52 protein-coding genes and 2 pseudogenes (1 of these 54 running past the window's edge) are annotated in these 56383 nt (G+C 66.8%); 24 read left to right on the top strand and 30 right to left on the bottom strand.

Annotated features, from left to right (window positions below):
• On the top strand, positions 1–244 hold the 3' portion of the coding sequence (locus VHC04_RS16590) for an LLM class flavin-dependent oxidoreductase (RefSeq protein ID WP_325683274.1). 665 nt of this gene lie to the left of the window's left edge; 244 of the gene's 909 nt are visible here — the last part of the coding sequence; the start codon falls outside the window, past its left edge; its stop codon occupies positions 242–244.
• Positions 245–337: 93 nt separating this feature from the next.
• Positions 338–1567, top strand: coding sequence for an MFS transporter (locus VHC04_RS16585; RefSeq protein WP_325683272.1), 1230 nt, complete (start codon positions 338–340; stop codon positions 1565–1567).
• A gap of 100 nt (positions 1568–1667) precedes the next feature.
• On the opposite strand, the gene VHC04_RS16580 is transcribed toward VHC04_RS16585, so the two are convergent.
• Positions 1668–2648: a hydroxyacid dehydrogenase gene (locus tag VHC04_RS16580; protein WP_325683271.1), complete on the bottom strand. Its 981-nt coding sequence runs from the start codon at positions 2646–2648 to the stop codon at positions 1668–1670.
• Positions 2649–2660: 12 nt separating this feature from the next.
• Positions 2661–3419, bottom strand: coding sequence for an SDR family oxidoreductase (locus VHC04_RS16575; RefSeq protein ID WP_325683269.1), 759 nt, complete (start codon positions 3417–3419; stop codon positions 2661–2663).
• A 101-nt stretch (positions 3420–3520) separates the two neighbouring features.
• Between VHC04_RS16575 and VHC04_RS16570 the strand changes: the two genes are divergently transcribed.
• The 4 genes from VHC04_RS16570 to VHC04_RS16555 all read left to right on the top strand — a co-directional run bounded on the left by VHC04_RS16570 (position 3521) and on the right by VHC04_RS16555 (position 8983).
• A complete protein-coding gene (locus tag VHC04_RS16570) occupies positions 3521–4540 on the top strand; it encodes a hypothetical protein (RefSeq protein ID WP_325683267.1) in 1020 nt (339 codons plus the stop codon).
• 419 nt (positions 4541–4959) lie between these two features.
• A complete protein-coding gene (locus VHC04_RS16565) occupies positions 4960–7260 on the top strand; it encodes a recombinase (RefSeq protein ID WP_325683265.1) in 2301 nt (766 codons plus the stop codon).
• A gap of 55 nt (positions 7261–7315) precedes the next feature.
• A complete protein-coding gene (locus tag VHC04_RS16560) occupies positions 7316–7546 on the top strand; it encodes a hypothetical protein (protein ID WP_325683263.1) in 231 nt (76 codons plus the stop codon).
• A 90-nt stretch (positions 7547–7636) separates the two neighbouring features.
• On the top strand, positions 7637–8983 hold the full coding sequence (locus tag VHC04_RS16555; RefSeq protein WP_325683261.1) for an MmgE/PrpD family protein: 1347 nt from the start codon (positions 7637–7639) through the stop codon (positions 8981–8983).
• 52 nt (positions 8984–9035) lie between these two features.
• Here VHC04_RS16555 and msrB read toward each other — a convergent pair whose 3' ends face one another.
• The 4 genes from msrB to VHC04_RS16535 form a co-directional block, all read right to left on the bottom strand.
• A complete protein-coding gene (msrB, locus tag VHC04_RS16550; protein ID WP_325683259.1) occupies positions 9036–9461 on the bottom strand; it encodes a peptide-methionine (R)-S-oxide reductase MsrB in 426 nt (141 codons plus the stop codon).
• 98 nt (positions 9462–9559) lie between these two features.
• The gene (locus VHC04_RS16545; protein ID WP_325683257.1) at positions 9560–11143 is read right to left on the bottom strand and encodes a hypothetical protein; all 1584 of its coding nucleotides are present in this window, start codon (positions 11141–11143) and stop codon (positions 9560–9562) included.
• A gap of 183 nt (positions 11144–11326) precedes the next feature.
• Positions 11327–11803: a hypothetical protein gene (locus VHC04_RS16540; protein ID WP_325683255.1), complete on the bottom strand. Its 477-nt coding sequence runs from the start codon at positions 11801–11803 to the stop codon at positions 11327–11329.
• Positions 11763–13205 carry a FliI/YscN family ATPase gene (locus tag VHC04_RS16535; RefSeq protein ID WP_408903827.1) on the bottom strand — a complete coding sequence of 481 codons (1443 nt, stop codon included), beginning with the start codon at positions 13203–13205 and terminating at the stop codon, positions 11763–11765. Before VHC04_RS16535 ends, VHC04_RS16540 begins: the two co-directional genes overlap by 41 nt.
• Before the next feature lie 191 nt (positions 13206–13396).
• On the opposite strand from VHC04_RS16535, the gene ctrA reads away from it, so the two are divergent.
• The 8 genes and pseudogenes from ctrA to VHC04_RS16495 form a co-directional block, all read left to right on the top strand.
• A complete protein-coding gene (gene ctrA / locus VHC04_RS16530; protein WP_325683251.1) occupies positions 13397–14140 on the top strand; it encodes a response regulator transcription factor CtrA in 744 nt (247 codons plus the stop codon).
• Between the two features lie 131 nt (positions 14141–14271).
• On the top strand, positions 14272–15117 hold the full coding sequence (gene dapF / locus VHC04_RS16525; RefSeq protein WP_325683319.1) for a diaminopimelate epimerase: 846 nt from the start codon (positions 14272–14274) through the stop codon (positions 15115–15117).
• Complete coding sequence (mtaB, locus tag VHC04_RS16520) at positions 15114–16343, top strand: tRNA (N(6)-L-threonylcarbamoyladenosine(37)-C(2))-methylthiotransferase MtaB (protein ID WP_325683249.1); 1230 nt, start codon at positions 15114–15116, stop codon at positions 16341–16343. The genes dapF and mtaB overlap by 4 nt, the downstream gene beginning before the upstream one ends.
• The gene (gene ftsY / locus VHC04_RS16515) at positions 16343–17272 is read left to right on the top strand and encodes a signal recognition particle-docking protein FtsY (RefSeq protein ID WP_325683247.1); all 930 of its coding nucleotides are present in this window, start codon (positions 16343–16345) and stop codon (positions 17270–17272) included. Before mtaB ends, ftsY begins: the two co-directional genes overlap by 1 nt.
• 85 nt (positions 17273–17357) lie before the next feature.
• Positions 17358–18014: a 3-oxoacid CoA-transferase subunit A gene (locus tag VHC04_RS16510; RefSeq protein WP_325683245.1), complete on the top strand. Its 657-nt coding sequence runs from the start codon at positions 17358–17360 to the stop codon at positions 18012–18014.
• A gap of 14 nt (positions 18015–18028) precedes the next feature.
• Entirely contained in the window at positions 18029–18676 is a 648-nt protein-coding gene (locus VHC04_RS16505) for a 3-oxoacid CoA-transferase subunit B (protein ID WP_325683243.1), read from the top strand.
• Positions 18673–20463 (top strand): alpha/beta hydrolase domain-containing protein, encoded by a 1791-nt coding sequence (locus tag VHC04_RS16500; protein WP_325683242.1) that lies wholly within the window; start codon positions 18673–18675, stop codon positions 20461–20463. The genes VHC04_RS16505 and VHC04_RS16500 overlap by 4 nt, the downstream gene beginning before the upstream one ends.
• 319 nt (positions 20464–20782) lie before the next feature.
• Positions 20783–22324, top strand: a pseudogene (locus VHC04_RS16495) (choice-of-anchor E domain-containing protein); the annotation flags it as partial.
• Between the two features lie 112 nt (positions 22325–22436).
• On the opposite strand, the gene VHC04_RS16490 reads toward VHC04_RS16495, so the two are convergent.
• Together VHC04_RS16490 and VHC04_RS16485 are read right to left on the bottom strand one after the other, a co-directional pair.
• Complete coding sequence (locus tag VHC04_RS16490; RefSeq protein WP_325683240.1) at positions 22437–23654, bottom strand: MFS transporter; 1218 nt, start codon at positions 23652–23654, stop codon at positions 22437–22439.
• A 25-nt stretch (positions 23655–23679) separates the two neighbouring features.
• Positions 23680–24882 carry a mandelate racemase/muconate lactonizing enzyme family protein gene (locus VHC04_RS16485; protein ID WP_325683238.1) on the bottom strand — a complete coding sequence of 401 codons (1203 nt, stop codon included), beginning with the start codon at positions 24880–24882 and terminating at the stop codon, positions 23680–23682.
• Positions 24883–24982: 100 nt separating this feature from the next.
• Between VHC04_RS16485 and VHC04_RS16480 the strand changes: the two genes are divergently transcribed.
• A complete protein-coding gene (locus VHC04_RS16480; protein ID WP_325683236.1) occupies positions 24983–25621 on the top strand; it encodes an RluA family pseudouridine synthase in 639 nt (212 codons plus the stop codon).
• Positions 25622–25718: 97 nt separating this feature from the next.
• Here the strand turns inward: VHC04_RS16480 and VHC04_RS16475 are convergent, their stop codons facing one another.
• The 5 genes from VHC04_RS16475 to VHC04_RS16455 all read right to left on the bottom strand — a co-directional run bounded on the left by VHC04_RS16475 (position 25719) and on the right by VHC04_RS16455 (position 31836).
• The gene (locus VHC04_RS16475) at positions 25719–26783 is read right to left on the bottom strand and encodes an ABC transporter ATP-binding protein (protein ID WP_325683234.1); all 1065 of its coding nucleotides are present in this window, start codon (positions 26781–26783) and stop codon (positions 25719–25721) included.
• Entirely contained in the window at positions 26780–28480 is a 1701-nt protein-coding gene (locus VHC04_RS16470) for an ABC transporter permease (protein ID WP_325683232.1), read from the bottom strand. The genes VHC04_RS16475 and VHC04_RS16470 overlap by 4 nt, the downstream gene beginning before the upstream one ends.
• Before the next feature lie 8 nt (positions 28481–28488).
• Positions 28489–29601, bottom strand: coding sequence for an ABC transporter substrate-binding protein (locus VHC04_RS16465; protein WP_325683230.1), 1113 nt, complete (start codon positions 29599–29601; stop codon positions 28489–28491).
• A gap of 193 nt (positions 29602–29794) precedes the next feature.
• The gene (locus VHC04_RS16460) at positions 29795–31204 is read right to left on the bottom strand and encodes an MFS transporter (RefSeq protein ID WP_325683229.1); all 1410 of its coding nucleotides are present in this window, start codon (positions 31202–31204) and stop codon (positions 29795–29797) included.
• Between the two features lie 251 nt (positions 31205–31455).
• Positions 31456–31836 carry a hypothetical protein gene (locus tag VHC04_RS16455; protein WP_325683227.1) on the bottom strand — a complete coding sequence of 127 codons (381 nt, stop codon included), beginning with the start codon at positions 31834–31836 and terminating at the stop codon, positions 31456–31458.
• 123 nt (positions 31837–31959) lie between these two features.
• On the opposite strand from VHC04_RS16455, the gene VHC04_RS16450 reads away from it, so the two are divergent.
• Positions 31960–32385, top strand: coding sequence for a DUF1810 domain-containing protein (locus VHC04_RS16450; RefSeq protein ID WP_325683225.1), 426 nt, complete (start codon positions 31960–31962; stop codon positions 32383–32385).
• A 186-nt stretch (positions 32386–32571) separates the two neighbouring features.
• Here the strand turns inward: VHC04_RS16450 and VHC04_RS16445 are convergent, their stop codons facing one another.
• Positions 32572–33702: a branched-chain amino acid ABC transporter substrate-binding protein gene (locus VHC04_RS16445; protein ID WP_325683223.1), complete on the bottom strand. Its 1131-nt coding sequence runs from the start codon at positions 33700–33702 to the stop codon at positions 32572–32574.
• A gap of 358 nt (positions 33703–34060) precedes the next feature.
• Here VHC04_RS16445 and VHC04_RS16440 point away from each other — a divergent pair, with 358 nt between their 5' ends.
• Positions 34061–35071: a DUF2332 domain-containing protein gene (locus tag VHC04_RS16440; RefSeq protein ID WP_325683221.1), complete on the top strand. Its 1011-nt coding sequence runs from the start codon at positions 34061–34063 to the stop codon at positions 35069–35071.
• Positions 35072–35079: 8 nt separating this feature from the next.
• On the opposite strand, the gene VHC04_RS16435 is transcribed toward VHC04_RS16440, so the two are convergent.
• Positions 35080–36075 carry an LLM class flavin-dependent oxidoreductase gene (locus VHC04_RS16435; RefSeq protein ID WP_325683219.1) on the bottom strand — a complete coding sequence of 332 codons (996 nt, stop codon included), beginning with the start codon at positions 36073–36075 and terminating at the stop codon, positions 35080–35082.
• A 247-nt stretch (positions 36076–36322) separates the two neighbouring features.
• Between VHC04_RS16435 and VHC04_RS16430 the strand changes: the two genes are divergently transcribed.
• Positions 36323–37075, top strand: coding sequence for an SDR family NAD(P)-dependent oxidoreductase (locus VHC04_RS16430; RefSeq protein ID WP_325683217.1), 753 nt, complete (start codon positions 36323–36325; stop codon positions 37073–37075).
• Positions 37076–37080: 5 nt separating this feature from the next.
• Here VHC04_RS16430 and VHC04_RS16425 read toward each other — a convergent pair whose 3' ends face one another.
• The 5 genes from VHC04_RS16425 to VHC04_RS16405 form a co-directional block, all read right to left on the bottom strand.
• Entirely contained in the window at positions 37081–37458 is a 378-nt protein-coding gene (locus VHC04_RS16425) for a hypothetical protein (protein WP_325683215.1), read from the bottom strand.
• A complete protein-coding gene (locus VHC04_RS16420; RefSeq protein WP_325683213.1) occupies positions 37449–38222 on the bottom strand; it encodes a class I SAM-dependent methyltransferase in 774 nt (257 codons plus the stop codon). Before VHC04_RS16420 ends, VHC04_RS16425 begins: the two co-directional genes overlap by 10 nt.
• A 225-nt stretch (positions 38223–38447) precedes the next feature.
• A complete protein-coding gene (coaE, locus tag VHC04_RS16415) occupies positions 38448–39035 on the bottom strand; it encodes a dephospho-CoA kinase (protein WP_325683211.1) in 588 nt (195 codons plus the stop codon).
• On the bottom strand, positions 39032–39865 hold the full coding sequence (locus VHC04_RS16410) for a shikimate dehydrogenase (RefSeq protein ID WP_325683209.1): 834 nt from the start codon (positions 39863–39865) through the stop codon (positions 39032–39034). The genes coaE and VHC04_RS16410 overlap by 4 nt, the downstream gene beginning before the upstream one ends.
• 22 nt (positions 39866–39887) lie before the next feature.
• On the bottom strand, positions 39888–40745 hold the full coding sequence (locus tag VHC04_RS16405) for an isocitrate lyase/PEP mutase family protein (RefSeq protein ID WP_325683207.1): 858 nt from the start codon (positions 40743–40745) through the stop codon (positions 39888–39890).
• Positions 40746–40813: 68 nt separating this feature from the next.
• Here VHC04_RS16405 and VHC04_RS16400 point away from each other — a divergent pair, with 68 nt between their 5' ends.
• A complete protein-coding gene (locus tag VHC04_RS16400) occupies positions 40814–41662 on the top strand; it encodes an alpha/beta fold hydrolase (RefSeq protein ID WP_325683205.1) in 849 nt (282 codons plus the stop codon).
• Between the two features lie 97 nt (positions 41663–41759).
• On the opposite strand, the gene VHC04_RS16395 is transcribed toward VHC04_RS16400, so the two are convergent.
• Together VHC04_RS16395 and VHC04_RS16390 are read right to left on the bottom strand one after the other, a co-directional pair.
• Positions 41760–43067 (bottom strand): MFS transporter, encoded by a 1308-nt coding sequence (locus VHC04_RS16395; RefSeq protein ID WP_325683203.1) that lies wholly within the window; start codon positions 43065–43067, stop codon positions 41760–41762.
• Positions 43068–43360: 293 nt separating this feature from the next.
• Positions 43361–44719, bottom strand: coding sequence for an MmgE/PrpD family protein (locus VHC04_RS16390; protein WP_325683201.1), 1359 nt, complete (start codon positions 44717–44719; stop codon positions 43361–43363).
• A gap of 525 nt (positions 44720–45244) precedes the next feature.
• On the opposite strand from VHC04_RS16390, the gene VHC04_RS16385 reads away from it, so the two are divergent.
• Positions 45245–45691 (top strand): MucR family transcriptional regulator, encoded by a 447-nt coding sequence (locus VHC04_RS16385; RefSeq protein WP_325683199.1) that lies wholly within the window; start codon positions 45245–45247, stop codon positions 45689–45691.
• A 130-nt stretch (positions 45692–45821) separates the two neighbouring features.
• On the opposite strand, the gene VHC04_RS16380 is transcribed toward VHC04_RS16385, so the two are convergent.
• Positions 45822–46622, bottom strand: a complete 801-nt coding sequence (locus VHC04_RS16380; protein ID WP_325683198.1) for an enoyl-CoA hydratase/isomerase family protein — start codon at positions 46620–46622, stop codon at positions 45822–45824.
• 171 nt (positions 46623–46793) lie between these two features.
• On the opposite strand from VHC04_RS16380, the gene VHC04_RS16375 reads away from it, so the two are divergent.
• Positions 46794–47591 carry an enoyl-CoA hydratase/isomerase gene (locus VHC04_RS16375; RefSeq protein ID WP_325683197.1) on the top strand — a complete coding sequence of 266 codons (798 nt, stop codon included), beginning with the start codon at positions 46794–46796 and terminating at the stop codon, positions 47589–47591.
• A gap of 35 nt (positions 47592–47626) precedes the next feature.
• On the top strand, positions 47627–48454 hold the full coding sequence (locus tag VHC04_RS16370; RefSeq protein WP_325683195.1) for an LLM class flavin-dependent oxidoreductase: 828 nt from the start codon (positions 47627–47629) through the stop codon (positions 48452–48454).
• Between the two features lie 151 nt (positions 48455–48605).
• On the opposite strand, the gene serS is transcribed toward VHC04_RS16370, so the two are convergent.
• From serS to VHC04_RS16350, 4 genes are all read right to left on the bottom strand, one after another.
• Positions 48606–49883 carry a serine--tRNA ligase gene (serS, locus tag VHC04_RS16365; protein ID WP_325683193.1) on the bottom strand — a complete coding sequence of 426 codons (1278 nt, stop codon included), beginning with the start codon at positions 49881–49883 and terminating at the stop codon, positions 48606–48608.
• A gap of 2 nt (positions 49884–49885) precedes the next feature.
• Entirely contained in the window at positions 49886–50629 is a 744-nt protein-coding gene (tatC, locus tag VHC04_RS16360; protein WP_325683317.1) for a twin-arginine translocase subunit TatC, read from the bottom strand.
• Positions 50630–50681: 52 nt separating this feature from the next.
• Positions 50682–51242 carry a Sec-independent protein translocase protein TatB gene (gene tatB / locus VHC04_RS16355; RefSeq protein ID WP_325683191.1) on the bottom strand — a complete coding sequence of 187 codons (561 nt, stop codon included), beginning with the start codon at positions 51240–51242 and terminating at the stop codon, positions 50682–50684.
• Positions 51243–51579: 337 nt separating this feature from the next.
• The gene (locus tag VHC04_RS16350) at positions 51580–52329 is read right to left on the bottom strand and encodes a metallophosphoesterase family protein (RefSeq protein WP_325683189.1); all 750 of its coding nucleotides are present in this window, start codon (positions 52327–52329) and stop codon (positions 51580–51582) included.
• 114 nt (positions 52330–52443) lie between these two features.
• Between VHC04_RS16350 and VHC04_RS16345 the strand changes: the two genes are divergently transcribed.
• Both VHC04_RS16345 and VHC04_RS16340 read left to right on the top strand, forming a co-directional pair.
• On the top strand, positions 52444–53256 hold the full coding sequence (locus VHC04_RS16345; RefSeq protein WP_325683187.1) for an MBL fold metallo-hydrolase: 813 nt from the start codon (positions 52444–52446) through the stop codon (positions 53254–53256).
• A gap of 6 nt (positions 53257–53262) precedes the next feature.
• Positions 53263–53478: pseudogene (locus VHC04_RS16340) on the top strand (hypothetical protein); the annotation flags it as partial.
• A 20-nt stretch (positions 53479–53498) separates the two neighbouring features.
• Here the strand turns inward: VHC04_RS16340 and VHC04_RS16335 are convergent.
• From VHC04_RS16335 to VHC04_RS16325, 3 genes are all read right to left on the bottom strand, one after another.
• Positions 53499–53936, bottom strand: a complete 438-nt coding sequence (locus VHC04_RS16335; protein ID WP_325683185.1) for a CBS domain-containing protein — start codon at positions 53934–53936, stop codon at positions 53499–53501.
• Between the two features lie 273 nt (positions 53937–54209).
• Positions 54210–54383: a DUF1328 domain-containing protein gene (locus VHC04_RS16330; protein ID WP_325683183.1), complete on the bottom strand. Its 174-nt coding sequence runs from the start codon at positions 54381–54383 to the stop codon at positions 54210–54212.
• A gap of 192 nt (positions 54384–54575) precedes the next feature.
• Positions 54576–56363 (bottom strand): glucan ABC transporter ATP-binding protein/ permease, encoded by a 1788-nt coding sequence (locus VHC04_RS16325; protein WP_325683181.1) that lies wholly within the window; start codon positions 56361–56363, stop codon positions 54576–54578.
• Positions 56364–56383 lie beyond the last annotated feature (20 nt).

Below are 56383 nucleotides of genomic sequence, written 5' to 3'. Positions count from 1 at the left end.
CGGCTATCAGGAGGAGATGGACGCGGTCGAAAAGGCCATCGCGGAGGGCCGCCAGTCGGACATTCCGAAATGCTATTCCGACAAGTGGCTGGCGGACAACACGCTGTTCGGCCCGGCCGCGAAAGTGCGGGAAGGCGTGGCGGCCTGGCGCGCCGCCGGCATCCGCGACCTGATCATCGTGCCCTCCTCCGCCGCGGGCAACCAGATGAGGGCCATCGAGGAAGTGTTCGCCGCCTTTGCGTAACCCTGCCATGCAAGTCTTGACCTGAGGCCGGAACAGCGCACCCTGGGCGACAGCGCACCCTTGGGCGCCAATATTCAAGAGGACGTCCCACTCATGACGACAGCGGCGCGGCTGCCAAGGCCGGCCATCATCCTGGCCGGCGCGGCCACGATGATGAGCCTGGGGATGGGCATGCGGCAGAGCCTGGGCCTGTTCCTGCCGCCGATGACCCATTCCATCGCGCTGACAGCCGCGGACTTCACCCTGGCCGTGGCGGTGCAGAACATCACCTGGGGCCTGTGCCAGGCACCTGTGGGGGCCTTCGCCGACCGGCACGGCATGCGGCTGGCAATGATGGCGGGCGGCGTGCTGTACATCATCGGCATGCTGGCGATGCTGGTGGCACAAGGGCCGGTGATGTTGGCGGTCTCCGGCGCCTTCATCGGCATGGCCCTGGCCTGCACGGCATCCTCGTTGGCAATGACCGCATCCGCCAGGGCGGTGCCCGCGGAAAAGCGCAGCCAGATCCTGGGGCTGGTCGGTGCCTGCTCCTCGGTCGGCACCCTCGTCATCGCGCCGATCGTGCAGGAGATCCTGGCCCGCTGGCATTGGCATGTCGGCGTGCTCTTCTTCATCGTGCTGGCCGCGGCGATGATCCCCGCCGCCTTCATGGCCGGCGCCGTGGACCGGATGCCGCCGCCGGCGGAACGCCGGGCGACGATGGGGGAGGTGATCGGGTCGGCGTTGACCAGCCGGCCGTTCCTGGTGATGGCAACAGCCTATTTCGTCTGCGGCCTGCAGCTGATCTTTCTGACGACCCACCTGCCCAACTACCTGGCAATCTGCGGCCAGAGCCCAATGCTGGGCGCCTCTGCCCTCGCCACCATCGGCGGCGTCAACATCTTCGGCTCCTGGTTCGCCGGCTGGCTTGGCGCGCGGTTTCCGAAATACATCCTGCTGGGCCTGCTGTACGTCTCACGCTCTGTGGTGATCACGCTGTATTTCATCACGCCGCCGACGCCAGCTTCGACCATCGCCTTCGCGGCGGCGATGGGCATGCTATGGCTGGGCGTCATCCCGCTGGTGTCGGGCTATGTCGCCGAGTTGTTCGGCACCCGATATATGGCGACGATCCTGGGCCTGTCCTTCGTGGTGCATCAGCTCGGATCAGTGATCGGCGCCTGGGGCGGCGGGCTGATCTTCGATGCCTTCCATTCCTACGATTATGCCTGGCGTTTCGGCGTCACGATGGGCGTCATTGCCGGCGTGGCCCAGATCACGCTCGGCGGCCCCGTGTTGCCGGGCATCGGCCGCCGCCCACGCCCGGCCTTGGTCGGCGGCTAAAGCACGATAGAGTCGGGTTGGACTCTATCGTGCCTTATCACCTCTTTGATTCAACAGCGCGATTCACGCCTTCCAACCACCTGCTTCAAGCGATCGCGCTTTAGCCATACACCTCGGGATTGATCGTATTTTCCTTGATCGGCGCGCCGTCCAGCACGCTCAGGATGTTTTTCGACGTCGCAACGGCCATCGCCTCGATCGCCTCCACTGTGACGCCGGCCATGTGCGGGGACGAAATGACCGTGTCCAGCGACAGCAGCGGGTTGTCGGCCGGGGTCGGTTCCTGCTCGAACACGTCGAGCCCGGCGCCGGCGATATGACCCGACTTCAGCGCGTCATAGAGGGCCTTTTCATTGATGATGCCGCCCCGCGCGGTGTTGACGATGAAGGCGCCCTTCTTCATCAGCCCGAACCGCCGGGCATCGAACATGTTCACGGTTTCGGGGTTCTTCGGGCAATGGATGCAGACGAAATCGGCGTTCGGCAGTGCCGCGTCCAGATCCTTCACCGGCGTGTAGCCGGCGGCCGTGATCGCCTCGGGTTTCACATAGGGGTCGTACACCTGCACGCTCATGTCGAACGCGGCACACCGCCGCGCGGTGCGGGTCCCGATACGGCCGAAGCCGATGATGATGACGGTCTTGCCGGCCAGTTCCATCGGCGGCACCGCATGGCGCTGCGCCCACTTGTCCTGCCGGACCAGCGCATCCATCGCGCGGTTCAGCTTGGCCAGGGCGATAATCAGGTGAAACGCCTGCTCCGCCACGGACGTCGAGTTCGCCGTCCCCGCGACCATCAGCGGCACACGCCGGGCGCTCAATGCCGGTACCTCCACCGCGTCATAGCCGACGCCGATGCGCGCCACGACCTGCATGGCGGGGGAGGCATCCATCTCGGCCTGCTTGTATGGCGTACCGGACAGCGCGATCCCCGCCACATCGGCCAGCATCGGCAGCAGTTCCGCCTGCGAGATGCCGGCGGAATAGATGATCGTTTCGATATCATCGCGGGATTGCATCAGCGCGATGCCGGCCTTGCCCATCGTGTGCGGCAGCATCACCTTGCGTTTATTCGAAGCCATGACAGGACATTCCTAGAGTTGACGTTGCAGCGCGGCGATATAGCCGCGGTTATGGGTCGGCGTCAGGTGCACCTCATTCATCACCAGGTGACGCGGCATGCAGGCGATGTAGCGGATCAGGTCGCCGCAGTCCGCGGGCTGCACCATCCGCGCCCGCTCCTCGGGTCCCACCGGGTTCGGCCGCTTGTCCAGGATTGGCGTCGCAACCTCACCAGGCAGGAACACGGTGGAGCGTATGCCGTGCACGCATTCCTGCATGTTCAGCCCGTGACTCATCGCCACGATACCATGTTTCGCTACTGTATAGATCGGGCCGGACAAATTGCCGATGAAGCGCCCGGCCATGGAGGCCGTGTGGATCAGCAGCCCATCCTTCCGCGCACGCATGAAGGGCAGCGCCACGGTCACGCAGTACAGCGCCGCCGTCAGGTTGCCTTGCACCATCGTATCGATACTGTCCGGGGTCAGCTTGTCCCAGTGACGATCCACGATGTTCACGCCGGCATTGTTCACCAATATGTCCAGCCGGTCGAACGTCGCCTTGATATAGGCGCCGACCTTCCGCACCTGTGCCTTGTCGGTCAGATCAGCCGGCTGCACATGCGCCGATCCCGTCTGGCTGATGCGGTCGGCCACCTGCTCCAACGGTTCGCGCCGCCGCCCGGTCAGGATGACGGTCGCGCCTTCGTCGGCCAGCGCCAGCGCGGCCGCCTCCCCAATTCCTGTTCCCGCGCCCGTCACCCAGGCGACCTTTCCCGTCAGACGGGCCATCCGCTCCTCCATCGGGGTTTCCCCATTGGCATCCGTGCCGCCCGTTGTAGCCTGCTGCACCCGGCGGGCAAGTCCCGCCCATCTCGACGGGAGAGAAACGGGTGACCGATACCACGGAGCTGACGGCCTGGCGCAGCGTCGCCGAGCTGTATCGGCATTTCTTCGCCGGCCTGGTCCTTCGCACCGTGGCGCAGCGCGGCGCGAAGGACGCGGCAGAGCTGGTATTCCGCACGTTCCGCCGGCAACACCATGCGCGCTTTCTGCCGGGTCTGAGGAAGCTGGGCCTCGACACGCTGCCCGATGCGGTCGCCGCCGCCAGCTACCATTACCTGTCAAACCGGATCGGCGGCGTTTCCGTCGAGTTCATGCCGGACAGCGATCGCAAGGCCTGGGTTCGCTTCCCGCCGCCACGCTGGGTCTGGCCGACGGTGACCATCTGCGCCATCCCCACCGAGGTGTCCGCCGCCATGCTGCGCGGCTGGCAGGCCCATAACGGCGTGTCGCTGGGCAATCCGCGCCTGGGCTTCGTCTGCACCGGCATGACGCCGGACGGCCAGCCGGGACTGGAAGGCTATTTCCTGGAACACGATCGGGAGCTGGCGCCGGAGGAGCGGCTGCGCTTCGCCCGTCATGAATCCGCGCCGCCCTTCGACCCCGCTCGCGCCCCCAAGCTGGACCCGGTTGCCTGGCCGGCGGCCCGGCTGGCCAAGGCGCATCGCGGCTATGCGATGGAATATGTCCGCTCTGCCCTGCCCGAGGTGCTGCAGGCCTTCGGTCCCGAAGCCACCCGTTTCCTGGCCGGCGGCGCCGCTCGGCTGGTCGGAATGCAGATGTATCCTGATACCGCCGCTGGCCTGGGAATCACGTCCGAACCGGGCGCGGCCGGGTTCGCGCGGTTTATGGTCCGGCTGGCCGAGGCGCAAGGCGACCGCGCCGCCATGGAACGGAACGGCGCCGGCTTCGTGGTGCGCCAGGAGGGCTGGGCGTTGATGCGAGGCGTGCCGGAAGGCGGTGATGTACTGCTGGATTGCTGGGCCGGGTTGCTGGAAGGCGCGGCAATGGCGCACGACAGACGGATGACAGTGCGGCGCGAGGGCTTCACTTGGTCGATTGGCGGCTGATAGCCGGCCAACCCGAGACCGGGCAGCGGGCGGCGCAGCCGCCGCCTTGCACGGGCCGGTGACCGGAGAGACCATCGACGGCAGCGTCTCGGTGCCCGACCGCTCCACCCACCGCGTCCACCAGGCATGGAAAGACGCCCGTGCCCGACGCCCTCTTGACCGATGCTCCGCCGGTAGGACCGGGTGAAGCCTGGCGCAGACCGTCGCTCGCGCGACGGAACCCATATCGCGACGGAACCCATATATCGTGTTGAACCCGCCAGAATACACTCTATATATGGTTTTGTTGACGCAAGGTGCGGTTCCCGATGGACGGCTTCAGCTCGCCTATTCTCGACAGTCCGCGCCCCAGTCCGCGCCCGGGCCCCGGCGTCCATTTCGGACACGTCGCGCATGCCGGGCGGCCGCTGGATCCCGGCATGGGAATCGCCGTCGCGCGCCGCACCATCTTTCGCCCCGACGATCAGGAGGATTTTGGCCGGGTTGCCGATCGGGTTGCCGCCGGCAACATGGCACTCCTCGGCCGGCCGCAGACCGCGGCGGATCGGCAGGAACAGGCGCGCCTGCGCAATGCCATCGCCAGCGGCGCCTTGCTGACATCCGGCCGGCATCTGCAGCATGGCGACCTGACGCAGCCGCAGCGGAATATGGAGGTGTTTACCAACTGCGCCACCGCCATCGCCTCCTTCGCCAAGTTCTATCTGCTGCTGAACGGATCCGGGGTCGGCCGGTCCTATGATGACGCGCTTTCGGTGGTGGATTGGGGGCGGGCCCCTACCCTGCTGCTGTATCTGTCGCCCCGGCACCCCGACTACCCGCGGGGCGCGGACGACCTGCTCCGCTTCGGCCGCGATCTGAACCTGTTGCCGTGGAATGCCACGCCGGCCACCGCCGATCTGGACGCCGTCCGCGCGTTCCTGCGCGACAACCTGCTGGCCAGCCCGCGGGAAGCACCGGTCGATGCCATCCATCACCGCATCGCCGACAGCCGCGAAGGCTGGGCCAAGGCCATGGAAATCCTGGAAGCCATGACCTTCCGGGGCCAGCAGGACCGCACGTTGTGCCTGGATTTCTCCAGCATCCGCCGGGCCGGGTCGCCGATCATGGGCATGCAGGGCCGGCCGGCCTCCGGGCCGATCTCCCTGCTGCGGGCTTTCCTGAACATCCGGCGGGAGGTGATCGGCAAGGCCGCCAACCTGAAGCCGTGGGAACAGGCCTTGCTGGTCGATCATCACTTATCGGTCGAGGTCCAGGTCGGGGGCGCCCGCCGCGCGGCCCGGATGGCGACGAAATCCTGGCGCGACCCGGACGTGCTGCGCTTCATCCGCTGCAAGGCGGAGGGTGGGCTGTGGACAGCCAACCACTCCGTCATGGTCGATGCCGAGTTCTGGCGCCGGGTGCGGGAGGACCATGACGGTCAGGCGCTGACCACGCACGCTCGGGCCGTGTTCGAGGCAGCCACCGCGTGTGCCTGGATCAATGGCGAACCCGGCTTCATCAACGGCGACAAGTTGGAAGACCACCGCACAGGCTCCGCCTGGCACAAGCCGGTCCATGAGGACGGGCGCGATTTCCGCTCGACCCGATACCAGGTGACAGAAGCGGCCGGCTTGCTGGCCGAGGCGTCTCGCCGCGCGGCGGTGTCGGACTTTCCGGTGACGACCAACCCGTGTGGTGAGATCGCGCTGCATGTCACCGGCGGTTATTGCGTGATCGCCGATTTCGCCCCGCTGCTGGCCTGCCCGGTGCCGCTGGAAGACATCGTCCCCGGCGAGCCGCCTGCTGAGGTCGCCGCATTGTGGGACGCGCGAGTCGAGGATGCCGTTCGCCTGGGCGTCCGCTTCCTGATGCGGGCCAATGGCATGGACGCTTTGTATGGGGAAGAGGTCGCCCGCACCAACCGGATGGGCATCGGCCCGACCGGACTGCATGAATGGGCCTGGCTGCGTTTCGGCCTGGATTTCCACGACCTGCTGGATGAGCAGCGGTCCGCCCCCTTCTGGGCGGCGCTGGACCGGTTCTCCACCGCCGCCAAGGATGAGGGTGACCGCTACGCCGCCGAACTGGGTCTCGCTCGGCCGGTCACCGTAACGACGGTGAAGCCCGCCGGCACCACCAGCAAGCTGTTCGGCCTGACCGAGGGCGCGCACCTGCCCGCCCGACGGCACTATCTGCGCTGGGTGCAGTTCAAGGGCGTGCGCGATCCGGATACCGGCGTCTGGTCGGCCGGTGCCGATCCGCTGCTGGCCGAGTATGCGGAGCGCGGCTATCCGATGCGGACATTGAGGACGTTCCCCGGCATGACCGTGGTCGGCTTCCCCACAGTGCCGCTGTTGCTGCGCCTCGGGCTGGGCGAACGCGGCGTGACCGCCAGCGAGGCGACGCCGGCGCAGCAATATCGCTGGCTGCACTTGCTGGAACGCCACTGGATCGGCGCCCGGCAAGGCAACCAGGTCAGCTATACGTTGAAGATTTTTACCGATCGCCACGACCTGGAGGCATTCCGTGCCGTCGTGCGCGACCAGCAGCCGGGCGTGCGATGCTGCGCGGTGCTGCCCAGCCGGCCGGATCACGCCTTGGGATACGAATACCTGCCGGAGGAGGAGGTGTCGGCGGAGCGGTTCGCCGAGATCATGCGCGGCATCGATCGCGGCGCCGAAGCGGCCGAAGCGATCGACCTCGAGCACCTGCAATGCGCCACCGGGGTCTGCCCGATCTGATAGCGGCACCCGGCCGATTGCACGCACGACGCTGGGAGGTGAACGGCCCGGCCCGGTGGAGCTGGACCTGTTCATCGACACCAGCCACGTGATGACCTTCAAGGCTGGCGACCATCGGCCGGACCTCATGCGTGCCGGTTACGGCAACGGCAACCATGGCTTCGCGGTGGACATCGCGCATCTGAACCTGGCCATGGACCAGACCGTCACGGTGCGCATCGCCGGCCGGGACTTCATCCTGGACGGCAGCGGCAAAAAACTGGGCGAGTACCTGAAGCCGTCATAAACCCCATCGCCGACATTGACGGTTGGCCGGCAAAGGCGACAATCCGCTCCCACGGCACATCACGCCATGCCACCAACGGGAGAACCGTCCATGACCACTCTAACCAAGCATCTGGGCCGATTTGTCGCTGATCTGTCGCCCAACCGCCTGCCGGACGAGGCCACGCGCATCGCCCGGATGGGCTTCATCGACACGATCGGCACGATGATCGCCGGCCGGGACGAGGATTGCGTACGCATCCTGACCGAGACGCTTGCCCCCGGAGACGGACCAGCAACCCTGACCTTCACCGACCGCAAGGCTCCGGCGCCGGACGCAGCCTGGATCAACGGCACCGCGGCGCATGCCCTGGACTATGACGACGTGGCACTGCGCGGCCATCCCAGCACGGTGCTGGTGCCGGCGATCCTGGCGGAGGCGGAGCATCTGGGTTCTTCCGGTGCCGACATGATCACCGCTTATATCGCCGGCTACGAGGTGTGGGCGGAACTGTTCGTCCGCGACAGCGGCTTGCTGCACCAGAAGGGTTGGCACCCCACCGGGCTGTATGGCGCGGTCGGGGCCGCCGCGGCCTGTGCGAAACTTCGCAAGCTGGACGCCGAGAAATCCGCCATCGCCATCGCGCTGGGCGCTTCGCAGGCGGCCGGCATCATGTCCAATTTTGGAACCATGACGAAACCGTTCCACGCCGGGAAGTCGGCGCATGCCGGTATCATGGCGGCACGCCTGGCCGAGGCGGGCTTCACCGCCAACACCGACGCGCTGGAGCATCCGCAGGGCTTCCTGCATGCGATCTCCCCCACCGGCACGGAGGACCGGACCAGCGAGCCGAAAGCCGGGCAGGAATGGGCGATCCTGAAACAAGGTCTGGGGATCAAGAAATACCCGACCTGCTACTGCACCCATCGTGCCATCGACTGCATGCTGGACCTGGTGCAGGCCAGCCCGATCAAGGCCGAGCAGGTGGACAAGATCACCGTCAACATCAGCGACTATTTCTCCACCGTGCTCCGCAACCACCAGCCGGAGACCGGCCTCGCCGCCAAGTTCAGCATGGAGTTCTGCATGGCCAGCGGGATCGTCGCCCAGCGCGTCGGCCTGCGGGAACTGACGGATGCGTTCGTGCAGCGGCCCGACATCCAGGCGTTGATGCGGAAGGTGGAGATCGTCACGACGACGGAACACGATCCGGAGCTGCCTGGCGCGGCGCCGCAAGACCAGGTGACGGTCCGGTTGCTGGACGGCCGTACCATCGCGGGCACGCCCGTGGCCCGCGCCACCGGCCACCCGACACGGCCGCTGACGGATCGGCAGATTTTCGAAAAATTCGCCGACTGCCTCGATGTCGGGCACTCCTCGATCCCCGCCGAGACCCTGTTCAACCGGCTGTCGGCCCTGCAGTCGATCACCGCGCGGGAGCTGACGGCGCAAGCGTGATCGCACTTCCGGCCGCTGTGTCCGGGACACAGCGGCCGTTACGCCGCCCGGATCATGTCTTCGGCTTGAAGTCCAGCGCCAGCCCGTTCATGCAGTAGCGCAGGCCGGTCGGGTTCGGGCCGTCCGGAAAAACATGGCCCAGGTGGCCGCCGCAATCGGCGCACAGCACCTCGGTGCGGACCATGAAGTGGCTGTGATCTTCCCGCACGGCCACCGCGCCGTCCTTTGCCTGGTAGAAGCTGGGCCAGCCGCAGCCGCTGTCGAACTTGGTGTCGGACTCGAACAGCGTCTTGCCGCAGCCGGCGCAAACGAAGGTGCCGGCACGCTTTTCATGGTTCAGCGGGCTGCTGCCCGGCCGTTCCGTCGCCTGGTGGCGCAGCACCTGGTACTGATCGGGTGACAGCTTCTTCCGCCACTCTTCGTCGCTGAGCTGGACCGGAAATCCGGCATCCGGCGCGTCGCCGGTTGGGCGCTTCATATTCGGACTCCTTCCCCTGTGCGGATCGCTCATCATGTGATGATCCCGCCAGGAAGCTCAACCACCCCCATCCGGCCGGCGGGGCCCACGGCGCCCGGTTACCGCACCCGGCCGATCGGGTGCGCTTCGGCGGCAACCCAGACATCCAGGCAGCCGCCCTTGCCCCGCCGATAGACGACCAACCCGTCAAACGCGGCGATCTGGCGATAACGGGACCAGACCCGGCCAAAGGCAGGATCGGCGGTGCGCAGCACCTTGATGTAGTTGATCCGCTCCCGCGTATCGACCACCGCGATATCGGGGCAGCCGGCGATGAAATCATGCGCCACCCAGCGGGCGACCGGCCATTCCCGGCTGGCCGCCGGGTCGAAGCCCGCCCGCCAGATCTCGCCCTTCAAGGCCCACATCGAATCGAAGCGCGACGCCCAGACGACACCGGTTTCGTTGACCACCGGGAAGCCGAGGGCAATCCACTCGGAGAAGGCGATATAGGTCCGGGCGTGCTCCGCCTTGATCATGGCTTCCAACCGCTCGACGGTCGTCGTCCGCGGCTGGATGGCCGCTATCAGGGCGGGCTGCAGCCGCTGGGCGGAGTCCGTCCAGAACATGCCCAGGGCGGCAATGCCGATGGCCAGGCCGGCCAGCGCGGCGCCGCCACGCGGGCGTCCCCGCCCTATTTCGGCGGCGATCCATGACAGCAGCGCCAGTACCGTCGCGATCGTGGCCGGGATGCGGTGGTAGAACCAGTCCTTGCCGTCCATGAAACAGATGACTGTGCTGGTCACGGCAAAAACGACCAGGATCAGCATCAGGCTGTCGCCCTTCAGGCGATCGCGCCGCAGCCACAGCAGTACAGCCGCCGCGGCCATGCCTGCGATCAGCAGGGCACTGTCCGCGAGCAGCGCCGTCATCGGTACGTCCGTCGCGCCATACAGCGCCAGTGCCATCGGGATGGCGTTGCGCAGATAGGCCGGGCACACCAGCGCCACCAGGCCGGCATACGCACACAGCGTCGTGGCGGCGGCGACCGGCATCGCCCGCCATGGCCGCAAGCCGCGCGTCATTGCCAGGCATTCCAGCACCACGAACATCCCGCCGTAACGCGGCTTCAGAGCGGCGCCGAGACCGGCGAACACGCCGGCGGCGATCGCCGCCGCCAGAGCCTCCCGCTTGCCATCCATCCGCCGGGCCAGCAGCACCAGATACGGCAGGAAGCCGGCGATCAGCAGATGTTCCCGCTGTCCCAGCTCACCGGCCGGTATCAGCAGGAAGACCGCCGCCATGATGGCAAATACTGGCAGCCGTTCGGCGAACGGGCCGCCGCGCGTCCGCAGCAGGCCGGCGCTCCACCACACGCAAGCCAGGACGGCGGCGACCAGGAACGGCATGGCAACGAACTGGGGATCCACCGACAGCCACTGGGCGATCCGCAGCGGCAGGGCGGAGATCCAGATGATCAACGGCGGATTGACCTCGACGACGTCGATATACAGTTCCCGCCCCGCCATCCAGCGGCGTGCCACATAAAGCAGCCAGGCGATATCGTCTTTCAGGGGCGACCGCAGCGCGACGAACAGGACAAAGCCCAGCACCGCCAGGAAGGCGGCCAGACTGGCCGCGCGGACCAGCGCCCTGGGCGATAGGGTCAGCCGGCGCGGTGCCGGATGCAGCGACAGACTCATGGAAACAGGTCGGGATGCGCCAGCGATGTGATCTGGCGCGACCGCCGCGCCATTGCCACCTGGGTCCGTTAAAGCGCCCCTAAATGGCTGAAACAAGGTGAAATCGTAGCCGGATTGCACAAATTTCGTTACAAAAATACCATATTTTTGCACAACCGCAAATATATGAGATGATTGTTTGGCTCATTCCACCTCCTGTCGTTGTAGCCGGACGATCCTTTGCGCGCGGACGACTTCATCCAGCGCCAGGGCGTCTTTCCGGTCCGCCTCGGCCTGGGCGGCGGCGGCGCGCAGGGCGATCAGTTCGTCGACGACGCGAGCAGCGGCCTGGGCCTCGGCCAGGTGCGCACGGGCCTCGCCGGTGCGCCGCTCGGCCTCCGCCAACGCCGCGGTCGCCTGCGCCCGCCGCTGCCGCGCCCACGCGGACCACGCGGCAAAAACGCGCCGGTCCGGCGGCGAGGCCGCGTGCTCATCGGCCGCCCGCCGCTCCGGCGGACGCGCCGCGTCAATGGTGGCGATGGTCCGGATCGCATCCGCTTCCGCTGCCAGACAGGCCGCCAATGCGCGCACGGCCGAGTCCACCCCGGCCTGGCGGATCGCCAGCAGGACGGACAGCCGGTCACGCACCATCTCTTGCTCCTGCCGCGCCCGCCGCCGCATCGCGCGGCCCCGCCTCAGCCACGACATCGCGCGGCCCCGCCTCGGCCACGACATCGCGCAGCCGCGCCTCGGCCACGACATCGCGCAGCCGCGCGAAGGACCCGGCCATGTCGGCGGTTTCATGGCGGTCCTGGCGCAGCAGCGCCTCGATCGCCGGAGCCAGGCGCAATGCCTCATCCACCGCCGGATCTGATCCAGCCTTGTAGGCGCCCAGCCGGACCATATCCGCCATGTCGGCGTGCAGGGCCAGCACCGCCCGAGCCTTGGCGACCGCCTCGGCTTCCCAAGGCGCCAGGCAGCCCATCGCGAGGCGTGACAGGGAGCGTGCGATGTCGATCGCCGGGTAGCGCCCGCTTTCGGCGATGCGGCGATCCAGGATCACATGGCCATCCAGAATTCCCCGCACCGCGTCGGCTACCGGTTCGTTGGTGTCGTCGCCTTCCACCAGCACCGTGAATAAGCCGGTGATCTGGCCGGCCTCTCCTGTCTCCGGCACCGATCCGGGGCCCGCTCGCTCCAGCAGGCGAGGCAGTTCGGCGAACACGCTGGGCGGATAGCCGCGCGTGGCCGGCGGTTCGCCGCCGGACAACCCGATCTCCCGCAAGGCCAGGCAGAACCTTGTCACGCTGTCCATCAGCAGCAGCACCGAGCGCCCCTCCCCGGCACCATCCCGGAAATGCTCGGCCACCGTCATCGCGGTATACGCGCATTGCCGGCGCATCAGCGGCGGCGCGTCGGAGGTGGCGACGACCACCACCGCCTTGGCCAAGCCGTCGGGACCCAGCTCGTCCTCGATGAACTCGCGCACCTCGCGGCCGCGCTCACCCACGAGTGCCAGTACGACCGCATCGCAGGCGGTACCGCGGGTCAGCATGGACAGCAAGGTGGACTTGCCGACGCCCGATCCGGCGAACAGCCCCAGCCGCTGTCCTTGCCGGCAGGTCGTGAAGCAGTTCAACGCCCGCACCCCGAGGTCGATCCGCGGCCCGACCCTGGCGCGCCGCGTCGCCTCCGGCGGGCTGGTTCGGGTGGCGCGCGGCCGGCGGCCGCCCGGCAGCGGTCCCTTGCCATCGACCGGCCGGCCCAGCGGGTCGATGACGCGGCCAAGCCAGCCCTGCGATACGTCGATCATGCCGTGATACCGGGTCAGGAGCGTAGCCGCCGCGCCGGGGCCCAATCCGTCGAGATCCTCGAACGCCATGAGCCGGGCGCGGCCGCCCCGGAATCCGATGACCTCAGCCTGGATGGCGCGGTCGCCGCGCGCCCGCAGGTCCAGCCGGTCACCCACCGCCAGCAGACCCGACAGGCCGTCAACCTCCACCATCAACCCCTGCACCGCCGTGACGATGCCGCTGATCGCGAATGGCGCGATCCGGCGCATGCGCGCCGCGGAGGCGTCCAGCGCGGTCTGAAGCGGAATGTCTAAATCAGCGATCTTGACATCGTTCTCTGACACAAATTTCGCGACCTTCTCAGGCAAGGTGAAAGCATAGCAGTGTATGATAAAAAAATACACGTAAAATGCGATAATACGGTAGCCATGAACACGCTATAGTGGTAGATATTAACGGCCAGACACATTAGGAGGAGTGGATGCGCGTCCTTCTGGTAGAAGATGACCTGATAGCGGCGCGGGGCATTACCCTTATGCTGAAGGCAGCCGGCGCCATCGTCGATCAGACGGATAGCGGCGAGGAATCCCTCGAGCTTTTGCGCCACTATGAATACGACATCGTCCTGCTGGATCTGGCGCTGCCCGATATCGAGGGGTTCGAGGTGGTCCGTCGCATGCGGGTCGCCCGCAACGATACGCCGGTCATCATCCTGTCCGGCGTCACCCTGCCCCAGGCGCGGGTGAAGGCGCTGAGTCTGGGGGCGGATGACTTCATCACCAAGCCATTCGACAAGGCGGAGCTTCTGGCGCGAATGCAGGCGATCGTCCGGCGCAGCAAGGGGTTCAGCCAGCCATCGGTGAAGCTGGGGCCGCTGGAGCTGAACCTGGACAGCCGGGAAGTGACGGTGGACGGCAAGGAGGTGCGGCTGACCGGGAAGGAATATGCGATTCTGGAGCTGCTGGTTCTGCGCAAGGGCATGGTTCTGACCAAGGAAGCGTTCCTGAACCATCTGTACGGCGGAATGGATGAACCGGAGGTTAAGATCATCGATGTTTTCGTCTGCAAGCTGCGAAAAAAACTCGCCCAGGCCGGGGCGGACAACCTCATCGGCACGATCTGGGGCCGCGGCTACATGATCCGGGAGCCGGCGGGCCAGGCGACCGATGCCTTCCCCCCCGTCTACGCTCCGCCGCGGGTGCCGCGGCGCGCCTCGGCCGGCTGACCGGCACGCCGATACGCCGATACGCCGATACGCCGACGCGGATGCGATCCGCGGACGCCGCGTGCAGCGCGGGCAGCCGGTATCCGCTCGCGGACGTGGCGCAATGACCGCGGCTCCTCTATATGCGCGGGATGATCACCCGCTTCGTCAAGATGCACGGCTGCGGCAACGACTTCGTCATCATCGACGCGCGCGCCCATCCGCTCGGCTTGACCCCCCCTCGCCTGACCCGATCGCGCGCCGCCGCGATCGCCGACCGGCACACCGGCATCGGCTGTGACCAGTTCATCGTTCTGGAACAAGCCGATCCGGGTGCGGACGTATTCATGCGCATCCGCAACCCGGACGGTTCCGAGGCCGGTGCCTGTGGCAATGCCACGCGCTGCGTCGCCGATATCCTGTTCCGGGAAACCGGCCGCACCGACACCGTCATCCGTACCATCTCCGGCGAGCTGCCCGCACGCCGCTTGCCCGACGGACAGATCGAGGTCGACATGGGCCCGGTCCGGCTGGACTGGCAGGACATCCCGCTGCGCGAACCGGCCGACACGGTCCGGCTCGACCTGTCCGCCGGCGGCGTCGACAGCCCCGCGGCCGCCAGCATGGGCAACCCGCATGCCACCTTCTTCGTGCCGGACCTGGACGCGCTCGACATCCCGCGCATCGGACCGACGCTGGAACACGCGCCGATCTTTCCGGAACGCGCCAATATCGGCTTCGCCCAGGTGCTCGACCCCGAGACGATCCGCCTGCGGGTATGGGAACGCGGCGCCGGCCTGACGCTGGCCTGCGGCTCCGGTGCCTGCGCCGCGCTGGTGAACGCGCACCGACGCGGCCTGACCGACCGGCGTGCCCGCGTCATCGTCGATGGCGGCACGCTGGGCATCGCATGGCGCGCCGACGGTCACGTGCTGATGGCCGGCCCGGCCGTAACCGCCTTCCACGGCACCATCGATCTGGACTCGCTGCCGGCATGAGCGTGGAACTGCTGACCTTCGGCTGCCGGCTGAACACCTATGAAAGCGAGGTCATGCGCGGCCTCGCCGCCGGGCAGGACGGCACCGTGATCGTGAATACCTGCGCCGTGACCGCCGAGGCCCAACGCCAGGCCCGGCAGGCGATCCGGCGGCTGGTTCGAGAGCGCCCGGATGCGCGGATCGTGGTCACCGGCTGCGCCGCACAGATCGATCCGGCCGCCTGGGAGGCCCTGCCTGGCGTGGCGCGCGTGCTGGGCAATGACGACAAGCTGAAGCCGGAAAGCTGGCTGCCCGGCGCCGGTTCCGCCGTCTCCGACATCATGGCGGCGCGGGAGACCGCGGCGCATCTCGTCACCGAATTCGCCGGGCGCGCCCGCGCCTTCGTTCAAGTGCAGCAGGGCTGCGACTATCGCTGCACCTTCTGCGTCATCCCGTTCGGCCGCGGCCCGAACCGGTCGGTGCCGATTGGCGCGGTGGTGCGGCAGATCCGCTTGCTGCTGGACTCCGGCTACCGGGAAATCGTGCTGACCGGCGTCGACATCGCCTCCTACGGGTCCGACCTGCCCGGCACGCCACGGCTGGGGCAGATGATCCGCCGCGTGCTGGCGCAGGTGCCGGAACTGCCGCGGCTGCGCCTGTCCTCGATCGATCCGGCGGCGATCGACGATGATCTGTGGCGGCTGATCGCCGACGAACCCCGGCTGATGCCGCATCTGCACCTGTCGCTGCAGGCCGGCAGCGACCTGATCCTGAAGCGCATGCGCCGCCGCCACCTGCGCGCCGAGGCCCTGGGCGTGATCGAGCGTGCCCGGTCCCTGCGGCCCGGGATCGCGATCGGTGCCGACCTGATCGCCGGGTTCCCGACCGAAACGGATGCGCTTTTCCAGGAGACGCTGGATTTCGTGACGATGTCGAACATCCCGTTCCTGCACGTGTTTCCTTATAGTGAACGGCCCGGCACGCCGGCCGCCCGCATGCCCGCGGTGCCGAAGCCGGATCGGAAGGCACGCGCGGCGCTGCTGCGGGAGGCCGGCGCGCGCAACGAAACCGCGTTCCTGGCGGCGCAGGTGGGCGCCACCGTCTCGGTGCTGACCGAGGCGGCGCAGACCGGCCATACGGAACATTTCGCGCCCGTGCGGCTGGCGCATGTCACCGGATCCGGCCGGTTGCTGGCCGCGAGGGTGACCGGCACCGCGCAGGGCGCCCTGCTGGCGGAGGCTGCCTGATGGCGTTGGGGGTGTTCAGCCGCCTGAGGGACGGGCTGTCGCGCAGCACACAGAAACTGTCCGGCGGCATCAGCTCGGTCTTCACCAGGCGTCGCCTGGATGACGAGGCGCTGGAGGAGCTGGAGGATGTGCTGATCTCGGCCGACCTGGGCACGGCCGTGGCCGCCAGGGTGATCGCCTCCTTCCGTCGCAGCCGGTTCGGCCGCGAGGTGACCGACGCGGAAATCCGCGAGGCGCTGGCCGAGGAGATCGCCGCCATCCTGACGCCGGTGGCGAAGCCGTTCGAGCCGAATCCGGCGTTGAAGCCGCATGTCGTGCTGGTGGTGGGGGTGAATGGCACCGGCAAGACGACGACGATCGGCAAGCTGGCGCAGCTCTTCACCGAACAGGGCAAGCGCGTGGTGCTGGCCGCCGGCGACACGTTCAGGGCGGCGGCGGTGGAGCAGTTGCAGATCTGGGGGGAGCGGACCGGGACGCCGGTGGTCGCTGGCGGCGTGAACGCCGATTCCGCCGGGTTGGCCTTCGACGCGCTGACCAAGGCCAGGGCCGAGGCCGCCGACCTGCTGCTGATCGACACCGCCGGTCGCCTGCACAACAAGGGCGCGCTGATGGAGGAACTCCGGAAAATGGTCCGGGTGCTGCGCAAGCAGGACGCGACCGCGCCGCACAGCGTACTGCTGGTGCTGGATGCCACCACCGGCCAAAACGCCATCCAGCAGGTGAAGGTGTTCAAGGAGATGGTGGAGGTCACCGGCCTCGTGGTCACCAAGCTGGACGGCAGCGCGCGCGGCGGCATCGTCGTGGCGTTGGCCGAGACGTTCGGCTTGCCGGTACACGCCGTGGGCGTCGGCGAGAAGGCCGGCGATCTGCGTCCCTTCGACGCGGTGGAGTTCGCCCGCGGCCTGGTGGGAGCGGACGGACCGGCATAAGTAAGGCCACGCTTGCCGGCGGGTTTGCCAGGGCCCGCGTTCTACGGTCAAATCCGCGCCGTAGAGGGTTCAGGAAACGCGTGGAATGATCGACAAGTTCGTACCCGACATGGCGGCGGCCCTGTCCGGAATCCAGGACGGTGCCGTGGTGCTGGTGCCGGGGTTCGGCAACGGCATGGCCGACACATTGTTGCAGGGCCTGGTCGCGCAGGACGCGCGCGACATGACACTGGTCGCCAACTCGGGCGGGCGTGACGGCGGCGGCGTCGCCGACCTGCTCGCATCGGGGAAATTTCGGAAATTGATCTGCAGCTTTGTCCGCGGCGACAGCGTCGCCGGCCGGCTGTTCGCCGCCGGCAAGCTGGAGCTGGAGATCGTGCCGCAAGGCACGCTGGCGGAACGGCTGCGCGCCGCGGGCGCCGGCATCCAGGCCTTCTATACGCCCACCGGTGCCGACACGCTGCTGGCCGAGGGGCGGGAGACGCGCGTCATCAATGGCCGCAACTGCCTGCTGGAATATCCGTTGGCCGGTGATGTCGCGCTGGTGGATGCCTGGCAGGCCGACCGCTGGGGCAACCTGACGCACCGCGAAAGCGCCCGCAACTTCAACCCGGTGATGGCGATGGCGGCGAAGCTGACCATTGTTCAGGCAAGACACAAGGTCGGCCTGGGCGACATCCCGCCGGAGCATGTCCACACGCCCGGGGTCTTCGTTCACCGCGTCCTGCACGTGCCGGCCTGAAAGGAGTCGTCGTCATGTCATTCAAGCCGCTCGACCGCGCCGGCATCGCCGCCCGTATCGCCCGGGACATCCCGGAAGGCTGGTTCGTCAATCTGGGCATCGGCATCCCGACCGGCGTGTCCGATCACGTGCCGCTGGAGCGGGAAGTGATCTTCCATTCCGAGAACGGCGTGATCGGCGCCGGGCCGGCGCCAGCACCGGAAAACGTCGATCCGTACCTGGTGAATGCCGGCACCCAGCCGATCACGCTGCGCACCGGCGGTGCTTTCGTGCACCACGCCGACAGCTTCGCCATCGCGCGGGGGGCGCATCTGGATTTGTGCGTGCTGGGCGCGTTCGAGGTGGCACAGAACGGTGACATTGCCAATTGGGCCCATTCCGCCACCGATCCGGTGCGTCAGGTGGGCGGCGCGATGGATCTGGCGATCGGCGCGAAGCGCCTGTGGGTGGCGATGGAACACATCACCAAGGCCAATGGCTCGCCGCGGCTCCGCAAGGCCTGCACCTACCCGCTGACCGCGAAGGGCGTGGTGCGACGCGTCTATACGGATCTGGCGGTGCTGGAGGTGACGCCGCGCGGGTTCGAAGTGGTGGAAATGATTCCCGGCCTGACACGGCAAGACCTGCAGGATCGTACCGAAGCGGAGCTGATCTGGCGATGATCACGCGGCTGGAGGTCACCCGCCGCGCGCCCTTCGTCGGCGGCGCGGTGTTCGGAGCGGCGGGCGCCTATGAACGGATCGAGGGCATGGCCCATGGCAGGCTGGACCCCGCGCATCCCGCCAATCGGGGCATCGCGCTGCTGGACAAGGCGCCGCGCGACGCCGAGGGGCTCGTACGGTACCGGTCCGGCTTCGTGCTGCTGAAGCCAGCCGACGCGGCCAAGGGCAATGGCCGGCTGCTGTATGAGGTCAACAACCGCGGCCGGATCATGCTGTTCGCCAATCTGTGCGCCGGCAAGCCGGGCAATGCGCCGGAGACGGCGACCGACCTGGGCAACGCAATGCCGCTGCACCGCGGCTTTTCCCTGCTGTGGAGCGGCTGGGATTCAGGCGCGCCCGCCGCCACCGGCCTGTCGTTGGACGTGCCCGCAATCGATGGATTTTCCCGCTCCATCCGCGAGGAATTCGTATCCGGCACGCGGCTGGGCGTGCATGACGTGCTGAAACTGTCGTTCGAGGCCATAGGCGAGGCGGCGGTGACGGTCCGCCGCACCCAGACAGCTCCCCGCACGCCGGTGGCCTCGATCATGGTTGACAACCGCACCGTCCGGCTGGCGGACGGCGTGCCGGAGATCGGCTCGATTTACGAAGTCCGTTACACCGCGACGAACCCACGCGTACAGGGCATCGGCTTCGCGGCGACGCGCGACCTCATCAGCCATCTGCGCCGCCACGGCGCCGAACTGCTGGGGCGGCCGATGACCCATGCGATCGGTTTCGGCATCTCCCAGGCCGGGCGGTATCTGCGCGACCACATCGCCCAGGGTTTCAACGCCGATGAGGACGGGCAGCGCGTGTTCGACGGCGTGTTCACCCATGTCGCCGGGATCGGCCGCGTATTCCTGAACACGCCGTTCGCGCAACCGTTCCGGACCCGGACCTGGCACGAGGACCATGACTTCCCGGAAGTGGAGTTTCCGTTTTCCAGTGCCCGCCTGGATGATCCGATCACCGGCAATGGCGGTGCGCTGATGCGGGGGGATGCCACCGACCCAAAGCTGATCGAAACGAATACCTCTACCGAATACTGGCAGAAGGGTGCCTCCCTGCTGCACACCGATCCGGCCGGCACGCGGGACGTGGCCTTGCCAGCGAACGTGCGCTGCTTCCTGATCGCGGGCACGCAACATGGCGGCAAAGCAGGCATGCCGCGCGACGCCGGCCCCTGCGTGGCCCCGCGCAACTGGCACGACCCGATGGCGGCGGTGCGGGCCCTGCTGGTGGCGCTGGATGCGTGGATCGCTGACGGCCGGGAGCCACCGGCCAGCCGCGTGCCGCGCATCGCTGACGGGACACTGGTGCCGGCAGACGCGGTCGGCTTTCCGGCGATCCCCGGCCTGCGCCGGCCGGCCGCGGCGAACGATGTCTCGCCGCTGGCGGACTGGACCAACCCGGCCCCGGCCTCCGCGTCCTATGGCGTGCTGGTGCCGCAGGTCGACGCCGACGGCAACGAACGGGCCGGCATCCGTCTGCCGGACATCGCGGTGCCGCTGGGCAGCTTCGCGGGCTGGAACCTGTACGCGCAACCTTACCCCGACGGCGAGCTGGCCGACCGCGACGGCACGTTCCTGGCCTTTGCCGACGCAGCGGCGCAGCGCGAGGCGATCGGCGATCCGCGCCCGTCTCTGGCCGAACGGTATCCGTCCGGACCGGCTTGGATTCGGCGTGAGGTGACGGCGGCACTGGTGCGCGACCGGCTGCTGTTGCCCGAGGACGCCGTGCGGTAGCAGCCCGGACGGCCGGGGTCATTATCTTTTAGTTATGTTTACACCGGGCTGAGGGCCGTACAGCCCGCCATGCGTGTGCCCATGCGGCATCATGCACGTCGTGAGACGAGAAATCCCAGGCCTGACGTAATCATTCGGCGGACTCCTCATGCCCCGCATTTCATAATTGTTATGTGAGGCACGACTCGGTTATATTTGACTTGTCTTGGATACATTCGGATTCTATAGCGGACCCGCTGCAATACGGGCTCAAGTGGGGGACTCCCCTTGCGGCGATACCCGCCTGAACGGCGGCTGAACAGGCCAACCCGGACATCCGATGACCGAATTCATCACCCAAAGCCTGACGATTGATTCCGCGCTGGCGGATTGGACGCGGGTCCTGGATTTCGGCCAGTTCGATCCGTCCCTGGGAACGCTCGACTCTGTCACGTTCACCATCTACGCGGCGGGCTGGGGCAATATCGCGATCGAGAACCTCGGCGCCGCGGCGGCCGACGTCTCGGTTGCCATCACCAACAATTTCTGGGTGCAGGCGGCCGGCCTGACTGTCGTTTCCATGTCCACCAACGCGACGCGCACCGACGCGCTCGCGGCCTTTGATGGCTCGATCGATTATGCCGGCGCGTCCGGCGCGAAGCTGCTTGGGATCGACAACGCCGGCACCGCGAGCGGGAGCCTGACCACGAACCTGTCCGCCTTCATCGGCAGCGGGTTGATGCCATTGACGGTCACCGATACCGGGAATGCGGCGGTGACCGGCGGCGGTGCCTTGCGGGAGTCGCTGCTGACGGCGGCGTCGGCGATCGTCAACGTGACCTACGCGTATACGCCGGTGGGGCAAAGCGGCGGGGGCGGGTTCAGCGGTGGCTCTGGGTTTACCCTGGCGGAGAATAGCGTCCCAGGCGTCCTGAACATCGCCAACGCGCAGACCAGCGTCGCCCAAACGCTCACCATCGCGCCGGAGGTCGTCGGCTGGACCACATCCTGGGCGGTGTCGCGCTTCGATCCGTCGCTGGGCAGGCTAGAAGCGATCGACATCACGGTGAACGGCACCATCATAGGCACCGTCTCGGCCGAGAACACCGGCCCGGCCGCGATCACCTACAACACCACCCAATCGGCCGACGTCACGCTCGACCTGCCCGGCACTACCGACGCAACCGTCGGCATGACCACGCAGGACAGCATGGCGCTAGGCGCCTTCGACGGCACGGTGGATTTCGCCGGCAGCTCCGGCCGGATCGACACCGGCAGCGATCCATATCCCCTCGCCGGGCAGTTGACCACGTCGATCACCGATGCCTCGGTCCTGGCCGCCTTCACCGGCACCGGTTCCTACGCATTGCCGATCAGCTCGCTGGGCACCAGCTACGCCACCGGTGGCGCGAACATGGAAGTGCTGCAGCAACTCAGCACCGGCGCCGTCGTCTCCTTGAGCTACGTCTACGAGGCGGCGGCCGAACTGCCCTGCTTCGCCGCCGGCACGCGCATCCTGACCACGGACGGACCGGTCGCGGTGGAGCGGTTGGCACCCGGCCAGCACGCGGTGACGGCGGACGGCATCGCGCTGCCGATCATCTGGATCGGCCATCGCTCCGTCGACTGCACGCACCACCCCGATCCGGCCAGGATCCTGCCGGTGCGGGTCCGGCGTGGAGCGTTCGGCCGCGGCCAACCCCGGCGGGACCTGCTGCTTTCGCCCGACCACGCGGTGTTTTTCGATGGCGTGCTGATCCCGATCCGCCTGCTGGTGAACAGGCACAGCATCGAACAGATCGCGGCGGATCGGATCACCTATTACCATGTCGAACTGACACGGCATGCCGTGCTGCTGGCCGATAATCTTCCGGTTGAAAGTTTCCTGGATACCGGCAACCGCTCCGCCTTCGCCAATGGCGGCCCCGGCATCCAGCTCTACCCGGATTTCGCGCCCATGACCTGGGAAGCCGCCGGCTGCGCCCCGCTGGTGGTCACCGGAGCGCCGCTTCAGGCCGCCCGACGCCACCTCGCTCGGATAGAAAAACAAACGGAACGATTGGCAGCGTCGCGCACAGCGACACGAACGCCCAATACGCCGACAGCGACAACACCCCCTGGGCGTGCAGCCCGGCCGAAGCGATCCCCAACGCGAAGCACAGATCCCATAAAGGTGCGAGCGCGGTAAAGAACAGCGTCTGCTGCGCCGCGGTCACCCGAGCCTGCAAGGTGGTGAACCACGCCGCGGTGGAAACGATTTCGGGGATGCCCGCGACAGCCAGGACCGCCATGGCCTGCGCGCTGGTGCCAGCCGTCAGCAGCAACAGGTGAAACAGGCCTTCCAGGACGCCGGTGAGCATGCTCAGCCGGAAGGCGGACATGTGCCGCATCAGCCGGTGCGCGAACAGCGCCGACACCACGGCGCCAATCAGCGCCCCCGCCCCTTGCGCCGATAACAGTCCCGTCCACGCGCTGTCCTGGCCGCCATACCAGTCCCGGTTCGCCCAGAACAGGAACGGTCGCAGGCCGCCCAGCATCACCATGTAGGTCAGGCCGGCGATCATCAGGCCGGCGAGTTGCCGGTCGGTGCGGACCAGGCGCCACAGCCCGCCGATCGTTGCGCCCTGGGACCGGCGGGTGGACATGTCGGCGTCCGCGCGCAGCCGCATCACCATGACCGAAGACGCCGCGATCAGGATGGCAAAGCCGGCAAAGGCCGGCTCCGCGCCGGCCAGCATGGCCAGGCCACCCAAGGCCGGACCGATCACCTTGGCACCGCGATCGGCGACCGAGCACAGCGTATTGACCTCCATCGCGAGCCCGGGCGGGGTGACGGGCACGCGCAGCGACAACAGGCCCGGCATGACGAACAGATCCAGGGTGCCGGTCGCGGCCATCAGCACCTGCAACAGCCACAGGCTGGGACACAGCGGCACCAGCGTGGTCAGCCCGGCCTGCAGCAGCAACGCCGATCCCGCGACGCGCGCGGCGCCGAAGCGGCTGAACAGGAAGCCGGCCAGCGGCGCCAGCACGATCTTGGGCAGAATCCGCATGCCCAGGGTCAGCACCAGTGCCATGCCAGCGCCGAACCGATCCGCCACCAGGATCGGCAGGCTGGCGATCACGCACCAGGTACCCAGGTTGTTGCCCAGCAGCGCGCCGAAGAATTCCCGAAATTTTGGCGCCGCCAGCAGCGTGCGGTAGCGGTTCATCGGTGGCCGGGGCGCCCGGCCCCCGTCAGAACCCTGTGCGGGTCGCCGCCGGCGTGTAGTGCTTCTTCGGGAATTCCTCGGTATACGATCGGAGTCCCTTGCCCATCCGCGTCCCCATGTCGCGATACGGTTTCGCCCGTAACTTGGCCACATCCAGGTCGATGCCGATCCCCGGCGTCGTGGGCAGGTCGACGAAACTGTCCTGGACGGTCAGCGGCGTCACCGCGATCTCGTCGCAGGCCGGCTTCAGATTGATGAAACATTCGGCGATCCAGAAATTCGGGATCATGGCGGACAGCTGCACCGTCGCGGCCAGACCCACCAGCGTGGAATTGTAGTTGTGCGGTGCGATCGCCACGGCATGGGGCTGCGCCATCGCCGCGATGTCCAGCATCGCCGACACACCGCCGCAATTGCAGATATCGGGGTTGATGATATCCGCGGCCCTGGCCGCGAAGGCCTGCGCGAAGCCTTCCTTCGAATAGATGGCCTCACCCGTTACGATCGGCACGCCGGGCATGGCGCGGCGCACCTCGGCCACCAGCTCGATATTGTCGCACAGGCACGGTTCCTCGTACCAGCCGACATCGTATTCGCGCAGCCGCTGGCCGATACGGATGGCATGGATCGGCGCCAGGCGGCGATGCACCTCCACCAGCAAGGTAAAGTCGGGGCCGAGAGCCTTGCGCATGGCGGCGACGTAGCGGACGACATGGTCCTCATCCTCGCGGTGAATGAAGCTGCGCCACGGGCCGGGGAACGGGTCCCATTTCAGGCCGGTGTAGCCGGCTTGCCGCACTTTCAGGGCGCGTTCGACATTCTGCTCGATCGTTTCGGTGCCGCTGGACCAGCCATTGGCGTAGACCTTCACCCGCTCCCGCGACGCGCCGCCCAGCATCCGATACAGCGGCATCCCGGCCTTCTTGGCGACGATATCCCAGAGCGCGATCTCGATCGCGCTCCAGGCCGACATCAGGTCCAGGGATGTCCGGCGCATGGCAAAATCCTCGAACACCACCTGCGCGGTGTGGCGGATCTGCGTCGCCTCCCGCCCGATCATGTATTTCGCCAGGTTCTTCAGCAGGCTTTCGATGACCGGCTCCTTGCCGGGCGTCACATAGGCCTCACCCCAGCCATGTACGCCGCTTTCGGTCTCCACGCGGCAGAACAGCAGGTTCTTCGCGGTGCCGGGATCGAACAGAAAGGTCTCGATGCGGGCAATCTTCATGGCACGTTTCCTTGGGCGCGTTCTTCCGGACCGTCGGGCGGCAGTGTATCCCTGCTTGCCCGTGCCGGTCCAATACCCTTACCCCAGGCAGGCAATGCAGATGCCACCCATCCTGTTCCGGGACCGACGCTTCGTCGTCCTCGACAAGCCGGCGGGTTTGCCCGTCCATGCGGGCCCGGCCGGCGGACCAAGCGTGGAGGATGTCTTTCCGCTTCTGTCCCGCCGGAAGGACGGTCCGTGGCTGGTGCACCGGCTGGATGCCGACACCGCCGGCTGCCTGGTGATCGCGCTGCGCAAGGCCGCGCTGCTGGCGGCGCAGGGTTGTTTCGAGAATGGTTCAGCCGAGAAGACCTACTGGGCCATCGTCCGAGGCCACCCGCCCGGAGAGGGCGGGCGTATCGACGCACCGTTGCTGCGCCGGACCGACCGCGCCGGCTGGCGCATGGCCGTCGATCCCGCCGGCCAGCCCGCGACGTCCGATTGGCGCGTGCTGGGCCGCACGCCACGGCTGACCTGGCTGGAGGTGCGCCCGCGCAGCGGACGCACACACCAGGTCCGCGTCCACTGCGCGCATCTGGGCACGCCGATACTGGGCGACGAACGCTATGGCGGTGGCGCGGGCCCGCTACACCTGCTGTCGCGCGCCATCCATCTGCCGCTGACTCCCGCGGTCGATGCGACATCCGAACCACCATCGCATATGCGGGCGGCTTTGCGCGCCTGCGGGTTTCACGTCTGACGAGGACCACGTCCCGCACCCGCTGACTGTGCCGCGCGGCCCTGATCTGGTGGTTACCTGATGGTTCCTTCGCGCGGGCGGCGCGGGAGGCGTCAGCTCATAACAGCACGCAATGCTCCGGCGCGCAGACGATCCGCACGGAGGCACCCTCGTCGATCATCTCGGTCGGTGGCCGGCGCACGATCAGCTGGCCCGGCGGCCAGTCCACGACGTATTGGATGAAATCGCCATGGAACATGCGCCGATGGATCATGCCGGCGGCAACGTTCATCCGGTCCGGCACCGCCGCACTCTCCGGCCGCAATTCGACGTACGAGGAGCGCAGCGCCACTGTCGTTCCGTCCTGCTTGCCGCCCTCGGCAACGGCCAAGCGGACGCCGCCCGTCGCCTCGAACACGCCGTCCGCGGCCAGGCGGCCGGGAATCAGGTTGGCGGCGCCGACAAAGTCCGCCACGAACAGGCTGCCGGGACGGTTGTAGATCGTTTCGGGCGTGCCGATCTGTTCGATCCGGCCATGGTCCATGACGATGATGCGGTCAGAGATCGCCAGCGCCTCCTCCTGGTCATGCGTCACGTAGACGGATGTGACATCCAGCTGCCGCTGCAATTCCCGGATCTCCACCCGCATCTCGGTCCGCAGCTTGGCATCCAGGTTGGACAGCGGCTCATCGAACAGCAGCACGGTGGGGGAGAAGGCGATGGCGCGTGCCACCGCCACGCGCTGCTGCTGGCCGCCCGACAGTTTCGACGCTGACCGGTCAGCGTAGCCATCCATCCGCACCATGTCCAGCACGCGGCGTACCGTCTGCTCCACCTCGGCGCGCGGCAGCTTTCGCAGTGTCAGCCCATACGCGACATTTTCGGCCACCGTCATGTGCGGCCAGATCGCATACGACTGGAACACCATGGACAAGTGCCGCTTCTCGGTCGGCACGTTGCGCCGTTCCGCCGAGGAGAACACCGTCTCGCCGCCCAGGCGGATGGTGCCGGAAGACGGATCCTCCAGCCCGGCGATCGCCCGCAGGGTCGAGGTCTTGCCGCACCCGGACGGCCCCAGCAGGGTAACCAGCTCACCCGGCTGGATGGCAAAGCTGACGCCGCTGACGGCGACGACCTCGCCATAGCGGATGACCAGGTCGTTGACTTCGATACGCGGCGTCATGCCTGCTGCGTCCCCGTGAAACGGCGCGCGACGCCGAACAGAACAACCACCGCGGCGAAGACGGTCGCGGTCAGGATCACCGCCATCGCGGCCGACAGCTCAGAGCTGGATGTCAGCCAGGCGTTGATGATGGCGGGTGATACCACTTTCGACCGCGGCCCCATCAGGAAGATCGACGCGCCAAGTTCCCGCACCGAGGCGATGAAGATCAGCAGCCAGGCCGCCGCCAAGCCCGGCCGCAGCAGCGGCAAGGAGATCGTGCGCATCTGCCGGAGCCAGGACGCGCCGCAGACCCGAGCACACTCCTCCAGGCTGCGATCGACCTGCAGCACGACACCGGCCATGGTGCGCAGGCCCAGCGGCAGGAACACGGTGAAATAGGCGATACCCAGCAGCCACAGCGTGCCATAGATCGGGATCGGAATATTGATCCAGGCCCAGAGCAGGCCCAGGCCGAACACCACCCGCGGCACCGCCTGCGGGAACATCAGCACATATTCGACGAGGCCGCGGCCCGGCAGGTCGGACCGGTAGACGATCCAGGTCAGGATGCCGATCACCGGCACGCCGATGCTGGCCACCGACAGGCCCAGGATCAGGCTGTTGAGGAAGGCCGGCCCAAGGGTGCCGGTGCTGAGCGCGGTGACATAGTTGGCGATCGTGAAGATACTCTCCGACAGGTCCACCGTGGCGAATTTCTGGAACGAGGTCAGCAGCAGCGCAGCCAGCGGCAGGATCACCGCGACCAGGATGTAGAACCAGGCGACCGCCACCAGCAGCCAGCGCGCCCGCCCGACATCCACCGGCCGCGGCCGGAACGCCTTGCCGGTGATCGTGGCATAGGCGCCGCGGCGCATGATCAGCTTGGAGATCGTCAGCGTCACCACCATCGCAACGAACAGCGACAGACCCAGGGCCGCCGCGCGCCCGTATTCCGGCGGGAAGGACTGCGTCGACTCCCAGATCGCTGTCGTCACGACATAGTAACGGCCTGGGATGCCCAGCACGAATGCCGCGGCGAAGGCGCCCAGCATCTCGGCGAACACGAATACCGTCGCCGACAGCACGCCGGGCGCCACCAGCGGCAAGGTAATGCGCAGCGCAGTGCGCAGCTTGCCGGCACCGAACACGCGGGAGCTTTCCTCCAGCGACGGGTCCATCGACTTCATCGCCGCTGAGATCATGACGAAGGCGACCGTGCCCTCAAACAGCGCCATGACCCAGGCGATGCCCAGCGGAGCATAGATATTAAAAAGATCTCCCCCGCCGCCCAGCACGTGCCACAGCTGGTTCAGCAGCCCGTTCTTCGGCGCCGCCAGCACCGCCCAGGCCATCGCGCCAACCAGCGGCGTCATGTAGTACGGCAGCTCCATCAGCCGTTCCAGCCGGCCGTGGCCGGGGATGTTCGTGCGTGTCAGAATCCAGGCCAGCACGAAGCCGATCACCACCGCCATGACCGTGGCGCCGAACGCCACCAGCAGCGTGTTGACCAGCACGTCCAGGTCCCGCCGCATCCCGGCATAGTTGGCGAGGCTGATGGCTTCCGGCGGGAATACGCCCGGCTCGCCGACATTCAGCGATTCCGCGACGATGAACACCACCGGGTAGACGACGAGGGCGGCGCACAGCAGCACCACCAGCAGCATCAGCAGGCCGGGAATGCCGATGCCGCGCAGACGCAGGCTCAGGGCACGCATGGAAAGGTTCAGCGCGTGCCGGTTACCGTGGCCCAGCTCTGCGCAAAGGCCGGTCGCGATTGCAGGAAGTCCTGCCAATCCGAGGGATAAAGCAGTTTCACATGCTCGATCGGCTTGCCGCCGGGCGGCGGCGGCGCATCCGCGCGGGGCGAATTCAACGACATGATCGTATCATAGGCGATCTGACCGGTGCGCGACAGGAACCAGTCCATGAACAGCTGCGCCGCATTCGGATGCGGCGCCTCGGCCACGAGGCCGATCACGCCGGGCGTGGCCGTCAATCCCTCGGTCGGGAAGACGAATTCCACCGGCGCGCCCTTGGCCTTCGCCAGCAGATAAGCGGAATACTGCGCCGTGAAGGCGATCGTGTCCTGGCCGCTGATCATGCGGTCGAATTGCTGCACATAGGAATCAAACGCGCGCGGCTGCAGCGCCGCCAGCTTGTCGAAATAGGCATCGCCGTACAGCTTCCGCAATTCATACCATGTCACATGCTGCAGGCCGGAGGTCGCGGTCTTGGCGTTCATCACGCCCTTCCAGCGCGGCTCCAGGGCATCCTTCCAGGACTTCGGGGCGTCCTCGGGCTTCACCAGCTTCGGGTTATAGGCAAGGCCGGCGATGATGTACGACGACCACGTCCAATAGCCCTTGGGCGTGCTCATGTTGTCGGGCTTGAAGCCGTCCATTTCGGGTGAAACATATTGCATGTAGCCGCCCCGCTTCTGGAAATCCAGCACGTAGCCCATGTCGGTCAGCTGCAGGACATCCACCTGGAACGCCTTCGCCCGGCGCTCCGTCATCAGCTTCTGATACAGCGCACCGGTTTGCAGGCGGATGAAGTTGGTGGAGATCTTTGGAAATGCCTTGTGGAACGCCTCCAGCAGCTTTGCCGACCCTTCCTCGGGGTCCGGCGAGTACAGCACGAGGGAGCCTTCCGCTTCCGCCTTCGCAACGTCGGCGCAGGTGCGGAAGCCGTCCATCTGCCGCGGGCTAGCGCACACCGCATCACCGGCCTGGGCGGGCCGGGCCAACATGCCACCCAGCATAAGGCACGCGGCCAGCACGGCCGTCCGGCCGAATACGACCAGCACGGCCGTCCGGCCGAATACGAATCGAGTCATCGACGTCTCCTCTAGCGGCCGGGTTCATCCCGGGCCGGGCAGCGGATGCGACCGCCGCCTGTCCGTGAAGACGCTACGATGGCACGGGCGCGCGCGGCAAGTCGGCCCGGTAGACCCTTGGCAGGGCAGCCGGCCCGACTTGCCGGACGTCAAATGTATAGGCGAGCGCCGGGCTTCACCGGCGTCGCCCGGTTCAGTGCGAGATCGACTCCAGAGAGCGGTTGCTGGTGCGCGGACCCCAGATGCCGATCGACAGCACCACCATCAGCATGGCGAAGGCGATCAGCCCGAACACGCCCACGGTGCCATGGAAGTTGACGAAGAACCAGCCGATGATGAAGCTGGCGAACACGGTGCTGATGCGGCTGAACGCATAGGTGAAGCCCACCGCTCTGGCACGCACCCGCGTCGGGAACAATTCCGTCTGATAGCTGTGGAACGAATAGGACAGGATGTTGTTCGACAGGGTGATCAGCACGCCGAACAGGATCAGCATCTCCATCGTCTGCTGCTGCGAGAACATCACGCCGAACACGCCGATGCAGATCGCCGCGCCCACAAGCTGCCATTTGCGCTCCCACTTGTCGGCGAACGTCATGGCCAGCAGCGGGCCGAACGGATTGGCCAATGCGATGATGAAAGAGTACATCAGGCTCTGGCCGACATTGATGCCTGTCTGCTTGGCGATCAGCGTCGGCACCCAGGCGGCGAACCCATAGAAGCCGAACGTCTGGAAGAACTGGAACACCATCAGCATGATGGTGCGGCTGCGATACGGTGGGTGCCAGATCTCGGCGAACCTCCCTTTCGCCTGCAGATCATCCACCGCATGGGCTCCCGGCTCCGGCAGCGCCGCGCCGCCCAGGTCGGCCCGCACCCGCGCCTCGATCCGGGCCGTGGCCACTTCGGCGTCCGCCAGCCGGCCATGGGTCACCAGCCAGCGCGGGCTTTCCGGGATCGCCCGGCGCAGGAACCACACGACCAGCGCCCCCAGCGCGCCGATCGCCGCCACCCAGCGCCACCCGTCCCAGCCCAGCGGCGCGATCGGCACCAGCATGTAGGAGATGAAGGCAACGACCGGCACGACGCAGAACTGGACGCATTGATTGAAGGCGAAGGCCCGCCCGCGCAGCGTCCGCGGCACCAGCTCAGCCACATAGGTGTCGATCGTCACCAGTTCCACGCCGATGCCGATCCCGGCGATCATCCGCCAGAGGCAGACGCCCACGCCCGTGCTCTGCACCGCCATGATCAGCGTGGCCGCGCAGTAGGCCAGCATCGACCAGGTGAAGATCGACCGCCGTCCATAGGCGTCGGCCACGAAGCCAAAGACGAAAGTGCCGATGAACAGGCCAAAGAAGGTGGAGGCCACAAACAGCGCCGGCCCCGAGAACATCCCGACGGATATGCCCGTCAACAAGCCTCCCTTGACGAGGCCCGGCACAACATAGCCGGTCATGAACAGGTCGTAGAACTCGAACATGCCGCCCAGGGACAGCAATACGACCAGGGTCCAGATGTAGCGGGTCGCCGGCAGGCGATCGAGCCGCGCCAGAATCGCGGCAGCGGCCGATTCGGCCGGTGTCAGGGTCGTTGTGGACATCTCTCTCCCTTCACGCGTCGGGTTTGCGCGGTGTGCGCGGCAACCTTCGGCCTATACGCCGGCTTGACACTTCACACATACGCGCTGAACGCGGGTCAGGACAGCCTTGTGCGGCGCGTGCGGGTCAGGCAGGGAGGCGGGTTGAGCGTTCGGGGAGCAGCAGTCGGGCCGGCACCCGGCAAGGCCCGAATTTCCGCCATCGGATCAAAGCATCGTGGCGTCCGCCAGGGTGCGCGTCATCTTGCCGGATGTCAGAAACCCACGCCGACGCGCACAGTGCCGGGCGGCAGGGAGGGCATTGGCGAACCCTGCGCATAATCGATCCCCTCGCCCATGATCTGGATTCGCTCGCGGCCGATGCCGCCTTGCACCAGCATGTCCACCACGACACGGACGCGGTCTGCCCGCATGGTGTCGCCCTCGTTGGGATATTGGCCATAATGGAACCCGTCGACCATGACCGGCCGCAGCGCATCAGCCTTGGCATACGCGATCGCCGCCTGCACCGCCTGCTGCCCGTCGGCGTCGGGAATGGCGGAAAAAGGCTGGAACTTCACGAAATAGGTCCGCGGACCACCACCGGCACAGCCGGCAACGGCAAGGACGATCAGCAGAAGGGCACGACGCAGCATGGGAACTCACGGGATGGTGAGCACGGATACAGGCACGAGAGCAACCGCCAATCAAGCCTGGCGATCCGGCCCGGATCGTTTCAACCGCCGCCGTGCCGCGGGTCCTGACCGGGCGCTCGACCGATGACCGGAAACGACCCGTACAATCTGCAGCGCTTCCTGTCGGCTCAGGCACCGGTCATCGACCAGGTCGAGCGGGAGTTGCAGGCCGGACGGAAGACAACCCACTGGATGTGGTTCATCTTCCCGCAGCTAGCCGGCCTCGGTCACAGCGACACCGCCCGCTTCTACGCCATCACATCCCGCGCCGAGGCGGCGGCCTATCTTGCCCACCCGGTTCTGGCCCCCCGCCTGCTGCACTGCACTCAGATCGTGCTCGGCCTCGGCGGCGTGTCGGCACAGACGATCTTCGGCACGGTGGACGCAGCGAAATTCCGCTCCTGCATGACCTTGTTCGCGGCGGTCGCGCCGGAGATGACGGCATTCCAGCAGGCCCTGGACCGCTATTACGGCGGAGAACCGGACAAGGCGACCCTGGTCCGGCTATGAGCGCCCGTCCATCAGGCCGCCGTACCGGCGAGAGCCGGTGCCTTGTCCAGCCTCTCGGCGGCCGCCGCGTGCAGTCTCATGCGCAAAAAAACCGAGCGGCGCGACGCCGCTCGGCCATGGATGGGAGCGGACCGGGCCGCCCCCCGCATCGACCATGGCATCGCCCACCCGGGGCGAGCCGTTTCGTTACATCTGGGCGTAGGAACCGTTCTTCCATTCGAAGAACACATAACCCGCACCGGTTACGTCGCCCTTCTTGTCGAAGCTGACCGGGCCCAGCACCGACGGCCATTTGCCGCCGGCCTTCAGCGCCGCCGCCACTTTCTTCGGATCGGCGGAGCCGGCCTTCTTCACCGCATCAGCCCAGACCTGCACCGCGCCATAGGTATACAGGACGTACCCCTCGGGATCGATGCCCTTCGCCTTGAATTCCTTCACCACATCGGCGGCGGTCTTCATCAGGCGCGGGTCGGGCGGAAAGGTCATCAGCGTGCCGTTTCCGGCATCACCGGCGATCTGCCAGAATTCATTGGTCACCAGCGCATCGCCGCCGACCAGCGTCGCCTTCATCCCCTGTTCCTTCGCCTGCCGGATGATCAACCCGGCTTCGGTATGGTAGCCACCGACATAGATTACCGTCACGCCCGCTTCCTTCAGCTTGCTGACCAGCGCGGAATAATCCTTCTCACCCGGTGTATACGCCGTCGAGATGACTTCCTTGCCGCCGGCGGCGTGCAGCGCCTTCGCCGTCTCATCGGCCAGACCCTTACCGTAGGCCGAGTTGTCGTTCAGGATGGCGATCTTTTCGCCCTTGTAGTGCTTCGCCAGATACTCACCGGCCACTTTGCCCTGCTGGTCGTCACGGCCGCAGACACGGAACGTGTTCCAGCTGCCTTCGTCAGTGAATTTCGGGTTGGTGGAGGCGGGGGAAATCTGCAGGATCCCTTCCTCGGAATAGACCTTGCTGGCGGGGATCGAACTGCCGGAACAGAAATGGCCGGCGACGAACTTCACGCCCTTCGAGGCGAACTGGTTGGCCACGGAAACGGCCTGCTTCGGGTCGCAGGCATCATCGCCCACCTCCAGGATCAGTTTCTGGCCCAGCAATCCACCGGCCTTGTTGATGTCGGCGACCGCCATTTCGGCGCCTTCCTTCATCTGCGTGCCGAACGCGGCATATTCGCCGGTGATCGGGCCGGCCACCGCGATATGGATCTGCGCCCGGGCCGGCGCAGTGGTGCCGAACGCCAGGGCGGCCGCGGCGGCCGCGCCCAGCAGGCCAAGTCGTAGTCCCCGAGGCATGAGCGTCTTGAGCATTGAGCATCCCCGTCTTGTCACGACCGCCGTGTTGGCGGACCGGTCCCGACCCTAGCTTGGAGTTGCCGGTCGCGCCAGAATCCATTGTTTCGTCACGCGATCACGCTGCCCCGGCTGCCCTTCAGCACAGAATACCCTATATAATCAATAGATTATGCGACAGGACCGGGCGGCCGAGGCGGTCGCGCGGCAGCCGGAGAGCCCGGCATGCCAGCGCTTGCATATCGCCGCGATTCGGCCGCCAATCGGATGGGCGCCCCGATTGATCCGTCACGAGGCGTATCGAACGCGGGATGCACGTTCCGGCGCGACGGATCGCTCGCCATCGCCGTGCCCGGCGCGCGGCCAGGAGGTATCGATGTCCAACGCCCTCGCTGACCGCTACCGGCGTTTCGCCACGGTGGAGGCGCATGGCCGCTCGCCCTTGTATGAGATGATCTGCCTGTCGATCGCCGACGATCCGGCGGTGCTGGCGTTTCTCGAGACCCTGCCTGCGTCGCGCCGGCAGCCAAACCTGCTGCTGGCGGCGGTGCGGCATGTGGCCGGCACGGCGCGGGACTGGCCGGCGTTCCGCGGTGCCGTGCTGGATCAGGGTGAAGCTGTCCGGTCGATCATGCTGACCCGTACGACGCAGACCAATGAACCCGCGCGCTGCGCGGTGCTGCTGCCGGTGCTCGGGCGGCTGCCGCAGCCGCTGGCGCTGATCGAGGTCGGTGCATCGGCCGGGTTGTGCCTGCTGCCGGATTTCTACGGCTACGACTATGACGGCCATCGCCTGCTGCCGGCCCAGGCGGACGCGCCGGTGTTCGATTGCCGCACAGACGCGGCCACTCCGAAGCCGTCCGCGTTGCCGGTCGTGGCATGGCGCGCCGGTCTCGACCTTGCGCCGGTGCCGGCGGACGATCCGCGGCAGGCCGCTTGGCTGGAAACGCTGGTGTGGCCGGAGCAGACCGAGCGGCTGGCGAGGCTGCGGTCGGCGCTGCGGATCGCGGCCTCGGTTGGCCCCGTCGTGATGCCGGGTGACCTGCTGACGGATGCGCTGGAGCGGTTGTGCGCCCAGGCGCCGCCGGACGCGACGCTGGTGGTCTACCATACCGCGGTGCTGGCCTATGTTGCCGAACAGGCCGGGCGCGAGGCGTTCGCGGCCAGGGTGCGGCGCCTCGTTCCGTATTGGATAGCCAATGAGGCAGCCTCGGTGCTGCCTGGGATCGCCGCCGCCGCCGGGCCGCTGCCCGAGGCGGGATCGTTCCTGTTGTCGGTCAACGGCACACCGATGGCCTGGACCGATCCGCATGGCGGATCCATGCAATGGATCGGCGGCACCGGATCGGCGGCACCGCGGCGCCGGCCTGACCAGGCGTCCCCTTGAAGAAGATTTCATCCCGCGATCTTCGGCAGCACCTTCTCGGTCAACAGCCGGAACGACCGCTCGCTCATCGGCGCGGCCATCAGATAGGTCATGCCGATCCGGTCCCCAAACGACAGGATCCGGTCAGCCACACGCTCCGCCGTGCCGTGGATCATCACGTCGTCCAGATAGAACTCCACCGGGTCCTTGCCGCCGAATGTCCGCTCCTCCAGCCGCACCGCCCCGTGCTGGGCGCCGATATAGGACGCCAGCGTCCATTCCGCGACGCGCTTCGCGACGGCGCGCGCCTTCTCGTCCGTATCCTCGACCGCGACCAGGCGGGCCATCGGGATGACCCGGCCGGCATCGCTGAACCCCGCCTCGGCCAGCTTCTCGGCATAGTGCCGGCGCTTCTTCACCAGGTCGTCGAAGGACGAATGCGGATCCATCAAAATCGAATATCCCTGCGAAGCCGACCACTCGATCGCGGTGAGGGAGGATGCCGCCGTCCACACCGGCGGGTGCGGCGCCTGCATCGGCTTTGGCAGCACCTCCACGTCCTCGTACTGGAAGAACCGGCCGTGATGGGTCAGCCGCTGGTTCGTCCAGGCCTTCATCACGATCTCGACGGTTTCGTGGAAGCGCGGCCCGCTTTCCTCGCCCGGAATGCCGAAGGCGACGAACTCGCTGCGTTCGAACCCCCGTCCGGCGCCCCAGTTTACCCGGCCGCCGGACAGCACATCCAGCAGCGCGACTTCCTCGGCCAGGCGCAGCGGGTTGTAGAACGGCGCCAGCGATACCGCCATGCCGATCCGCAGCCGTCGGGTCCGAGCGGCCGCCATCGTGCCCATCATGTGGACCGAAGGGCAGACGGAGAAGCTGGAGAAATGATGCTCCGCCAGCCAGACACAGTCATACTGGGCCTGATCCATGATGGCGAAGCGCTGCAGGGCGGTCTCATAGACGGAATTGAGCGGCACGGACCGGTCGCGCCAGCCGAAGAATTGCAGAATCCCGACCTGCATGAACGCCTCCTGCTTGGGTGCATTGTCCGCACCGGCTTATTATGTGCCGGATGGTGCTGGCCCGGCAGCCAAATGTCCATCATTCAGGCTACGGTCAGGCTGGCTGGCGCAGGCCGGCTGCCGCGATGCGCCGCCCATCCGTCGGCGGCCATGCCTTGCCGATCGCCATGACCGGCGACACACTCGCGCCAACCAACAGACACGCCGTCGGACCGGTCGCCGATACGGCAACGAAGGAGGACGCAGCATGGACCTGAAAGGCGCCGTCGCCCTGATCACCGGCGGCAATGGCGGGCTCGGACAGCGGATTTGCCACGCGCTGGCGCGTGAGGGCGTCCATGTCGCGGTGATGTACGCGCAAAGCAGGGAGCAGGCCGAGGGCGTGGCGCGCGAACTGGCTTCCACCTGCCAGGTCAACGCCGCCGCCTTCGGCTGCGACATCACCGATCCCGCCGCCGTCACCGCGCTGGTCGATCAGGTGACGAAGCGCTTCGGCCGGCTGGACATCCTGGTCAATGACGCCGCCTTCAACAAGCCGATCCGTTTTCCTGACCTGGACAACCTGACCGAGGAGGTCTGGGAGAAGATCATGGCGGTGAACCTGACCGGCCCGATGCGTCTGACCAAGGCGGTGGCGCCGGTGATGAAGGCGCAGGGGCGGGGGCGGATCGTCAACATCGCGTCCGTCGCCGGTCTGACACCCACGGGCTCCTCGATCGCCTATGCCGTCTCAAAGGCGGGCCTGATCCACCTGACCCGTTGCATGGCCGTCGCGCTGGCGCCGGAGACGCTGGTGAACTGCGTCGCCCCCGGCTTGCTGGAAGGCACGCGCGCCACCGCCAACCTCAGTGAGGAGCAGGTGAGGAATTCGGCCGCCGGCGCGCTGCTGAAGCAGGCGGCCGACAAGGATGACTGCGCCGACATGGTGGTGACCATGTGCCGGACCGAAACGATGACCGGCCAGACCGTGGTGATCGACGCCGGCCGGGTATTTCATTGACGGCGTCATCGAATGTCGATGATGCGGGGAAGCCGGCTGAGACGCTTGAGCAGCGCCCCGACGTGCCGTACAGGCGCCGTGATGCGCCAGGAGGTGGATTTTTCAAGCTGCTCGATACGGTCTCGCAGCATCGCGGTTTCTGCCGTCAGCCGTTCCATCGCACCGTCGCCGGCGGCCACGAGAGGTTCCATCGGCGCGCGCTTGACGGCGGTCACCAGGGAGCCGCTGGCGACCGCTCGTTTCAGGTGTTCGTCGAGCGTGACACACCAATCCTGGGCCAGTTGCTCCTCCAGACTCATTGAAACAAGGTCCTGCACGCGAAGCGCGCGAAATCTGTCCGCGACATCGCCCGGCAAGCCATTGCTCCACGCGGTCAGATCCAATTCGCGGCGATAGCCGGGTGGTGATGCCGCTCTATCGTCGCCGGCGCGACCTCACAGTACGGCTCGAGAAGACTTTCGTTCCCGCGCGGCGTCGCATTGAAATAGTGGTGCGGATAGCCATGCATGCCCTGAAGAAAGGGCCAATCCACAAAAACGGTGCCACCGACCTTCAGGACCCGGCACATCTCCCGAACCACATCCCAGGGGCGCAGCGTATGCTCCTGGACCGCGAAGCAAAAAATGAAGTCGAACAGCTCATCGGCGAACGGCAGGTCTTCCCCGACGCAGATGACGTCCGTGCTGGCGGACGGGTAAATATCCGCGTTGACAACATTATCGTAATAGACGTGACGCAGCCCGGCCCCCAGATCCAGAAACAGCTTGTCTCGATTATTCCTAACCAGTTCAGCAAATCGGGTGCTGTAGGGGTGGGCGGAGACAGGGACGTCCTCTGGAATACCGAATTGGCTCGCTATGTCGGGCGGGATGAAGTTCAATGCCCCGCGGCTCGTCATGCTCAATGGGGACCGTCTTGGCCGCCAGGTCACCTGGCGTAACTTTTCCTGGCGCATCTGATCGATGATCGCGACATTGGCGTATTGAATCCGGCCCTCACCTTGGCCTATCCGCCTGAAATGCTCGGGTGGCGACAAGCCCGATCCCGCGACATCAGGGTTCGCCGCCACATAGGCGATCTCGTCGATCTCCTCGGCCGAGGCAGGATGCTGGACACTGGCAGCTTCATGCGGCAACGAACCGGTCACGGTCCCAGTCCAAATTCTATCATGATCGCAATGACACCAGCCGGCACAAAGTCTGACTCATCGCGAGCCCCTTTCGTCATCATGGAAAGGAACGGCGGAGCGGTCGGCATCCATGGCACAGGGCATAATCGACCTTTTCGTTTCTGAACAGTCTGGTCGAGCGGATGATGGATCCAACAGCGCGATTCACACGCCTTCCAACCGCCGGCTTCAGGCGATCGCGCTCTATCCCAGCACCGACCGGATGAAGCGGCGCAGCGCGCGCAATGTATGGGCGCGCGACAGCCCGGTCGGGATCACCACGTCGGCCCGCCGCCGCTTCTCCCGGTCCGGCATCTGCCGAGCGATAATGGCCAGCACGTCGGCGCGGCTCATTCTCCGGCGCAGCGACACGCGGTGGACCTGCACGGCAAGCGGCGCCGAGACAACGACGACGATGTCGCACCGCTTGTCGAACCCCGCCTCGAACAGCAGCGGCACGTCCAGCACCACCGCACGTTTCCCCGCCCGCCGCGCTCGGCCGACGAAATCGTGCTCCTCCTGCTCCACCATCGGGTGGAGAATCTGCTCCAGCCGGCGGAAGGCGGCACGGTCTTCGATCACCATGGCTCGCAGCGCTGCGCGATCGACCGCCCCGTCCTTCACGGAGCCCGGAAACGCCGCCGCGATCGCCTTCACCGCCCGCCCGCCCCTGGCCTGCATGCGGTGCACCGCCAGATCGGCATCGAACACCGGAATCCCGGCGCGGCGGAACGCCGCGGCGGCGGTGGACTTGCCCATGCCGATGCCGCCGGTCAGGCCGATGATCTTCATGCCGCCAACAGGTCCGCCGCGACGAAACGGTACAGCTCGTCATCCACCACCGGTTCTACTCCGAACCAGGCTTGGAAACCCGGCACCGCCTGGTGCAGCAGCATGCCCAGGCCGCCCACCGTCCTCAGACCGCGTGCCCTGGCGTCCGCCAGCAGCGGTGTTTCCAGCGGGACATAGACGATGTCGGCAACGGCGGGCGATCCGGCGGACAAGTCGACCGGCAAATCACCCTGCCCGCCCATGCCCAGCGGCGTGGTGTTGACCACCAGCGCATTGTCGGCCACCGCCGCGTGCCGGCGGTTCCAGTCGATCACCGCCAGGCCCGGCAGGTCGGCCGCCAGCGCGTCGGCCTTTTCGCGGGTCCGGTTCGCCACCGTCACGCTCACGCCCAGGTCCAGCAGCACCGCCGCGATGGCCCGCGCCGATCCGCCCGCCCCCAGCAGCAGCGCCGGACCGGCCGCCGGATCGACGCCGTGCTGGCGCAGATTGTTCAGGAACCCCAGCCCGTCGGTGTTGCTGCCGGTGATCCGGCCCTCGTGGAATACCAGCGTATTGACTGCGCCGGCACGCCGCGCCGAGGCATCCACCGTGTCACAGATCTCGAAAGCGGCGACCTTGTGCGGGATCGTTACGTTGCAGCCGGCGAAGCCCGCCGCCAGCAGCCCCTTGACGGCCGCCGTCCAGTCCTCCGGCCGGATCGGCAGCGGAACATAGGCGCCGTCGACTCCATGGCGTTCCAGCCAGAACCCGTGCAGCCGCGGTGAGCGGGAGTGGCTGACAGGCCAGCCGGTGATGCCCGCCAGGCGGGCCTTGCCAGAAAGGATTGTCATATCGTTTTGATATCCGATCGGATCAGGTCAGGAATTTCTCGGTCCAGCTCTTGTAGTCGCCGTCCCGCGTCACCCGGGCCATCATGTCGGCCGAGGCGATGCCGGTCAGTTGCGATGGCCTCGTACCCTCCCGCAACGCCTTCAACGTATCATAGGTCGCCTTCACCGCCGCCGAGAACGGCTGGTGCCCCTGCAGCGCGATGCGCACGCCGCGCGAGGCAAGATAGTCCCTGTCCTGCAGGTCACCCGACACGCCGCCCAGCATCAGCGGGATTTTCACCTCCGCGGCAATGGCATCCAGGTCGGCGCGGGTCAGGCCGCCGGCAATGAACAGCGCGTCGACGCCGGTATCCTGATATGCCTTCAGCCGCTTGATGCCGTCCGCCAGGCCGGTGATCGACGGCGCGCTGGTACGGCCGATGACGGTCAGTGCCTTGTCCTCGCGCGCGGCCAGCGCCGCCTTCATCTTGCCGATGCCTTCATCGATCGGAATGACCGTCGGCTTCTTCTCCCCGAAGGTGCGCGGCAGCAGCGTGTCCTCGATCATCAGGGCCGCCACGCCGGCGGTCTCCAGCTCCTGCACGGTGCGCATCACGTTCAGCGCGTTGCCGTAGCCGTGGTCGGCGTCCACCATCAGCGGCAGCTTGCCCGCACGGTTGATACGGTAGGCCTGCTGGGCGAATTCGGTCAGGGTCAGAACGATCAGGTCCGGCGCGCCGAGCACGGTGAAGGACGCGATGGAGCCGGCGAACATGCCGACCTCGAACCCCAGCTCCTCGGCGATGCGGGCCGAGATGGCGTCGTAGACCGATCCGGGATGGATGCAGGCCGAGCCGGCAATGACGGTGCGGTAACGCTCGCGGCGGTCGGTCCAGTGCATGGTTTCCCCCGATGTGATGAGGCGGCATGGTAGGGGCGTCAGGGAAAACGGGAAAGGGAGGCGCCGGGATGGAAGAGCTGGGCATACGGCATCACCACGCGGAGCTGGGCGATGTGCGGCTGCACTATGTCACGGCCGGCAACGGTTTCCCGGTGGTGCTGCTGCATGGCTGGCCGCAGAGCTGGTTCGAATGGCGGCACATCATCCCCGGCCTTGCGCAACAGTATCGCGTGATCGCGCCGGACCTGCGCGGGCTGGGCGACTCCTCCCGGCCGGCCGGCGGGTACGACAAGAAGACGATCGGCCACGATATCTGGCGGCTGGTGCACGAAGTGCTGGGTATCGACGCTTTCTATCTGGTGGGCCATGACTGGGGCGGTCCCACCGCCTATGCCGTCGCGGCGGTCCACCCGGGCGCGGTGAGGAAGCTGGCAATTTTGGACGTGACCATTCCCGGCGATGGCAGCCCGACTATCAGCCAGGGTGGGCGGCGCTGGCACCATGCGCTGCATCAGACACTGGACCTGCCCGAGGCGCTGATCGCCGGCCGGGAGGACATCTATCTGGGCTGGTTCTACCGCAACTACGGCGCCCGGCCGCTGGCGGAGGAAGAAACCGCCGAATACTTACGGACTTACCGCCAGCCGGGGGCACTGCGGGCCGGGTTTTCCTATTATCGGGCCATCCCGACAGATATCGCCGACAATGCCGCGACCGCCGCGTCCTTCAAGCTGCCGATGCCGGTGCTGGCGCTGGGCGGCGACCGCGCCTGGGGCCGGCGGGAGGAGGTGCTGGACTCGCTCCGCCGCATGGCCACGGATGTGCGCGGTGGCATCGTCGAAAATTGCGGTCACTGGATGCCGGAAGAGCAGCCCGCGGTGCTGTTGGACCGGTTGCTGGCATTCTTCCGGTCATGACCGTCCTCGGCGCCCGCCAACCGGTCGGGGCCAGCGAGCGAAGGACACCCCGGGGAAGGCGGCGGACGGAACCGGCCGCCCGCCGCTTCGGGTTGGTTCAGCCGGCGCGCGCCGACGCGGTGCGGCGCGCGGTGACATCGTCGATCTGCAGGCCGAACGCGGCGATCATCGACGCGATCAGGCCCAGCAGGCCGAGACCATACAGGCCGCCGGAATAAGAGTCGGTCAGGTCCTTGATCACGCCGACATACCAGGGGCCGAAGAAGCCGCCCAGATTGCCGATCGAGTTGATCCACGCCAATGACGCGGCGGCGGCCGAACCCGTCAGGAACATCGGCGGCATCGCCCAGAACGGTCCCTTGGAGCCATAGAAGCCGATTGCCGCGATCGACATGCCGACCATCGCCCACCACGTGCCCATCGTCATGCCGGCGATCACCAGGCCGATGGTGGAGACGATGCAGGCGGTCAGCAGGTTCCACCGCCGCTCATGCATCCGGTCGGAGATGCGGCCCCAGACCACCATGCTGATCGCGCCGCAGATATACGGGATCATCGTCAGCCAGCCGACCGTCATGTTATGGGTCACACCCAGCGACTTGATGATCTGCGGAATGAAAAACAGCATGCCCAGGCTGGCAGTGACGATACCGAAATAGTTCAGCGACAGCAGCAGTACCTTCCGGTCGAACATTCCCTGCCAGATATTGAACGTGCGCACCGCCTCCTTCGCGGCGCGTTCCGAAGCGAGCTTGTCGATCAGCCAGGTCTTTTCCGCGGCGGTGAGGAATTTTGCCTGCTCTGGGCGGTCGATCATCACCGCCAGGGTGACGAAGCCCATGATCACCGTCGGGATCGCTTCGGCGATGTACATGATCTGCCAGCCGCGCAGACCGAACATCCCATCCAGGCTCATCAGCGCGGTGGAGATCGGCGCACCGCCGGCGACCGCGATCACGAAGCCCGACAACAGGCCGGAGACGATCCGCGCGTGATGGCGGGCGGGGAACCAGTAGGTGAAATACAGGATCATGCCGGGGAAGAAGCCAGCCTCGGCCACGCCCAGCATGAAGCGGATGACCGTGAGGCTGACCGGCCCGGTCGCGAAGGCGGTGATGCCGGCCAGGATGCCCCAGGAGATCATGATGCGCGCGATCCACAGCCGCGCGCCGACCTTCTCCATGATCAGGTTGCTGGGGACCTCGAACAGGAAATAGCCCCAGTAGAACGTGCCGACAGCGAAACCATAAGCGGTCGCGCTCAGCCCCAGATCGGTGCGCATGGTCAGCGCCGCGAAGGTCGCGTTGATACGATCGACATAGCACAGGCTGTAGGCAAGGAACGCGAACGGCAGCAGGCGCAGATAGATCTTCCGCATCGCCGTCTTTTCGACGTCGGTCTCCATGGCATGACTCTCCCTACGGGTTCGGCTCCCTGGCCGGCCCTTGTCGTTTGGCAACCGTCGCGCGACGGTGAGGGCACCGCGCGACGGTTACCGGCAGCCTGTACATGTCGCGCCGGATACGGCAACGAAATTCATGCCGGGGGCGCGCGCTTGTCATCGCCCGGCGTCATTCGCCCGGCGCCAGCTGCGAAACGTCAAGCGCCGTGCCTCATGGCCCTGCGGGGAAGGGCCTGCCGATCCGACCCGGCGGCCGGCACCGCCGGTCGACCGGATCGGACGCGTCGGCCGATTCGTCAGGCTGCCAGCCGGGCGAGCTCCGCCGCGTCGGCCAGGGCGGGGAGATCCCAGCAGGCGCGCATCAAGGTGGCGGTGCGCGCCTCGCCGATTACCGGCTCCGCCATGGTGGCGAACTTCGTCTCCAGCTCCGCGTTGGTCATCGGCCGGCTGGCGCTGCCGATGCCGTGATCGATACGGCTGGTCAGGACACGTCCGTCGCGCAGCGTGATGGTGACCACGGCGGCATCCGCGGCGAGCGCGTCATCCTGCATGGCCTCCACCCGGTCCTGGAAGCCCGTCAGGGCGGGGTCCCGCACGGCGGTCAGGGTGTCCATGTCCTGCACCCGCGCCGTGCCGCGGATGAAGGCGACGGCGACCCAGTGGTGCAGGCTGACATGGGCCTGCAGCTCGTCCATCGGGTTGCGGTTGTTGCACAGCGCCATCGCCCCCGGTGAAGCCCGGACGGCGACCGAAACGATGTCGTCCGGTTTCGGGTCATATCGGCGCCGCAGGTCCAGGCAGGCATCGATGACCGGGTGGATCACGATCCCGCACGGGTACGGCTTGTAGGTGTTGCGCAGGATCTCGAACCGCTCGCCCAGGTCGCCGGCCAGCGCGTCCAGGTCCGGCGTCTCACAGAAGACGCTCAGGAAGCCGTAGCGCCCTTCCAGGGCGGCAGGAGCGCTGGTGAAGCCGGCCTCGGCCAGCAGCGCGGCACGCAGGCCGGTCTGCGCCGCCTGGGCGGGCATCAACGGCGTGCACAGGCTGCCATGCATGGCTCGGAAGCCTCCCGCCTGCGACAGCGCGATGCCGATCGCGGCGCGGGTCGTCGCCGCGTCCAGGCGCAGCAGGCGAGACGCGGCGATGGCGGCGCCGAAACCGCCGGTGATGCCGGTGCCGGACCACGCCAACGATCCTTTCGCTGGCGGGACGGTCAGCGCCTTGCACAGCCGGCATTCCAGTTCGACGCCCCAGGCGAAGGCAGCGAGCAGGTCTGCCCCGGTGGCCGGCCGCAGTTCCGCCAGCGCCAGCACGGCGGTCGCCACCGGCCCGCTGGGATGGACGACAGCCTGTTCATGCGTATCATCAAAGCTGTAGATACTGGAAGCGAGACAATTGATCAGGGCGGCATGCAGCACATCGGCGCGCCGCGCCCGGCCGAGTAACGTTGCATGGCCGGTGCCGGCGACCGAGCGCAGCGCACGATCCGCCGCGGTAACACCATCGTGACGGGCGCCCCCCAGCGTGCAGCCGATGATATTGAAGAAGGAGCGCAGCGCCTCCTTCCGCACCGGCTCCGGCAACGCATTGACCGGCTGTTCCGCGACAAACGCCGCGATCCGGGTGGTGATACCGGTGGCTGTCGGCGGCGACATAAAATTTCCTCCATTTGCGTCTTTATCGTTCATCCGTGTCCCATCACGCCGGACAGCCTATCATCGGCGGTTGAACTCCACCACGCGAGCCCGCATGACCGGGATCCGGCGGAATATGCGAAAGCGAGGTTACGCGTGAAATCGCCGGACGCGCCAGATCGCCAGGGCGTGACGCAACATTTGAACATTTCTACATATTAGACACATCTCAACCCGCATGGGCGGCGCGGCTGCTGTCGTGTTTCACGGTTTTCAAGAACTGCATCGGCTGCACTGTCCCTCCTTCAGTCGATTCGTGGCGGCTCAGGGCCCGCATGAGGCGGGTGCGGCGGGCCGTGGGCCAGCCGTTTCGACTGCGACTTTCGGCCGAAACGGGAAAAACTTGTCCCGCACTGGGGTCTTTCCAACCTTGCGATCCGCCGATGCCTAAACCGCCAGGGAGAATCTGCCACGGACGGACAAAGAACAGTTGTTATCCTGGCAAACGGCTCTATATTCCCGGCGCCGAATGCAGGAAAGAAACAGATGACCGAGGATATTTTGACACTCACGGCGCAGATCGTCAGCGCACACGTGACCAAGAACCCGGTCAGCGTCGATGATCTGCCGGCGCTGATCCGGGAAGTGTACAAGAGCTTGTCTACGGTTGGAGAAGCCGCCCCCCTCCCGGCCGCGCTGAAGCCGGCCGTACCGGTCACCAAGTCGGTGTTTCCCGATTACATCGTGTGCCTGGAAGACGGAAAGCAGATGACGATGCTGAAGCGGCACCTGATGACGGAGCATAACATGACCGTCGATCAATACCGCGCGAAATGGGGACTGCCTTCCAACTATCCGATGGTCGCGCCGAACTATGCGGAAACCCGCTCGAACCTCGCCAAGAAGATGGGGCTGGGCCGCAGCCGCACGGCAGCGGCGCCGGTGGCCAAGAAGGCTGGCCGCAAGGCTGGTCCGAAGCGCGGTCGCGCCTGATCGCCGCGACGTTGCCGCTGGCCGGCGTTTCAGCCCTTGAAACGCCCCCCCGCACGATGCCTTTTGGAAACTCTCCCGGCGGCGCTCCCGGTGGCGTCCCACGGCCGTCCGGCAACGCCGGATGGCGCCGTCAGCGTCCCTTGAAGCCGCGCGGCTTCCGCTTTTCCTTGAACGCCGTCGCCGCTTCCTGAAAGTCCTCTGTCAAATACAAGCGCATAGGCGCCTGCATGAATGCGGCTTCCTTCGCATAGCGGTCCAGGTACCAGCGGCGCGCCCGCACCGTCGCGCGCACGGACAGCGGCGGATTCGCCGCCACCTCTCGCGCCAATTGCATCGCCGTGTCCATCAGCGCCCCCGATGGCGCCAGACGGTTGATCACATTCGCGGCATGCGCCTCCTCGGCCGTGAAGTAGCGTCCGGTCAAGGCCACCTCATCACCGAAAGCACCGGCACCGCGGAAGTGGAACTGCGCCCAGTGCTTGGCCGCGCCCAGCCCACGCGACGTCTCGGTCAACTGCAAGCGGGTTCCCGATTCGGCAACGATCAGATCGCAATCCAGCATCATCCCCAGGCCAAGACCCAGCACATAGCCATGCACCGCGGCTATGACCGGCTTGAAATGAACCGATTGAAACAGCAGGTCGGCCGCGTTCGCGCCGTGGCCCTGCGGACCGCCCAACCGCTCGAATTCCTCTCGGGACCGCAATTGCCGCTGATGCACATCGGCACCGCTGCAGAACGCCCGGCCACGCCCGCACAGGACCGCCACGTCCACCTGCGGGTCGCCGTCGAAGCGACGGAACGCCGCCATCAGCTGGCGCACGACCTCATCACTCACGGCATTCAGCTTGTCCGGCCGGTTCAGCGCGATCACCGCGATCCGATCCCGGCACTCATAGTCGACAAACTGCACGTCATCCTTCGCCGTCATGCACGCTTCCTTGTCGCCCACGCTTCCTTGTCGTCCCGCACGGCTCCCACGCGGGCGCTGCCGCCGAGGGTACTTCTGTCCGGGCACTTCTGTTCGGCTACTTCTGTTATGGTGCGAAATAGCCTAGGCTTAATTTCACCTAACGCAACCCCGGGGAGGGACGACGTCTCCATGAAACATGGCCGAATCCTGCTGCAATCGCAGGGCGATGTCACAATCATGACCTTGAACGATCCCAGCGTGCTGAACGCGTTCGGCCAGAAGTTGCGGGAGGATATGGGGCAAGCGCTCGACCAGATCGAGCAGGGAAAGGCACGCTGCCTGGTCATCACCGGCGCCGGCCGGGCGTTTTGTTCCGGTGCCAATCTGAACGATCCGGACCGGCCGCCGCGCGACCGCGCCGCCGAGGCGCGCGGTGAAACGAAAACCGATCTGGAGGCCTGGTACAACCCGACCTTCATGCGCCTGCGCGCCCTGCCGATCCCGATCATCACCGCGATCAACGGCATCGCCGCCGGCGCCGGCATGAGCCTGGCGCTGTCCGGTGACATCCGCGTCGCCGCGCGATCGGCGTATTTCCTGCAAGCCTTCGCCCGGATCGGCCTGGTGCCCGATTGCGGCTCCTCCTGGATTCTACCCCGCCTGATCGGCATGGCTCGGGCCATGGAGCTTTCACTGCTGGCGGAACGACTGCCTGCCGAAACGGCTTTGCAATGGGGCATGATCAACCGGCTGGAGGATGACGACGCGCTGATGGCCAAGACACTGGAGCTCGCCCAGGGTCTCGCCGCCGGGCCGCGATCGCTGGGCCTGATCCGCCAGATGTACTGGCAGGCGATGGAGAACGGCTATGCCGATCAGCTCGCGCTGGAATCCAAGCTGCAGACCGAGGCCGCGATGACCAGCGATTTCCAGGAAGGCGTCGCCGCGTTCCGCGAAAAGCGCCGGGCCCGTTTCACCGGCCGGTAGGTCGGGCGCCATCAGCCGTCAGAGGATTGTTCCTTATGCGCATCGGTATCGTCACCATTCCGACACCCCAGCCGTCCGGCCCGCCTCTGGTGGAACGTGTGTGCACGCTCGCCCGTGACGTGGAGCGGCTGGGCTTCCACGGGCTGTGGGTCACCGACGCCTTCGCGCGGGGCCGCCCGACCCTGGACCCGCTGATCCTGCTGGGCGCGTTGGCAGGCCAGACCAGCCGGATCGAGCTGGGCACCTGCGTCGTCCAGGTGCCGCTGCGCCATCCGGTGGAACATGCGCACCGCGTGCAGACGCTGAACCTGCTGAGCCAGGGCCGCCTGCGCTTCGGCGTGGGCAGCGGCTCCACCAAGCATGATTTCGACGCGGTGCAGGCGGACTATGACGCGCGCTTCCGGACGCTGACCGCGTATCTGGAGGTGATGCGCAAGGTCTGGGCGGCCGAACCGGTCTATGGCCCGGCCATCTCGGTCTGGCCCGGCACCGAGGGCGGACCGCCGGTGCTGCTGGGTGCCTGGCGCAGCGAACGCTGGATCAACCTGTCGGCCAAGGTGCTGCAAGGCTGGATCGCGTCCGGCATCCATACCTCCATGGAGGATCTGGCGATCGGCGTGGCCATGTTCCGCGCCGCCGGCGGCCAGCGGGCGGTGCTGGCCAATATCTTCACGGACTTCCGGCCAGAGCCGGCCGGCCTGCCGTTCACTCACACGCCGAAAATCTCGCTGTTCTGCCCGCCCGCCGAAGCACGGGACCGGCTGAAGCGGCTGGAAGACCTGGGCCTGGACGACGCGCTGCTGGTCTGCCCGTCGGACGATCCGAGCCAGTTGGAGACGATGGCGGAGATCGCGATACGGTAGAGCTTCCGCACCGGCATCAATAACCCGCCCGGGAACAGTGGCGGGCGCGATGAAGGAGACAAGTCGCGGAAGCAGACACGTCCGGTCCGTCGGGAAGGCGGGCGTTGGTTGTCTCGCCAGCCTCATGTCAGGGCCGATCTTCTCCCGGACTTCAGCTCGCCGCGATGACGTCCATCCCGCCCAGATAGGGCCGCAGCACGTCCGGCACCGCGATCGATCCATCCGCCTGCTGATACGTCTCCATCACCGCGATCAGCGCCCGCCCGACCGCCACGCCCGATCCGTTCAGCGTGTGCACGAAGCCGACCGTCTTGCCATCCGCGCCGCCGCGGAACCGGGCATTCATGCGGCGCGCCTGGAAGTCGCGGCAGTTGGAGCAGGAGGAGATTTCCCGCCACGCCTCCTGTCCGGGCAGCCACACCTCCAGGTCGAAGGTCCGGGTGGAGGTGAAGCCGGTATCGCCCGAGGACAGCACGACGCGGCGATAGGACAGGCCAAGCCGCTCCAGCACCGTCTCGGCGCAGCGCGTCATCCGCTCATGCTCTTCGATGCTCTGGTCGGGATGGGTGATGGAAACCAGTTCCACCTTCCGGAACTGGTGCTGGCGCAGCATGCCGCGCGTGTCGCGGCCGGCGGACCCGGCCTCGGACCGGTAGCAGTCGCTCAGCGCCGTCAGCCGCAGCGGCAAGGCCCTTTCCGCCAGGATGTCGCCGGCGACGGTGTTGGTCAGCGGCACCTCGGCGGTCGGGATCAGGTAGCGGCCATCCGTGGTCTTGAACAGGTCTTCCTCGAATTTCGGCAACTGGCCGGTGCCGTAGGCGCTGGCGGCGTTCACCAGATAGGGGACCGACATCTCGGTATAGCCATGTTCCTGCGTATGCAGGTCCAGCATGAACTGGCCCAGCGCGCGTTCCAGCCGCGCCAGCTTGCCGCGCAGCACGACGAAGCGGGTTCCGGCCAGCTTGGCGGCGGTGGCGAAATCCATCATTCCCAGCGCCTCGCCCAGCTCGAAATGCTGCCTGGCGGGAAAGTTCATCGGGCGCGGCTCGCCGAACTGCCGCAGCACCACGTTCGCCGTCTCGTCCGGTCCGTCGGGCACCGCCGCATCCAGGATATTCGGCAGTGCTTCCAGTTGCGCCTTGATCGCGGCATCCAGCTCCGCGGCCCGAGCCTCCAGGCCCTCCATGTCGGCACGCAGCGCGGTGGCTTCGGCCTCCAGCGCGGACGTATCGGCACCGGTGCGCTTGCCCTGGCCGATCTCCCGCGCCAGGGCATTGCGCCTTGCCTGCTTCTCCTGCGCCGCGGTGGTCGCCGCCCGCCTGTCAGCGTCCAGCGCCAGGATGGCGGCCGCCACCGGCGACAGGCCCCGGCGCGCCATGGCGGCGTCAAAGGCCGCGGGATCGGCGCGGACGGCGCGGATGTCGTGCATGATCAGACCTCGACGGGCTTCGGCTCGACCCACTTGGCCGAGAGGATGGAGATTTCGTACAGCGCGATCAGCGGCAGCGCGAGGCCGGTCTGGGTGATGACGTCGGGCGGGGCCAGGACCGCGGCGATGACGAACATGCCCACATAGGCGTAGCGGCGGAAACGCTTGAGCTGGGCTGAACTGGTAATGCCGACCTTGGCCAGCAAGGTCAGCGCCACCGGCAGCTGGAAGGTGATGCCGAAGGCGAAGACCAGCTTCATCACGAGGTCCAGATATTCGCCGACCTTCGGCAGCAGCTGGATCGGCACCCCGCCGGCACCCTGCTCGCTTTGGAAACTGGCGAAGAAGCGCCAGGCGAAGGGAAAGACGAAATAGTAGGCCAGGGCCGCGCCCAGGGCGAACAACACCGGCGTGGCGACCAGGAAGGGCAGCAGCGCCCGCTTCTCGCTGCGGTACAGGCCAGGCGCGACGAACAGCCAGACCTGGATCGCCACGATCGGGAACGCGGCGAAGGCGCCGCCGAAGAAGGCGACCTTGATCTTGGTGAAGAACGCCTCATACAGCTGGGTATAGATCAGGTGCGGATCGGGATTGCCCTGCTCCCGCAGCACCTTCGCCAGCGGCTCGGCCAGGAAGTAGTAAATCCGGTCCGAGAAGTAGTAGGCGACGATAAAGCAGATGATGAACGCCCCGCAGGACCACATCAGGCGTCGGCGCAGCTCGATCAGGTGATCGAGCAGCGGCATCGGCTTGTCGTCGATGGGATCGTCTTCGGGTCGGGCCAAGGTCGGGAATCCGTCAGTGCCGGGTGAAGTGCGGCGGGATGAAGGCCGGCGGCTCGTCCGAGGCCTGCTCGTCCGGGCTCCGGGTGGCGGCGGCCTGTGGCGGCACCAGGCCGGGCGGGATGAAGGCAGGGGCCGTCGGCTTGGCCGGCTCCGCCTCCCGCACCTCGGGGGGCGCCAGCACTGGTTCGGCAGCCGGCACGTCCGCCAGCTCCGGCCTGGCTTCGACCGCCACCTCGTCCAGGGTGGAGACTTCGGATGCCGGCGGGGACGGGGTCGGCTGGTACAGCGGATTATCGTTCAGGGCGTTGCGGATGCTGTGGTCGGGATCGACCGCACGCTCCATCACGTTCTTCAGGTCCAGGCTGCGAAGCTCATTGAACGTCTTCTTGACGTCGCCCAGGTCGGCCTCGCGCATCATGTCGTCGACATGGGTCTGGAATTCGGCGGCCATGCGGCGCGCCTTCTTGATCGCGTTGGTCACGGTGCGGATGGCGACCGGCATGTCCTTCGGCCCGATCGCGATCAGGGCGACGACGCCAATCAGCAGGATTTCCGACCAGGCAAAATCGAACATGGGTCCGCGTGCTTCTCCGAGGCGGGGTAGCTAGCAGGAACCGCCACCAGGGGGAAAGGGAGCTTGCCAACGACCCGCCCGCGCCGACGCGCGCCTCGCCCGCCGCCACCTGGCCCACCCCTCTGGCCTTTGCCTCGGCCCACGCCGCCCGCACGGCTTACCGTCGAACGCGTGCCGGGCAGTGGTTTCCGGTCATCGCGCGCGGATCAAGGCCCTTGCCGCGCAGCGGGCCGCTGAAAGCGGCGGCCTTGCATTGCCCACCGGCCGGAGAGACGATCAAGGGCAGCGTCCCGCTGCGCGACGCCCGCGCCGTTCGCCGCCACCAGCCCATCCCCCGTCAGCGATGCGCGATCGACACCGGCGGGTCCATCGGCTCGGCGGTCAGGAAGCCGATCGTATCAGCCTCCAGCACCGCACAGGTCATTTGCCCGCCGAACACCGCGCCGGTGTCGATGGCGATGCGGTTGTGGCGGACCACCGCTGTTTTCACCGGCGTGTGGCCATGCACGATCACGGCACCGAAATCCGCCTCGGAATACAGGAAGGGCTGACGGGCGCGCAGCAGGTCCTCGCGGGCCTGGTTCTCCAATGCGATGTTCGGGCGGACACCCGCATGCACAAAGGCGTACCCGCCGGCGCGGTGCATCAGGATCAGACCACGGAGGAAATCCTGGTGCGCCGCCGGGATGCGATCCTTCCACACGTCCCGCGGCCCCTCGGGGTCGATACCATAGCTCTCCAACGTCGCCTTGCCGCCGGCGAACAGCCAGTCGGTGCCGGCCGCCCGCTCGCCGGCGATCGCATCCAGCATGGTCGCCTCATGGTTGCCCATCAGGTTGAGCATCGTGGTACCGGGTACCGGACTGCCGTGCACCAGCCGCTCGATCACCCCCCGGCTGTCGGCGCCACGGTCGACGTAGTCACCGATATGCAGCAGCAGCGCCGCCGGCACCGGCCGTTCCCTGAGATCGGCCTCGATCATCTCATGCAGGACGCTCAGTTGGCGCAGACAGCCATGGATATCGCCAATGGCATAGATACGGCGGCCGGACGGCAGGCGGGCGGGCGCGGGCGATAGCTGGATCATTGGCCTCCGGTTACAGGCTGGCCGGCGGCAAATCAATGGAGCCGCCGCCCGCCGCGGCGCACGGCGCTTCCCCGCCTGGGTGCCAGCCCGCTATCCTGGGGGCGGAGGTGCCGGATGCGGAGACCGCTTGCCCTTCTGCTGCTCATCGGCCTGGCCGGCGGCATCACGGATGCGGGCACGACCCGGGCTCGGGCCGGCTGTTCCCCGATCGCCACGAACCAGCCGCGCCTGTGGCCCGCCACCGCCACCCCCGCTGGCGGAACCGCCGGCGATACCGTGCGCATCACCTTCCTGGGCCATGCCAGCTTCGAGATCGTTTCGCCCGCCGGGGTACGCGCCGTCACCGACTATAACGGCCGCAACATCCCGGCCGATCCGCCCGATATCGCAACGATGAACCACGCCCATTCCACGCACTACACGCTGACGCCCGACCCGCGCATCGCCCATGTCCTGCACGGCTGGAAGGAAGGCGATACCATCCCCGCCTTCGACCTGACGGTGCGCGACATGCGCGTCACCAACCTGCCAACGAATATCCGCACCTGGAATGGAGGCGGCACGGAGCTGTACGGCAACTCGATCTTCGTTTTTGAAACCGGCGGCCTGTGCATCGCCCATCTCAGTCACCTGCATCACCTGCTGGAGCCGAAGGACCTGGACGCGCTGGGCCGCATCGATATCGTGATGGTCGCGGTGGACGGCGAATGGACCATGAGCCAGCAGGACGCCGCGTCGGTGGTGGAGCAGATCCAGCCGCGCATCGTCCTGCCGATGCACTATTTCACACGGGACGTCCTGGCCAGCTTCCTGAACCTGATGCGCGACAAATACACGATCGACATCCGCGCCGACCCGGAGCTGGAAGTGTCGCGCGCCAGCCTGCCGACGCAACCGGCGGTGATCGCGCTGCCAGGCGGGTATTGATTGGCGACCAGGCGCGGACTACCGCCATCCATCAGCGTCGGCAAAGGCACGATCGTCATGGAGGATTTCGGGGAGGATTTCGGGAAGGATCTCGGACGCGCCGGGGCAATTTTCGTCATCGGCCGGAACACCGGCACCAACTCGCCCCGCATGATGACCGACCTCATGGAGGCTCGGCAGCGCCGCGCAGCCATCGCCACGGTCAATCCGATGCCGAAACGCGTCCGATATCAACTGGGATATCAGCTGGAGCCGGTAACATAGGCCGTCAGGCTCTCCACCGTCGCCTCCTGCTGCATGATGCGCGCCTTGACGACATCGCCGATGCTGACGAGACCGATCAGCGCCTCGTGGTCCACCACCGGCAGGTGGCGGAACCGCCCGGCGGTCATCATCTGCATCGCCTCCGCGACCGTGGTGTCCGGGTGCGCCAGATGCAGCGCCCGGGTCATCAACTGGCCGGCGGTCATCTCCAGCGTGCGTGCGCCATTGGCAGCCAGGGAGCGCACGATGTCCCGCTCACTCACCACGCCCAGCAACTGGTTGGCGTGGTCGATCACCAGCACCGCGCCGATCCGGTGTTCGTTGAGGATGGCGGCCACCTCACTGATCAACGCCGTCGGGGAGATCGTGAAGACGCTATAGCCCTTGTGCTTCAGAATCGCAGCGACAGTTGTCATGGCCTGTCTCCCTTTTTCAGGTAGCAACGATCCGTCGGGTTGCGATTTATTCTTGAGACACTTTTGAAACGCGGATCGCAGCCCGCACCCGTGTAAGCAGGCACTATGCGCGATCGGCCGGGCGCGGCGCAAATACTTGCCGTGCGGTGCAACAAACACAAAACGGAAGCGATGGACCGGCTGGCCACCGGTCCATCGCTTCCTGACCTGCCCCGCTACCGCGGCGCTCGCAGCCAAGGCGGACGGCTGCGAGCGCAATCCGCTAAAGCCCCGCTAAAGCAGAGTACTGCCAGCCATAAGCCCCGCCACCAGCAGGACAACGAAAATCACGATCGCAATGAAGAACAGGATGCGCGCGATATCGGCGGAAGCCGCGGCAATGCCGCCGAACCCGAAAATTGCGGCGATGATCGATATCACCAGAAAGAACAGCGCAAGTTTGAGCATCAGTGTATCCCTATTCTACCAGGACTGCCCCGCCTACATGGGATTCGCCCGTTCGTTTCGCACATCACACGTCGTTGAGCGCCATCAGAGACACTGGATATCCGATCCTAAACGAAACCAGGCGGCCTCTCGGCCGCCTGGGTCGCCGTCACATCGTCGTGAGTCGATCCGGCCCACCGGGCCGGGCCAGGATCATTCCGCCGCCACCAGGTGCGGTGCCGGCACGGGCGCCGGGGCGAGCTGCGTGCTCACCAGTTCCGCGAACTTGCCGTTGCGGGCCAGCAGCGCATCGAAGTTGCCGGCCTCGACGATCTCGCCGCCATCGAACACCAGGATGTCGTCGGCGTCGCGCACGGTGGACAAGCGGTGCGCGATGATGAACGTGGTCCGTCCGGCCATCAGCGTCTTCAGCGCGCGGCTCACCTTGGCCTCGGTCGCGGCGTCCAGCGCGCTGGTCGCCTCGTCCAGGATCAGGATCGGCGGGTTCTTCAGCAGCGCCCGAGCGATGGCCAGGCGCTGGCGCTGGCCGCCGGACAGGGTTGCGCCGCGTTCGCCGATCATCGTGTCATAGCCCTTCGGCTGGCGGACGATGAACTCATGCGCGTCCGCCATGCGGCAAGCCTGCTCGATCTCCTCCTGCGTCGCGTCCTCGCGGCCCACCAGCAGGTTGTCGCGGATCGTGCGGTTGAACAGCAGGCTCTCCTGGAACACCACGCCGATATTGGCGCGCAGGCTGTCCAGCGTGACGTCGCGCAGATCCTGCTTGTCGATGGTGATCCGGCCCTCGGTCGGGTCCCACAGACGCTGCAGCAGGGCCATGGCGGTGGTCTTGCCCGCGCCGGTGTGGCCGACCAGCGCCACGTTGGTGCCCGGCTTCGCGGTGAGGGACACGTTGTTCAGCACCTTGGCGCCGCTGTTGGGATAGGCGAACGATACATTCTCGAACCTCACCTCGCCCCGCGGCGCCCACAGGCGGCGAGCCTCCTCCTTCTCCGGCACGGAGCTGCGGGCATCCAGCACCGCGAAGAACTCCTCCAGCGCCGGCAGCTTGAAGAACAGCGAGGACACGAAGGAGGCGGCGGTCTCCAGCCGGCCGATCAGCATCATCGCCAGGCCCATGAAGCTGACGATCTCACCCACGCTGGCCAGGCCATGCACGTGCAGCCAGGTGCCGATCACGACGATGGTGATCACCGCGATCGTGCTGGACGCGCGGGTCATGACATTGACCAGCGCCCACCAGTTCAGCACCGGGAACTGGTGCTTGATCACCTGCTGGGCGAGGTCGCCGAACAGCCGTGCCTCGGCCGACAGGCGGGTGAAGGACTGCACGACCATGACGTTGCTCAGGGCATCCTGCGCCGTGCCGGCCAGGGCCGCGTTCAGGCCCTCGACCTTGCGCTGCGCCGTCTCGGTCTTGCGCACCACCAGGCCGGTGACGAGCAGGAAGACCGCGACCAGGGCAATCAGGACGCCACCCAGGCGCCAGTTCAGGAACAGCGTCAGCGGCAGGATCACGATGACGGACAGGATCGTGGAGAGCTGATCGCGAAAGAACACCAGCCAGGTGCCGAACAGCCCGTCGGTGCCGGACAGCATCGACTTGATCAGCCGGCCGGAATGGGTGTCGCCATGGAAGGACAGCGGCAGCGACAGCACGTGGCTGAAATACCGCCCCATGCTCTTGATCCGGTGCCGGTGTGCCAGGCGCTCGGTCAGCAGCGAGACCACGATGTTGCCAACGATGCCGCCGACGCCGACAGCCGCCCAGATGGCAAGCAGCGCCGTCGCTTGCGCCCAGAGCGCGTTCGCGCCCAGCTTGTCGGAGCCGGTCAGCAGATTGATCACATGGCCGAACAGGACGGGGTCGAGAAACTGCAGCCCGACCACCAACAGGTTCGCCACGGCCAGGACGCCCGCCAACCGGATGTCGCGGCCCAACAGGCCCAGCACCCGCCCATACACTCGCAAAAATCTCATGTGCATGTCCCCACAGGAGA

This window comes from Rhodopila sp., from assembly GCF_035548095.1.
Taxonomy (GTDB): Bacteria; Pseudomonadota; Alphaproteobacteria; order Acetobacterales; family Acetobacteraceae; genus Rhodopila.
The sequence above is the reverse complement of the archived record's forward strand: the minus strand, read 5'-3'. Positions and strand labels throughout refer to the sequence as shown.

Excerpts from the sequence above, each read along its gene's own strand:
- VHC04_RS16335 (WP_325683185.1), bottom strand. The coding sequence starts at position 53,936 with ATGACAACTGTCGCTGCGATTCTGAAGCACAAGGGCTATAGCGTCTTC.
- VHC04_RS16405 (WP_325683207.1), bottom strand. The coding sequence starts at position 40,745 with ATGCACTGGACCGACCGCCGCGAGCGTTACCGCACCGTCATTGCCGGC.
- VHC04_RS16500 (WP_325683242.1), top strand. The coding sequence starts at position 18,673 with ATGATCACGCGGCTGGAGGTCACCCGCCGCGCGCCCTTCGTCGGCGGC.
- VHC04_RS16380 (WP_325683198.1), bottom strand. The coding sequence starts at position 46,622 with ATGACGGCGAAGGATGACGTGCAGTTTGTCGACTATGAGTGCCGGGAT.
- VHC04_RS16385 (WP_325683199.1), top strand. The coding sequence starts at position 45,245 with ATGACCGAGGATATTTTGACACTCACGGCGCAGATCGTCAGCGCACAC.
- VHC04_RS16555 (WP_325683261.1), top strand. The coding sequence starts at position 7,637 with ATGACCACTCTAACCAAGCATCTGGGCCGATTTGTCGCTGATCTGTCG.
- VHC04_RS16475 (WP_325683234.1), bottom strand. The coding sequence starts at position 26,783 with ATGACGCCGCGTATCGAAGTCAACGACCTGGTCATCCGCTATGGCGAG.
- VHC04_RS16455 (WP_325683227.1), bottom strand. The coding sequence starts at position 31,836 with ATGCTGCGTCGTGCCCTTCTGCTGATCGTCCTTGCCGTTGCCGGCTGT.
- VHC04_RS16370 (WP_325683195.1), top strand. The coding sequence starts at position 47,627 with ATGCGCATCGGTATCGTCACCATTCCGACACCCCAGCCGTCCGGCCCG.
- VHC04_RS16470 (WP_325683232.1), bottom strand. The coding sequence starts at position 28,480 with ATGCGTGCCCTGAGCCTGCGTCTGCGCGGCATCGGCATTCCCGGCCTG.
- VHC04_RS16580 (WP_325683271.1), bottom strand. The coding sequence starts at position 2,648 with ATGGCTTCGAATAAACGCAAGGTGATGCTGCCGCACACGATGGGCAAG.
- VHC04_RS16510 (WP_325683245.1), top strand. The coding sequence starts at position 17,358 with ATGATCGACAAGTTCGTACCCGACATGGCGGCGGCCCTGTCCGGAATC.
- VHC04_RS16325 (WP_325683181.1), bottom strand. The coding sequence starts at position 56,363 with ATGAGATTTTTGCGAGTGTATGGGCGGGTGCTGGGCCTGTTGGGCCGC.
- tatC (WP_325683317.1), bottom strand. The coding sequence starts at position 50,629 with ATGCCGCTGCTCGATCACCTGATCGAGCTGCGCCGACGCCTGATGTGG.
- msrB (WP_325683259.1), bottom strand. The coding sequence starts at position 9,461 with ATGAAGCGCCCAACCGGCGACGCGCCGGATGCCGGATTTCCGGTCCAG.
- VHC04_RS16480 (WP_325683236.1), top strand. The coding sequence starts at position 24,983 with ATGCCACCCATCCTGTTCCGGGACCGACGCTTCGTCGTCCTCGACAAG.
- coaE (WP_325683211.1), bottom strand. The coding sequence starts at position 39,035 with ATGAAGATCATCGGCCTGACCGGCGGCATCGGCATGGGCAAGTCCACC.
- VHC04_RS16585 (WP_325683272.1), top strand. The coding sequence starts at position 338 with ATGACGACAGCGGCGCGGCTGCCAAGGCCGGCCATCATCCTGGCCGGC.
- VHC04_RS16430 (WP_325683217.1), top strand. The coding sequence starts at position 36,323 with ATGGACCTGAAAGGCGCCGTCGCCCTGATCACCGGCGGCAATGGCGGG.
- VHC04_RS16450 (WP_325683225.1), top strand. The coding sequence starts at position 31,960 with ATGACCGGAAACGACCCGTACAATCTGCAGCGCTTCCTGTCGGCTCAG.
- VHC04_RS16345 (WP_325683187.1), top strand. The coding sequence starts at position 52,444 with ATGCGGAGACCGCTTGCCCTTCTGCTGCTCATCGGCCTGGCCGGCGGC.
- VHC04_RS16545 (WP_325683257.1), bottom strand. The coding sequence starts at position 11,143 with ATGAGTCTGTCGCTGCATCCGGCACCGCGCCGGCTGACCCTATCGCCC.
- VHC04_RS16375 (WP_325683197.1), top strand. The coding sequence starts at position 46,794 with ATGAAACATGGCCGAATCCTGCTGCAATCGCAGGGCGATGTCACAATC.
- VHC04_RS16410 (WP_325683209.1), bottom strand. The coding sequence starts at position 39,865 with ATGACAATCCTTTCTGGCAAGGCCCGCCTGGCGGGCATCACCGGCTGG.
- VHC04_RS16465 (WP_325683230.1), bottom strand. The coding sequence starts at position 29,601 with ATGACTCGATTCGTATTCGGCCGGACGGCCGTGCTGGTCGTATTCGGC.
- VHC04_RS16485 (WP_325683238.1), bottom strand. The coding sequence starts at position 24,882 with ATGAAGATTGCCCGCATCGAGACCTTTCTGTTCGATCCCGGCACCGCG.
- ctrA (WP_325683251.1), top strand. The coding sequence starts at position 13,397 with ATGCGCGTCCTTCTGGTAGAAGATGACCTGATAGCGGCGCGGGGCATT.
- tatB (WP_325683191.1), bottom strand. The coding sequence starts at position 51,242 with ATGTTCGATTTTGCCTGGTCGGAAATCCTGCTGATTGGCGTCGTCGCC.
- VHC04_RS16575 (WP_325683269.1), bottom strand. The coding sequence starts at position 3,419 with ATGGCCCGTCTGACGGGAAAGGTCGCCTGGGTGACGGGCGCGGGAACA.
- VHC04_RS16505 (WP_325683243.1), top strand. The coding sequence starts at position 18,029 with ATGTCATTCAAGCCGCTCGACCGCGCCGGCATCGCCGCCCGTATCGCC.
- VHC04_RS16445 (WP_325683223.1), bottom strand. The coding sequence starts at position 33,702 with ATGCTCAAGACGCTCATGCCTCGGGGACTACGACTTGGCCTGCTGGGC.
- VHC04_RS16565 (WP_325683265.1), top strand. The coding sequence starts at position 4,960 with ATGGGAATCGCCGTCGCGCGCCGCACCATCTTTCGCCCCGACGATCAG.
- VHC04_RS16435 (WP_325683219.1), bottom strand. The coding sequence starts at position 36,075 with ATGCAGGTCGGGATTCTGCAATTCTTCGGCTGGCGCGACCGGTCCGTG.
- VHC04_RS16490 (WP_325683240.1), bottom strand. The coding sequence starts at position 23,654 with ATGAACCGCTACCGCACGCTGCTGGCGGCGCCAAAATTTCGGGAATTC.
- VHC04_RS16330 (WP_325683183.1), bottom strand. The coding sequence starts at position 54,383 with ATGCTCAAACTTGCGCTGTTCTTTCTGGTGATATCGATCATCGCCGCA.
- mtaB (WP_325683249.1), top strand. The coding sequence starts at position 15,114 with ATGAGCGTGGAACTGCTGACCTTCGGCTGCCGGCTGAACACCTATGAA.
- ftsY (WP_325683247.1), top strand. The coding sequence starts at position 16,343 with ATGGCGTTGGGGGTGTTCAGCCGCCTGAGGGACGGGCTGTCGCGCAGC.
- VHC04_RS16460 (WP_325683229.1), bottom strand. The coding sequence starts at position 31,204 with ATGTCCACAACGACCCTGACACCGGCCGAATCGGCCGCTGCCGCGATT.
- VHC04_RS16540 (WP_325683255.1), bottom strand. The coding sequence starts at position 11,803 with ATGCGGCGGCGGGCGCGGCAGGAGCAAGAGATGGTGCGTGACCGGCTG.
- VHC04_RS16350 (WP_325683189.1), bottom strand. The coding sequence starts at position 52,329 with ATGATCCAGCTATCGCCCGCGCCCGCCCGCCTGCCGTCCGGCCGCCGT.
- VHC04_RS16400 (WP_325683205.1), top strand. The coding sequence starts at position 40,814 with ATGGAAGAGCTGGGCATACGGCATCACCACGCGGAGCTGGGCGATGTG.
- serS (WP_325683193.1), bottom strand. The coding sequence starts at position 49,883 with ATGCACGACATCCGCGCCGTCCGCGCCGATCCCGCGGCCTTTGACGCC.
- VHC04_RS16390 (WP_325683201.1), bottom strand. The coding sequence starts at position 44,719 with ATGTCGCCGCCGACAGCCACCGGTATCACCACCCGGATCGCGGCGTTT.
- VHC04_RS16395 (WP_325683203.1), bottom strand. The coding sequence starts at position 43,067 with ATGGAGACCGACGTCGAAAAGACGGCGATGCGGAAGATCTATCTGCGC.
- VHC04_RS16440 (WP_325683221.1), top strand. The coding sequence starts at position 34,061 with ATGTCCAACGCCCTCGCTGACCGCTACCGGCGTTTCGCCACGGTGGAG.
- dapF (WP_325683319.1), top strand. The coding sequence starts at position 14,272 with ATGATCACCCGCTTCGTCAAGATGCACGGCTGCGGCAACGACTTCGTC.